Consider the following 55,464-nt stretch of genomic DNA (forward strand, 5'->3'; position numbering starts at 1 on the left):
CGCCCCATCCAAATGGGCCCCCAGCATCCCAACAGCCCTGAGTCCATCTTGACCACACTTGAGCGCCCTGCTCCTCTCAGCTACGGCACCCAAACCGGCAGTTTCGAGTTACCAGGTTTGTCGATGATGATCGCTAAGCTTTGCTTGGCCCGTGTAGCAGCAACATAAAAGGCAGCCGCTGACGTTGACTCCAGATAGGTCTGTTTCTGAATAAAGGCCTTGATTGGCGCGGTAGGCATGATCAGCACGCGCTCGAATGTGGCACCTTTCGACAATTTGAAATTCATGAAATCCAACGCAAACTCCTTGCCAGAAGCTATGGTGCTGCGCAGGCACTGAGGTCGGTATTGCTCAACGTATTGATGAACGTGCTTGGAATGCACTAAGTACACGCCATCATGTTCAGACACCGCGTGGTTCTCTGACGTGGTTCCTGGGAAGCCCCATGACGCATCAAAAATGGTGTCAGAGAACGTCGCGATTTCAGTTCGGCAGCGGTAAGTCGTGGTCGCATAGTCAATGCTAAGCAGCCCTACTTTTTCGCGCACAAGAAACCATTCAAGCGCACCTGCGTACCCATACTGTTTGTTTTTCTGTCCCCTCGGGTTTGTCGAGAGCACCGCCTGGCGCACGTCACCAACCATGCGGACGTCGATCCTCGACTCAAGTAATTCATGGACGATTTCCCAATCGTAGCCACTGAGATCTTGTACCTCGTCGATCAGAATCTCGTCGTAGATAGACTCCAGTCGTCGTAACAACATGGGTGTGGCTGCCATCAACTCGCGTGCGAGACGGCCGAGCTCGCATGCGTAGATCTGGTTGCTACCATCCATAAATCTCTGTTTGCCGTTCGCGTACATGCTTGGGCGACCTTCGAAGTTGAAGCCCCCTACCCGCTCCCTTGGGAATTTGAATGGCAGGAACGGTTTTGCAAAGTGGCGAAGCAAGAATGTGTACCAGCCTAGAACTTCGATGTTGTGGCGATCGCCGGCTTGGGAGCCTAGGCGATGGATCAGTTCCTGCTGATTCGTCTGGGTGAACGTGACAATGAGCACACGCCGATCGGTAGGCAACTCTTTGCAGTGATCGACCAAGCCTTGAGTTTTTCTACCACCAGCGACAGCCAAGGTCAGAAGGTTAGGCATTGTGGATGAACTCCGCCGCATCCTTCATGTATCCAGGCGGGGTGAGCACCTGATCCGACTCAACCAGTCGAATTGCCCCTTCTGTCTTCTCGCGCGCCATCCAGGTCAATAGAGTTGCTCCCGCGGTGATGCCGAGCATTTTGCGCAACTGAGGCTCGCCGTTCGCCGTAATAAGCTGGGGTTCCAGCGTGGTACCGTCAGCAACGGTGCCGATGAACAGCTCTCTGCGCTTCACGTCCAGCCACTTTAGAACCGGAGCACGTAGGTCGATTGGGTCAACGCCGTCGTTGTCGCGCATCACGGCTACTGGCTTGTTGATCGCTGCGCAAAGCTCAAGGCATCGCGCCAGTGCCAGTCCACGCATGCTGATGACATCTATCCCGTGGGCCATCGGGCGTGCGCCGAAGCAATCGTTGTAGACACGTTCGAATATGATTTCGTCGGATGGCCCCTCGACCAAGACGACTTTTTTCGCTAGCACTAAGCGGAGGGTGTCGTAGCCAGGCAGCTTCTGAAAGTAGCTCACTGTATCCGGATCAAGTTCTGTGATTTTGGACGCACTGTTGCGGTGAAGAAGCAGCAATGCATCGAGGCCGAGCCGGTTCAACACGTAGGTGCTGTGAGTCGAAATGAAAAGCTGCAGCTCTTCCGTCGCCAGATCTTCAATGCGATTGAGTAGGGTTGTCAGACTGGTGTGAGATAAATGGTTTTCAGGCTCCTCGATCATCACGATGTTCGCCTTCGAGGAATGACGCTTCATCGCGAGAGAGATCTTGATAGCAGCCTGTTGCCCCTGGCCTGCCATCGCGAACGGGAGCCCGTCGACATGTGGAGTAACCACGCTTTCCCAAGACGTACGAGATGTCTGATCCATTGCCAGCGCCATAGGCTCTGACTGTAGCGCGGCGCCCAGACCGGAAAGTCGCTTGTTCACCGGCGCCAGCGCACCATCAGTCATGGATGCTTTGATGCCGCGGTAGTCCAGCGAGATCTGTGCTTTCTCGGATGTTTCCAAGTGGTCGCTAAGGATCTGGCGGAGATGGTAATCAACGCCGGCGGCGGATTTGACCGTGCGAGAATCGATGGTGGCCACCGAGAGCGCCCGTGGCCGTCGTGTGAGTTCTCTATCAGCGAAGGAGCGCCATTCGTAGGTGTAATACTCGACGGGGAGCAGCACGGATGGGGCTTTCAGCCATTCATCCAGCTCATCCTGATACTCCTCATTGGGGGCAATAGAAAGAACGATTCCAGGGCAGGCGTTCGTTGGGACGTCCGCGTTAACGGCGCCGAGCAACACCTGGAGTTCCAGTGTGTCTTGCAGGTAAAGCTCAATCAGGATTTCCGGGAGTTTAGGCTTCTTTCCCGCATTCCTGAGAGCAAGAAATTCAGCCACCATCTCGGTGTTGAACCAGTGAGGGTTCAGCTCCTCCAGGATCCCCCGCCCACCGATCCGTCCGTTAAGCGCCAGCGAGATCGCCTCCATCAGCGTGGACTTGCCGGCGTCATTGTCACCGACCAGGATGTTCACGCCCGGGTTGGGCTTCAGGAGGAAATCTTTGTAGATGCGGTACCCACGGATGCGGATTTTGGTGATCACGTTCGACGTTCCTTGGCAGAGGTTCCGCTAGATGGCGCTTTGATGGCCGCTTTGCTTGATGCTATAAGCGAACTGGTTCGTTGTCGACTCAGCCATATTTTGGTGCGCCCTCCTGCTTCTACTTGATTACCGGGCAGTCGAGAACGCCCGATAATGCACTGCGCGAGCAACTCAGCCACTGTTCCCCTCCGAGAGGTAACAATCTCGCCGTTCGTTTTAAAGCACCGTCCATTCGCCTGCGACTGACGTTCTGACCCGTTACTAGGAGCCCGCCACACATATGGAAATTGAAGCGCTCAGCACCTATGCCAAGGGCGACCGATTCGAGGAGCAAGTCTTTGAGTTCCTGTCTCGTGAGATCAATGAGGGTCGCTTCTATGCGTTCCGATCTGAGTGCTGCAAAATTTTCAGGAAGAAGGGCTACTACTCGCGTGACCGAGAAGACTTCATCATTTTTGACATTTCTGTCGAAGTATTCCTACCTGGTTTCGAAACTCCATCGTTGCTTGTGCTCATCGAATGCAAGAACTACAGCGGCAAAGTGCCTGTGGGAGACATCGAAGAGTTTGGTTCAAAGATACGTCAAGTGGCCGGCTTCAATGCCAAGGGTGTTTTTGCATCCTCCAGTGCGTTTCAGTCCGGCACGTTCAACATCGCTCGGAACCGAGGCTTCGGTGTCTTGCGTTACTTTGATCAATCTGAGTTTCGATGGGAGCTTCCTCGCGCCCTGCTAACCGGGGCGCGTAGCGCTAGAGCCCGTAAGCGCGCAGAGATCGAATACGCCCTAACCCAGGTGGATTTTCGGCCTACCGTTTATAGCGCCTATGCCGTAACTCCCGCCGGCTTTACGGATGGTTGGGAAGGCATCTGGAAAGGCCTCGACCTTGAGAGTGCTTTTGAAGAGAACGACTTAAGTCTGATTCGTCAGCCCACGCTTATCGCAACACCCAGGGTCGCATTCATTTCGCGGGACAGAATAGATCGCTTGGCGCAGCAGGCTTTGAAATCCATTTCATACATTCGGGGAACGGTCGATCTTACCAAGCTAGTGTCCAGCGAAGCTGGTGTCAGTGGACTGTCCGTGAGCTTCATTGAGGGCTCGGGGTCGGCCCTCGGCAGTATCACGTTCAGCCCGCTTGAGATCAAAATCTTCGCGGCAGATAGCCAATCCCACTTGGCCCGATTCACCCTCGCCCATGAGTTGGGACATCACTTTCTAAATCACAAGCGCTACATGACACGAGAAGCCATCCGAGTGCAGGACATTGACCAGAGCCAACTCATCACTATTCCTAAGGGGGAAGCCGAGCGGCTGGAGTGGCAAGCAAATACTTTCGCTTCGTGTCTTTTGATGCCCACAGAAGAATTCCAGACCGCTTTTGGTTTGTTACTACAGCATCTTGGCATCCGGAACCGCGGCCACGGCCCTCTGTACCTAGACAGTCAGAAGGACAACGTCATCCAGTTTCATGCTGTGTGCAATTCCCTGAGCAATTATTTTAACGTTTCGAAGACAGCGATCCGTTTGCGCATGCGGGTATTGGGATTGCTGGTAGAGGTTTGTCGGCAAGATTGATTGGTCTGCATCTGCCTGGAAGTCTGTGTCGCATCGTCGGCGGGTGCTTAGTCGCCGTGTTTAGACGCCGGCTGAGCTGAGTGGCGCCCAAAGACCGTGGAGCCTTGGGAACACCAGATTTAATGGATAAGGTGATCAAACGCATTGCAGTTTCGCAATCATTCGAACAGTACGTAGAGGCTGCCATTTGTGCAGTGCGAGGCCTGGTTTATCGGTCGGAAGCCTCAGTCATCAACGAGAAGCGTGAGGACTCGAACAGAGTCAACCGGCCCCGTGTATCAGACCGATCAGTTGTCTAGCATTGAATTCGAGAGTCATTGCCACCTCACCCACTGGCACGTCCCATGCCTGAGCCAGCAGCTCAGCCGTTTGGCCTGAGCTCCACGGCATGACTGTGGCACCATTGACCTGGGCGAACGGCCCGTCGCTTTCAGGAACCACGCGATCACGAGGCAGCTTCTTGGCAAGCGCCTTACCAGATGCCGAGTTGAACGCTGCCGGCCCGACGCTGAACCAGCATCCCATATCTGAGGCGGACTTAAGCTCAGCAGCTGTACCCGTAAACCAATGAAGAACTGCTGTACCAAAACCCGGGTGGTCATCGAGAATCGCCAGCACGTCTCTCACGGCCTGGCGCGAGTGAATGCTAAGCACGCGCCCACCGACGCTGGCGCATTGCGCGACCACAGCAGTGAACACTTCACGCTGAGCGTCGAAGCTGTGCTTGAACCGTTTGGAACCATCCAATCCCACCTCACCGACAGCAGATATGTACTTGATCTGCTCAATCAGAGTGTCGAGCTCAGCGTAACGCTCATGGACGATTTCCGGATGCAGTCCCGGCGTAATGAGCACATTTTCATGACCGCCAAGCACTTTGCTGGTGGCGGAAAATGCACGGGGGCTGGTGGTGACCAGCCAGGTGAACATGTTCCTCTCCAACGCTTGCGCGAAGACCTCCCGTGCATTGGGATAGAGGTCGAGATGGCAGTGAAAATCCATCAAAGCAATCCGTCTCCGGTCAAAAGTGCCTCCAGCTCATGGATGCCATTGGTAAGCACAGATCGATACTGAGGTCGTTCAGGAATAGGGGCAAACGCTAGTGATGCTCCCAGGAACCTGTCGATACCCCTATCTCGCGCCGTAAGTACCGCCAATGCTACAGCCATTGGATCATCTGGCCCGCTGGATTTGTCGCTGCCTACCAACCTTGGGAAGACGTAGCGGGTTGCATCGGCCCCCGATGTCCAGGCACCGAAAGCAGCCCTGCGAATCATACAAGGCACGCAGCGACCGCAGTGAGTTCGATTGTACGTACGGAATCGCCCGCAGCTGGTCGTGTCGGACGCTAGCGCTTGTAGGCGCGGCTGATCAAGGCACTCATTCATCATCTGCCCTTTGGTCTTGAACCGGTAGGGCAAGTCCAGCTGCACCGAGACGCCAATACCGTCGAGAACCTGCTGCAGTTTGTTGATGAACAGAGGGTGAGTCGTGCGAGTACTCAGGCTCGATACTCGCCCAGGAACCAGTGGAGGGTTCACACAAATGAATCCGTTTTCTGGGATGTAAATTGTCGGGCGCGCGGCACCGAGCCTGGACGCGGCCAGCACGGCAAAGGCATAGAACGCCAGTGAACGACCACGCGTCGACGGTTCACGCGGGCCTTTGAAGCTGATTCCATGACTCCACTGATAGTGGGCATCAGCACCACCTAGCAGGGTTGCATAGCGACGCTGGCGTTCAGAGTCCTCGTGAGCCAGCTGAGAAACAAACAGAGGCCGCCGACCCCGGGCCACGAGATCCAGGCCACCGATAAGGCTGTCGAGGCCACCAGATAACAAGGAAACGCAATCTTGATCCTTGGCGGTAAAGCGTCCTTGAGGGGGTGGCAGGCCTGCATCCGTGAAGATCAGAGTCCAATAGTCCCCGGTCAGCACCCTCAGCAGTTGCTCAAGCTCCACCTTCCACGGATCCCATCGCAATGGCTCATGAAGCCCAACACTCAGCTCGATTGTACGAGTCCAGCCATCAGCACTTTTACTGCGCATCGCGCAAAGGTCGGTCGCACAGACGGCCAAGCAGAACTGAACGAAGTCCCAAGCCGCAGGGGTTGGGCGGAACCCTTTGCGCTTCAGGGAACCGTGCCAACTCTTGGCGATGGTACCGACACCCTCACGCCTGGCGCTTCTGAAATAGGTGAAGGCGCGCTCCCCTTCGGCGAGTTGTGCGGGAAGACGAGCAACGCTGGTACAAATGACCTTGATCATTCTGCAAATACCTCCAGCGCGGTCTGCAGCACACGATGCGCAAGGGTCTGGGGATCGATTCTCTGCGCCGCAAGACCTTCCATGATTCGCTGCACCTCTCCGTGAACCCATTGCTTGATGTCATTACGAAACGCCTGGATCTCGACTGGCGAATACTTAAGCTTTTCATAAGTCTGGCCCAGCTGCAGATCCATCCGGTTGCAGACTTCGTTGGCGATCGTGAACCCAATTACCGCCGTGATCTGCTGATCATCAAGCTGAAAAATATCGACATTGGGATCCTGCTCGTACAGCTGCGCTAACGCATCGGCGGCGGCGTTTCTCAATGACTCATCGTCGACACTGCCGGTGTCCGGCATGACTTCCTTGATGAGCTCCAGAGCAAGATCGCTGGCTGAAAGGTTCTGGCCGCGAACCCTCTGAATCCAGTCGACTACATGAGGATCGGTGCCGGCCCTGACCGCTTCGAGAAACGATCCCAGTCGGCCGGCGCCTTGAGCAACCCCACGCATGGTGTTGCTCGCGCGCCCTGCTCCACCCATACCCTTTTTGATCATGCTGCTGGCAGCGCCGCGAAGCGCGTCACGACCACCTCCAGACAAGTATTTGCCCATCTGTGAGCGGGCCGGCATAAACCTGCGATCTGGCGCAATGTCCTGATCTTGGGCGGGTTCTAAACCGGCCTCACCATTTTCAGGCGCATCCTGAGGAACACCCTCATCACCATCTGGAGCAACTTCCGGCGCTCCGCCATCTGGCGATGGGTCACCGGCAGCATCGCCCTGATCTAACCATTCCGGGTCAAACGGAGAACCCGCCTTTCCGCCACCACTTGATGTAGAGGTTCCCATCAGACTCCACTCCTTAGCGCTGCCTTGATTGCCCTTTTGGTATGGCCGCTCACGGCAGGATCATCTCCCCAAGATCTCAATACTTCCGCCGCCCAGGATTGGCCAGCAAGGGCGGGTATAATGCCTGGCCCCAATGCATCCAGAGGAGCAAGACTCAACAGCCCTGCTGCACGCCTTCCGAGCGCTGGATAAACCTTGCAGGGTTCGATCAGGATGATCATCTCGACGGTGGCTTTCCATGTCCGCGACGATGCAGTCGCCTGCCAGGCCTTCACCATCGCAAGCTCTGCCTGGTCGCTGTCGACGGCGGCAATAGCATTTGTCAGCGGTTCATTGGCGCTGGTGGCCACCTTCAAAACATCACGAAGAACACGCGCAGGGGGAGTCATGTTATCGTCGCCGAAATCGCGCGTCGCGGTATCTCGACTCAGGTGAAGCAGGGGGCGCAAGTCCGTCGCACCAAGCGCCGGCGCTAACTGCAGCCACTCTTTGATGAATGGCTCGTCAAAAGGCTTGGACAATGCTCCTCCATCGCGGGCGAGCTCCTCGGCCTGCAGCAACTCCGCCACTTGCCCGTCATTTTCAGAACTGACCATGGATGACAACGTGTCAGCCAGCTCCTCTTTGTAGCGCTCCAACAAATGCCACTTAGCCAATGCCGGAATGTCCAGGGTGATTCCTTGAGGTTGCGCCAAGGACTCCCGAAGATAGACAGTATTCAGAAAGCGCTTCATGAGTCGTGGATTCGCGCTGATGCTGGAGGACTTAAACATCAGCGTTGCCAACCCTTGCGCCAGTTCCATCAATGCCTGAAGACGTGTATCGGCTCCCACGAGTTCGTTGAGGAACGAAGACGTAATCGTCTCGCCGAGCCAGCTTCGGGCCAGGCGTTGTGGTATATCCAGCTTCGCCTGATCAAATTTGTCTTGTGGAAACATCCCCGACCTGGCCTCGCGTTCGAGCAGGAGCAGCACAAGGTATGCCTTGGCTTCGTTCACGCCGATACGGGGTACATGCAGGGGCACTTGGATCAACTTGTCAAAGTAGTTAGTGGCAATGTCGCTCGTGATGCCGGTGCCTTCGAAATGTTTCTTCACCGCCCCATGGATAAAGTCATTGTCGGCAGCGATCACGAAAGCCGTTCGCTTGAGGAATAAGAGCAGCCTGATGGATTCGAGGGTCGAAATCGCTGTCTCCGGTAAGCATCGATCCAAGTCGTCGACAAACACCACCAAGGTGATGCCAAGCTCTTCCAGCAGCTTTTCGAGTGCGGATCTGAAGGCATGAATTTCGTTAGGCAGCGACAGAGGCTTCGCCGGATTCAACAAACCATCGGCCTTGAGATCCAGCGACTCCCCTTCTTTCTTTTCTCCCCCCTCAGCCGCATCGCCGTCTGAGCTGAAGGCGCTCCAGAAACCTGAAACCTTTCCAATCGCCTTGCCGATCGTCCCGACGGGCACACCCGTGGTTATCGTGATCGCAGCCTCGCCCCCGAACTGGGCCAACCGCAGCAAGTTGATGCGTTTCAGGAGGTCGAGGGCTTTCTTCAGTAGCGTTTCATCGTCTTTGGCCAGCTTCAGCACTTCATCACCGACGATCTGCAGCAATGCACTTCGAGCGCTTTCGAAGTCTTGATACAGCCACGGGTTGAAGGTGATGACAACGTATCGGTGTTCGGGTTGGGCACCTGTGGTAGCAGGTTGTGACGGGGCTGCAGAAGCCACCGGGGTTTCGAGGCGGGCGGCGATCATTTTGACCAGAGAGGACTTACCCGCCCCCCAACCACCTGACACACCTATCGAAATCGGCTCGCCACGACTCTGCCGCAGAAGGCTGGCGCAGGCGTCAGCCACCACGCCGAAGTTCAGATAGTCGACCGTTGTCTCGTTGTCATGCCACATGGATTGAAGTCCGTTTCGGATTTTGTGCGAGGAACGCTTGGCCACTTAATGCTGCCGGCAGCAGCGCCTAAGCAGGGCTGAGAAAACGTCCGTGAATGAGTTGACTGCGCTGAGTTACGTCCAGTGGTGAGGCAGGCAGTGGGCCAACTCCCCTCGGGAGCTCCACAGCACGCAAATAGGATCCCAAAGATTCTAAGTCGCTTTGATGGCAACACGCCATACTAAAACCTGATGAATTCGGGCCGTCTACAGCCTCTCCATCACTCTAGATGCAGGCCGAGGCCAATGAATACGGCACTCAGTCGCACTTGGTTCGGTATGCAAATACACACCGTGTCGCAATTTCCCGTCCTGAGAGGGTCGCACAATCAAAAATCGGACAAAGATCTAATCCCGACGGTGGCAACGGATTTCCTGTGAACCCTCTCAATAATTAACAGATCAGAAATACAGCATTGTTAGCACTGATGGAATTTTGACCCAAGTTACCGGACTCGATTGACCCACCCTAATGCACTCTAAGCGATTGCCTTGCTTGATATCGCAGAGGCTGCAGACAGATCATTCAAAATCAGCCACCTGGGTCAAAATCGTATCGGCACCAACAATATGGAGTCCACTGAAGAGCTCTTCATCCGACCTCATAGCAGTCCAATCGCGGCACGATGCTCGTAGTGAAAAAAGCCCGGCACTCTGCTCATAATTTTTCGCCATCTCGGATTTGGTTAGTCTTCAGAAACCAACGAATTTGGAGGACGATCATGGACAACCAACTAAGAAAACATTCGAAAGAGCTCCGCGAGGCTGCCGGTGTCAGTGTCAATCTTGCCGCGATGTGGGCCAACGTTGCCGAGAGAACCTGGAGATCCTGGGAAACCGATAGCGGCAACGTAACCTCACGCTTGCCCTCCCCTGCTGCGCTGTGGAGCTTTCTGGCTCGCTCAGGGATCAACCTACGAAAATTGGGTCTTGATATTGATGTAAAAGCACGTGGGCTCGCGTTGGCTATCGCCTCCTACAAAGGAGGTGTTGGAAAGACATCCATCACTGTGAACCTCGCAGTCGCACTCGCTGAGCTGGGGTTTCGGGTAGCAGTCGTGACGAATGACTGTAACCACCGTTATGCATGCGAAGATGGCGAACAACCGGCCCCAGGCAGTTGGGCAAGTCGAGTTGGGTTCTTCGATGAGCGCGACCTCATCACCTTCCCATCGGCGGTGAAGCAGCGACGCAAGCGGATTCGCGATCAACTGGCTGCTTTGCCCCCAAACGAACAAGCGAAATACCAGTTCATTCATGCCGATGAACTTGAAGCCCTGGAACGAAAACAGCGAGCTACAGAAAAGCTCAGCGAACTGATCGCGCGGCATGATTACGTGTTGCTTGATGTGAACGCTGAGCTCGAACTGATACGGCGCTTTGCAAATCTGGTTGCCGTGGTCGTGGACACCAACTGCTCGATGGCTGTGCGCAGCGCTGGGAGATTCGTCTCGGCGCTGAAGGACATCAAATGCCGCGAGACAACACCTAGCTACTTCGGCTTGCTGACAAATTGTGATGTCGGAGGCGTCAGCACTGAGCTCGAAGAATTTGTTGGCGATTTTGTGAAGCTGAGTGATGAACAGTATCAGGACATTATCGACTCGAAATACTCGACCTGCCGGCGCCGCGAGCGAGTGCTTGAGCTGGTCGACTCACTGAAGTTTCCTCCTCTGCATACTGAGTTGACCGGCGCTTACCGGATCGCCATCGAGATGCAGGAGGACGCCCCTACTCCGGGACAGGATTACGGGTATTTCAGCGCATTCGTAGATTTCGCGCCGCGCTCACATGCCGCTCGGGAGATGCGTCGCCTGGCAGATGAGCTCATCCATTGGCGACTTCGCAATACCTGGAAGTGATATAGAAAGCTCGGTTTGCAGGGCATCCTGCCTCACTCGACTAGCGGTTCCACCGCCAAAGAGAGAAATAATGCTACGACGGTGGGTTTGTTAACTCGGTGCAGTGATTGGCTTCAAAATTTTTGGTTTGATGTGTCTTCTTCCGAAAGTGTCTGGGGTTGACCATCGCATGATCCCCGATCTCGCGGGCCCTAGCGCTGTTGAAAGATCGTGGATGGCTGTGATCAGAAAAAGCCGGTCTGTGGCCAAAGACTGGACTGCAGCCCCCGACTCATCCTAAGACCGCTCGTGGTATCTGAGTACGTAACCCGCGTGGTCTTGCGATAAAGTCAGGAACGCTTCTGACGATACATTAGTAAACCATCTGTTTGAGGTTATGAATGTCGTCTGTCCTGCGCAAGTTCCTATATTTCATCCGAAACTCAGAGCAAGCCCGGTACCTGTTTCTTTTCCTGACGCCCCTGCTCGTGAAACCGTCAGATTTTGTAAGGCTTCCGAACATACCCTCTCCAATCTACACACGGCTCCGAGGCCTATGGAGCACGCCTCTCCTCGTAGCGGGGATAATCGCCCATCTTTCAGGCCCAGGTTTCGAGTGGATACTCTCGCAGAAGCATGACCCTGCCATGCCGATGTCTATGTTTTTCAAAGAGCTCCATAGGGTGCAGAATATTGGCTATCTGATGCTTTTTGTAGGCGTAGCTGTTCTGCTTTACGGTATAAGCGCGGCACGCTGGGGTTATCACTCTACGGCCATTCATATCCTGAATCGCTGGAAGCCAGAACTAACCAAGCCCAAGCCATTATTTTTTTTGGTCAACACTACTGGCTGGGGCTTCTGGCTATCGCTTTACCTGACAGCTTTTTTTTACATCCTGAGGTGGTGGGATGAGAAAGGCCGACCTGCGTTCAACGTTGACGATCAGACTCCTGCTCAATCCTTTGGCGTGTTATTGGCACTTATCTTGATCGGAGGCGTCTTTCATCTCACTACGCGTAACAGCAACGCAGGGATGCGCGAGATCTATGGCGGTAGCCGAGCTCTGAGTTTCTGCGTAGACCTAATCGGAATTGCCCTTCTAATTCTTGCCATGTGCTTGTTCGAGTATTTGACCTAATCAACCGAGCCGCTCGGTGATTTCCTTTCCTGTTGTGATCGGGAGTCCGGCGTGACCAAGGTGTCGTTCCTGACACCACTGGCGACCTTGGCATCACTGACCCGTTGCATGAGCGTGGTTAGTTTGTTGAGGGACAGCGGCAGTACATGGCGGATTACTACAGGGCTGCAGCGGACATGGTCGTAAGGTGGGCCCTGAGTGAGTCCAACTACGGTAACGTCAATATCGCCGAATGGTTTCCTGATGTAACGGACAAACAACGACTGCTCGCTCTCTTCAATGCTGGGATGCCGAAGCTAGGGATTCTGAACAAGCAGGAAACGGTAAGCGCCCGGCTACGTACGCAGTCCCTCGGATAGCGGCGCGAGGTGACACACGCTCGAGCAAACGACTGTAAATTATTTAAATTATTGGCTAGCCATAATTATCGCCCCGCCATAATTCTTAATAATTTTGGGCGTATCAAAATCGGAGCCTAGCAGGCCATTTGGGTCACCAGTCATAGGCGGGCACAAGGCCCGAAGGAACGAAGCCCCCCCACGTACGGCTCAGCGATTGCGACGCGTCTCTCTTCAACGGAAGAAGCCACGATGTCGTACGCCGACCAGCTCCCCTCCCTGCTTTATTACCCGCTTGCCCTGGATGCGGGCAATAATGGAGCTCACTTGATCGAGCTTTCAGAAGCCTAGATGTTACCCCATCACCCCCAACTCAACTCCAGCCATGCCCCTAGCAACGATACTGGTGTCGTGCGTCGGCGAAACGACAGGTAAGTCAATGAAGAATGTCAGGCTAGTGCGTCATGGAGAAAGCGCGGCCAATATCGGTGCAGCTACCCTTGATCACGCAAGTATTCCGCTCACCGAAAAGGGCATCGAACAAGCTAAACGAGTGGCGCAGTCCGTCGGCCGTGCACCTGAGTTAATCGTAGCCTCCCCTTTCTCTCGGGCTCGAGCGACTGCGGATGCGACCATCTCCGTATTCCTTGGTGCTCCATTTGAGACATGGCCCATCGAGGAATTCACCTACCTAGATCCGACCAAGTGCGTGAACACCACCGTAGGGCAACGGAAGGCATGGGTCGACCAGTATTGGGCGAACGCAGATCCGTCCTATATTGATGGAGAAGGTGCTGAGTCGTTTCTGGAGTTTGTTGGCCGCGCACGATCGTTCTTAGATCGCCTCGCCACACACCCGGCGCAAGACATCCTAGTCTTTTCGCACGGACAATTTCTCAATGCGGTAGCTTGGCTCATCGAGCGTAAGTCACTCCAGGTTGATGCCCAAGCGATGATTGAGTGGCGCAGGTACGAGATCGATAATCACGTCCGTAATGGTTGTGGGTATGTCGTGACCTGTGCTCTAGGCGATTCGTCGTGGACAGTGAGTGATTCAATCGACATAGATGAAGCGGTTAATTTCAACAAGCTCCAAGCAAGGTTTCCCATGCCATGAGCATCCAAGCAAAGTTCCTTCACCTCCAAGCAATCCATAACCTCCTCGCGCCATACCGCTACCTCTATTGCGTTGATCTTGAGGCAACCTGTGATGAGGTTGGAGAGTGCGAATCTCCAAGGCCGCTTGTAGTCGTCCCCGATCAGATGGAAACGATTGAGATTGGCCTGGTGGTGATCGACCTTGAAACGCTTGAAATCGTCGATGAGTTCCAGCGTTTCGTTCGGCCTCAGATCAACCCAACTCTTACTGAATTCTGTAAGAGGCTGACGTCCATCGCACAGGCGGACGTGGATGGAGCCCTAACCTATCAAGAGGTTGGCGACGAGCTACGGACGTTTGCTGCGCAGTATCCAAACGCGGGATGGGCATCTTGGGGTGACTATGATGCAAGACAGCTTGACCGCGATGCTGGTTTAGCTGGGTGCCCTTCCCTGCTCGAGGGCCTGCAACATTTCAATGCCAGGAAATGGCATGTTGGTTTATACGACAACCGCCCCAAAGGACTTAAGCAAACGGTGGAGTCGATGGGATTGGTTTGGCAGGGTACCTATCATCGAGGGATCGACGATGCCAAGAACGTTGCATCCATCATTAAGGAGATGCTCGGCTGATTTGGTGAGCCGGGCCCATTGGCCCGAAGAAGCGACTTCTCCATTTATGTCACCCCGCAGCTCAGCTAGGGCAAGACAAGCCTCGGATGCAAAATAACTTGAACACAACCTCCCCTCTCTCCGCCCGCGTGGTTTGCGAGGTACTGACGGACGTCGCGCTCGGCAAACGCTTCATGACGCGAAGCTTCATCCAGTCAGGGAGTGAGATTTATCACGGCCTTATGCCCGTGGAAATTGAAAGCTGACTTTCCTCTTTAACCCAGCTCTTGAATCGCGACTAATCGTTGTTCTGTGCTACCAGATATCCTGCGATCAAAAGCTGCTCCACCAGCCTTGTTGGCGACGCCATTGGATAGGCTCAAATAGAGATGCATAAATTAGAGCCCCCCCCATTTACCTGGCGGAGGATCAGTCATTGCGCCTGGTGATGTATAAGGAGGCAAACTCATTTACTAATGCCACGGGCTCGCTTCCCTCGCGCATCTCTGCTATCAAGAGGCAATTCACTACCACGAGGGCACACCATGGAAGTCGTCCTGCTCGCTCACATCACACTGAATAGGATCGGATCCGCCAGCTTTGGCGGTGGTTTCAGCGGTAGCCAGTGCCGTACGCGAAAATTTTCGGCTGAGCTGGCCGAAAAAGATCGCGACAAGCTGCGAAACCTAGTGATCGAGATCGCAGAACAACATGGAGAAACGCCCGGAAATCTGGACGGCCTCCAGCTCGAGCATGAGCATTTTCGCGGGGATGAATTCATCTTCAACATCCATGGCCGGAACACCATCTACGGCACCCCATACGCAGTTTGTCAGCTCCAACCTGCGCTCAAAGCCAACGGTAAGTACTATCAGCTCCAAGACCTCGAAGGCCAGGGGTTCACGCCATACACTCCCCAGGCGAGGTAGGTGCTGTCGGCACCGACGTCAGAAAACTGCGCCGTGGTAGCATCACCCTATCCAAATTCATCGTTCATTGAGGCAGCTCAGAAACCACTAGGGGACACTCAGCAGGATGCATATTCAAAGTCAAAGACCAGGCGGTACGCATGACTCTCAAGTCGTCATTTGCCACGGTACTTCGCGCGATCAGGAACAAACGCAACATCACCCAGCGGCAATTCGCCGACGCGACAAGCCGTACTTACTTGTCAAAGCTTGAGGGTGGTAAATCGAGCATCACTCTGGACAAGCTTGAGCAGCTAAGTGTGCGTCTTGAGTTGAGTCCATTGACGCTGTTGGCTCTAACGCTGAGTGAAGACGGTGGTAAGCCAGCCAGAGAGCTCGTCAACACACTCCAAGTTGAAATCGAAGCGCTGGAGCCCGAGGGCGGCCTGCCGGGCGTAAGTAACCTGCCACGCCCCCTATTACCATCCCTACCCCAAGCTCTGGTGGGAAATCGTGCTCCGCAGCGTTCCAGTCGCCAATCTGCTCTTCGCCTCTATCAAACTGAGCTCTCTTTCTCGGAGTGAGTTATCTTCACGGCATCCTGCCGACATTGAGTCAGCAGGAGAAGCCGTGCTCATCTGCCGTTTAAATGAACGGGATGTACGCGTGAGCCAGATTTTTGGGGAGAGCTGCCAGCGTGTCCCAATCCCCCAGCCCGGCAGCAACGCCCACAGATAACGTGCCCACGAGAACGAAAGGCGCAGATGGCAAAAGCAGCCGCAAGCGCCGGGACAGACTCATGCTCTTGCATATCGCCTTGTACATCAAACGATACTCGGTGCCAGCCCAGCGACCGGCTAACATCAAGGGCACAGCAATGAGAAAAGCGGTGACAGGCGTCATCGTCAACCATTCGGAAACAGAGAAAGCCGTTGAGCCAAGGCCACCCATGACCAAGGCGTAATTCCTTGTGATCTTATGTTCTCTCCCTTCCAGCGACGGATCGAACCAACGAACGTTTTCCATGGACACCCCTAGGTTGTTTGACCGGTTGGTCGAAGCCTAGAGATAGTGCCATATGCCCCATTGATACTTCCACGCCAGGCTGGTAGGCACTCCCTTGATTGACATGGCCGAGAGCCTCTTCCGATTGTTATGAGGCAATTCTGCCGTTGAACCGATACCGGCCTCCTGTCGGTAGGCCGGCATACGCTGTACTCGCTACCGCTGCAGGGGTTCCAGCAAACGCCCCCAGTAAAGTTCGGCTGCGCCCTCATGGCTGAGCTTTTTATCGTGCCCACTTCGAACATGCCCCATCAGGGTTTTGAAGAAAATGGACTGGTCGTCAGTGCTTACCGACAACATTTCATTGAAGCCCGAACTCGATATTTGCCCTGAGTAAGTGATCCCAGTGCGGCTGAACCCATCACCCAGCGCTATGGAGCACTCAGAAGCGATTCTACCGTTCATATAAATCGACGCGGAGAAGCGAGTGTCGCTCAAGCGCCTCAAAGCCCCCTGGACGCTGGGGTTTCGCTGCTGCAATTCTTGCAGCGAATTTTCGAAGAATCGCTGCATGTACTCAAAGCCGTCGTGAGCAAATTGATCGATTTCAAAATCAGTGAACGTCTTGCGCAGGCGCAGGTTGCTTGATCGATTGGTCTCGAACGCACTCTGAACAGCACCGGAAAGCGGGAAGGCGTAGCTCTCCGTACGAAGCTCTACTGATGGCGCAGGTTTCGCTGCTTTCGAAGAGATTTCCTTCAACAAACTGCGAACCTGGCGCACCACATCGGTGTAGGCCTCATCCAAGTTCGTCCAGCTGGTGATTGGCTTGCCGTCCTGCGGGACTGCCAGAAGCTTACCGATAGGGCTATGACTCCAATCGCAAGCTCTCAATATCACCGCTACCAAACGGCATTCGCCTTGGGAATGACGTTCCATTGCACGCTTCATTTCTACGGAGTAGCAGTAATGTGAGCTCAGGAAACTGGCACTAACCAATAATAGGACGACGTCTGCTTCATCAATCTGAAGATCGATGGCGGCATCGACCATCTCGCCAGCGATCAGCCGTCGATCATGCCAGGATTCGATGAGCCCTTCGTGCTTTAAAGAGGACAGATGCTTTTCCAGCTGATCTCGCAGCGCCTCATCGTCATGACTGTACGAAAAAAACACCTTTGCCATTGCCACGTTCCGAACCTAACTGTGACGAAAACGTTACCACGCTCGGCTCGGGTGATGGTAGCGGCGAACGCTGCGTCCAATGGAACTCGTTGAGTCCTGATCTCTACATGAACTGGATGAGCCACCTTCAGTTGCAGGGTGTTGAGGAATCAATACCGTCCGAAAAAACGCTGAACATGTGTGTTGGTCTCCAAAGCCAATCCCAACACCGTCAATGATTGATCCAGAAGAGCGCCATCGCGCTCGGCACCGTCTACTTCCTCCACATGCCCCGCGGCGCCATCTCGGTATTTGGCGCCATGCACAAGGTTGTTTCTGGCCCGGCGAATGGCAAGAAATAGCTCAACGACAGTGGTAACCGGAGCAGCCTCCTCCCATCCCAAGCCCCCCTCGTCGGGTAGCAACAGCTGACGCTTGGGCGGTCGGCTGAGCAGATCAGGGGCACCTCCTTGAGCGACAACTCTGTTCATGAAGTCTTCGCCTAGGTCGCGGGCGAATCTGTCCCAGGCAGCACTCGCATTTCCGTTATTGGAAACGGCATAGATACCGGATCGTTTGAGTGCACACTCGAAGCGCGAAAAAACAATGAAGAAGTCTATTGCCAGTTTCGGCAGCTCGTATCCCAATGCATGCTCGACGAGTCGTTGGTGATTTCCCATAAGCCCCTCGCTAAGTGCCGCGATGCAGTTTCTCTAGTTCGAAATCCGCCTGTCTACCTCGTCAATGGTAACCATGACGACGAAATCGGACTCACCAATAATACGGATATCCTGACCAGCCTTGATGAGCTCCTCAGCCTTGAGGCACGCCTTCCCGCAGCCTGATGTTCAGCCAATGATTCCCCACCGGTGGCAGTTTTCGAATGTCGCAGGCTTGACTGAATGCCGAGCAAAATGGCCGGAGCTGGTCATCAAGCTGTCCAGGGCAAACGATCTAACCGTTTGTAACACGGCCTGCCAGGCTGGCCCGCGACCATATCTGCGGTAATACCATGAATCTGCGTGTTGAAGTCGAAGAAATCGTCTTCGGGATCGACCAGACCTTCCCACTCATTAACGATCTGAGCGTCGGCGAACATTGAGCGCCCCATGCAAGAGGTAGTGACTACATACCACTGCGATCTGGGGTTGGCTGATGACAGCAGGCGTCTCGACAATTCGCAAACGCCGACTTCCGCTTGAAAGCCTGGTGTGGTGCATCATCGGCATGGCGTTGTTTCGCAGGATGTCAGCTTGGGATGTGGTGAAACACATGGATATCATGCTGCCGGGCAAGCGGCCTCTGGTAGCGCCGAGTGCTGTTGTTCAGGGGCGGCAACGGCTGGGTAGCGAACCCTTCTCAAGCGGGCTCGCATACGTAGGTGAATTTGCGCCCTTGTTCACAGATGGCCAACAGGCACTACTGGCCCTATGATATCTTCGCTCAAGTGTCCTGCAATCAGCCGCTGTATTCGGTACTACCGGGAGAAGGGTCATGCGCAACTGCTTTTTCAGTTTCCATTACGTGCCCGATAACTGGAGGGCCGCCACGGTTCGATCCATTGGCGTTGTCGACGGTGAAGAAGCTGCTCGGGACAACGATTGGGAGTCGGTCAGACGTTACGACGACAAGACCATCAAAAACTGGATTGATCAGCAAATGAAGGGGCGCACCTGCGCAATCGTTCTGATTGGTGAAAATACCGCTGGTAGACCATGGATCAATTACGAGATCGAAACAGCGTGGAATAACAAGCTGGGATTGGTCGGCATTCACATCCACGGCCTCAAGAATGCGCAAGGAATGACCTCAAGCAAAGGCGCCAACCCTTTCACTGGCTTCACCATTGGGCAGCAGCAAATCCCGTTAACCAATGTGGTGCGTTCCTACGATCCGCCCGGCTTCGATAGTCGCGCTCGATACGGATACATCGCGGAAAATATTGGCCGTTGGATCGAAGAAGGCATCGCGATCCGGAAACAGTATTGAGCCGTTACCACTCGATGAAGAATGAGGACAATCATGCAGGACGCTTCCTATCACCTGGCCGTATTCGGTACAGCCCCTGAAGGGTTCATCGCCGCCCTCACCGACGAGCTGAAAACCAGGTTGAGCATTCTCTCCCTGGAGCTCGGTAAAGAAGTCGCATGGTATGTCGGCCCGCCTGGGGAATACGACGCTCATGGAGGACAGTGCACCGCGGCGCTCTGTTTCCCGCTGGAAAACGAGCAGGTTCAGTCAATCGTCACCATGATGAAGGCCGGGATGCCTGTCATACCGGTTGCGAGCAGCCTCGCTAAGCTCGGCGACGAATTTGCCGCCCCCATATCGACCCTGAATGGACTCGGCCTTAGCACCTGTGACATCCCCGAAATTGCTAACTGTCTCCTCGAGTGTGCCTCTCTGCTTCCGCGGCAGCGCCGAGTCTTTCTGAGCTACAGGCGTTCCGAGTCTACGCCTGTAGCGCTGCAGCTCTACGCAGCCTTGTCAGAGCGGCTCTTCGATGTTTTTCTGGATACCCATGAAATCCTTCCAGGCCAGCACTTCCAGGAGGTGCTTTGGCAGAAGCTTTGCGACAGCGATGTCATGGTCTATCTCGACACTGAGAGCTATTTCCAGAGCCGCTGGACGACATCGGAATTCGGACGCGCGACGTGGCGCGCCATCCCGATTCAACGCGTCGGTTGGCCAGATGTGGCCCTAGATCCCCGGAGCTTGGTAAGCGATGACCTTCGCTTGGAAGCAGAAGATTTTGAAGCGGACGGACTGTCTCTCACTCCTGGCTGCCTGGATCGGATCTGCAGATCAGTCGAAAGCTTGAGGGCCGAAGGTGTTGCCACGCGCTACTACCAACTGATGGACGCATTCCGGGCATCGCTTCAACGCTCGCATGCCACCATTGAAGGCTATTCGATGCGGCGCACCATTACCGTCAAAACTCGCTTGGACGAATACATTTCGGTATATCCAACGCTTGGAGTGCCCACCACCTATACGCTTCATGAAGCTACACTTGACAATCACACCCCGCCCGTCGCTGTAGTATACGATGACGTCGGTATTGAAGAAAAAAGGTGGGTAACACACATGGAGTGGATTGGTGGCTTCTTAAACGATAAAGTTCGCTTGATCAAACCTTACGGCTCAGGATGGCATTTCGAGGGCTGGAGGCAATGAGCCAGTCGATATTTCTTTCCGCGAGCGTCCCGCAGCACGGTAGAGAATTTTATGATACGGCCCATCCCTATCAGATTCATACTGCCGTGCGTTCACTTCTCTTGCTAACCCTGGGTCGCCGCCAGATTGTCTTCGGAGGGCATCCATCAATAACTCCAATGGTTTATTCCGCATGCCTCCACTTTGGGTTAAGTGATATTCGTTGCGCCACCATTTATCAGTCGCAGTTTTTCAAGGATGAGTTCCCCCTTGAGAATGCTGAATTTGCAGACGTCAGATTAATTCCTGCTGAAGCTACTATTCCAGAAAGCGTTGCCATGATGCGCCGTAAAATGTTTAGTGAAAGCCAGTTCTCTGCTGGCATCTTCATCGGAGGAATGAAAGGCATTCTCGATGAATACGCGCTGTTCAGGGAGGCATTTCCAGATGCCAAGGTCATTGCTGTGAGAGCTGGCGGAGGTGCAACTGCTACCCTGCCCCAATCCAGTGAAGACCCAGCAGTCCAGGGCCTCGAGCTTTCGCGTGATTTTTTCTCTCTCTACTCAACGGTGCTGGGGATCGACCCCAGAGCCAACCGAGATTTCACTAGTTAAGGAAGATCTGATGGATCGCGGTTTCAATCTGAGCATTGATGCTCAGAGCTTTGCGTCTAACAGCGCTACAGTTGCCAACTACAAAGCCCAGAACAAGCGCGATGTCGAAAGCTTGGCACAGCTTATGCTCGACAAAGATACAGTCGACGCCGAGCTTGTGATAAAAACATTGTTTCCGACTGTCTCTGCAGACATATTCCTCTCTCACTCTCATGCTGATCAAGATCTTGCTATCTCTCTCGCCATCGAACTCGAGCGCAGATGCGGCTTGAAGGTGTTTATCGACTCATGCGTTTGGGGCGCAGCGCATGACCTGCTTCAGGTAATTGACGATAAATACTGCAAATCGCCAGGTGAGATCAACTACAACTATGCCGAGAGAAATCGCTCCACCGCTCATGTTCACATGATCTTGAGCACAGCCCTGCAGCGCATGATCGACAGCACTGACACTCTGTTTTTCCTCAATACAGAACAGTCCATCTCACTCAAGCACTCTGTGGATGGAAGTAAGAAAACCCTATCACCCTGGATTCATATGGAGCTCGAGTTCAGCTCGATGGTGCGCAGACAACCTCGCCGACACATGGTCAAATCCCATGATGGCAGGATGTACGATAGCATCGGGACAGAGTCGTACAACGTTGCACACGAAGCCCCAGTTCGCCACCTGGTGAATCTTGCACAGCCAGAGTTCATGATGTGGGTGGAGGCCACATCGCGTATTGGCGCTGTTGATGGCATTAACCTTCTTTACGAGATCGAAAGTGCGTAACGACCAAGCTGACGGCAGTAGCACACGACGCGCTGATTACCACCCAGCAGAATGCCTCAGCCTTATCTACTAGGCCTGAGGCTTACCTGGGTGGTTTAAGCGCATCACGTTATGCTGCCTTCGGTCATCAGAGGTAAATCTTACCGACCCCACAGAAAGGATACCCTCTGCCTCGCAGCGCTCGTCGCAAAGCATCAACATCCTTTAGTTGATCCCCGCCCTGCTTGCCCGGGCCGCCTAGGTTTTCCTTATCCACGGTTGGATAGAGTCCCAGATACTCCTGCCCTTCAAAGCGTTGATCCGCCCTTTCCAAGACCGGAAGGATAGATACGTTGCCCGGTTTACGACCGTCGAAGTAGCCCAACTCCCAGGGCATCCATTTCGAGCTCGATGCATTCTCGGTGGCAATGTACAACAGCGTCTCGGACTGGTTCATCCGCCCGCGCAGCCTCTCAGCCGTATGCTTGTTAACCTGGTTACGGTCAAGCTCTGGGTCGTCTACCCAGTCGACATAAACTCTTTTTTCCATGTCCTCGAGCAGTACCTTTACCCCGAGCACAAGCTCGGCGTCATTGATGGAGTGGGATAAGAAAACGTCGAATCGAGTCGCCAGCTTGCTAGCTTTAATCGACTCATTGATCACGTCGACCAGGCTACGGTTCTTCATTGCCCGCTTTGCGGCTGCACGTGCTTCAGCTTTTGTAAAAAACGCCATGCTACGAGTCCTTCGAGTGATAGTTCGTCAGTGCTTCAGCGATCAAAGAAAGCCGCCATCCCGGGCCGTGTGTTGAGGAGCCGATACACCTCTAAGCTCAGGGTGGTGGGTTAGAGATTTGACGATAAAGAGAAGCGGACGCCCAAGACTGTGTCCTAGGCATCCATTCCTGCTTAGAAGCGCTCCCAGGCATCCGCATGTTGTCCATCAAAGAATCTGGAGCGCACCTCAGCGAAGTGCTCTTTAGCTGCTTCGTTGCCACGCTGGGCCATTTCCTGGATAGCCTCGGTGTCGTCAAGCTTGATTTCGGCAGGGGTCTGCTGATTGACACGCAAGTGCCGCGTTGGGCCCAGAAAACTCTCAGCCAGGGCAAGAGCACCGTGTTCTTGGGCGGCAAAAAAGAGATCAACGCTATGAGGCGCCCATCCCCCTTTGCCCTTACCCAACTGATCACTGAAATCACTCTCGCTGGTGAGCGTTCCAACGCTCAGCACGTCGATTCGATCTAGAGGGATCTTCAGGTACCGAACAGCTTCCGCCAAGGCCGGCAAGATGGGGTTGTTCGCCCAGACGCCACCATCAAGGAAGGTTTCCAGTGTGATCGGCCCATCGTATTCGGCTTCATCAAAATATGTGGGGGCCGCGGAGGAAGCCAGCGCTGCAGTCACGGCTGAGATATCACGATATGCCGTCCGATCTGGGCTGTGCGGTGTGACGATTGCCTCTGCTTGGCCATGCTTAGCCCTAACCGTAGGAATGACCAAACGGCACCGCGAATCCTCCGCCAAGGTTTTGTCGCCAAACACTTCAGTCAGCAGTCCGCGTAGTGTGGCCGAGTCATGCTTGGACTTGAGCCAGTGCCGCAGCTTCCGATTTTTCGGGAAAATCTGTGGGCCTTTCTTTTCGTAGAATTCCAGGATCTCTCGGGGTTTCATCCCTAAGGCCAGCCCGATAGCCAAAATGGCACCCGTGGATGTGCCTGCGACCAGGTCGAAATGCGAAATGAGGTCGTTGCCACCACCTGCCTTGAGCATGTCGTCCCACTTGGCCAAAACCGCTGCAGTGAAAGTGCCCCTGAGTCCTCCGCCATCAAGCGCCAAGATGCGGAAGTTACGGCCTCGCGAAATGTTGCGACGAGCAAGTGGCAGGTTCTTCAATTGCTCGACGACCAGGCCCACGACCTGCTCAACCGATGTGCCATTGGCAATGGTGGTGTTCGCGTCTAGGGAAAGGCCATTTCGCAGGCGAGATAGCAACGACGGATCTTCCTGGAGGTACCCTGCTATCGCACCGCCAAAACCAGCGGCGACGAATCCGGGCTTACCGAGGTCGAGCATGGTATCCAGCTCATTCGGAACGCCCGCATTTGCTTTATTGACGTCCCACCACGCACCACCCACGCAGATGACGGCATCCGAACGGTCAGCCATCCAATCACGCATCGGTGTCAGGCCAACTGCGGCTTGGCCCTCGCTAACATCCGCAGGGACAATTTCCACTGAAGCGAATTTTCTGTGATCCTCAATCTCAGCGGCGTACTCGTCAGTCGCGAAGAGTTTCGCTCGCACCAACGTAAGTGCTCCCCTGCCCCCGCCTGCCTGAATGAACGATTCGGCGGCTTTGCGCAGCGGTGCGATGAGTGAGGGATGGCTCCCATGGACAATCGAGCCGCCTTCGCTGAAGATTTTCGCGGCAATTTTTTGCACGAAGTCAGCAATATCGTCTCGCGATTCTGGGTTTGAACCCGATAGGTGGATCCTGACGCCGGCTAGGCGCTGCGTAGCTGCCATAAGTTAGTACCTGGGTAGTCTGAAATGAAGGTTTCTGCGACCGAGCCGGTCGGATCAACGACCGGCCAATCCTGCCGCGGTCTCGATCCAGCCCGCGATGTTGGCTCTGCCATTTTGCGCTACGAAGTCATACCGCATGCAGTGCCTGGAAAGCGGAACGACCGTGTCGCTGGTAGGGGCATCAAACCACAGGTCAGAGGCCGGGATGGCGAGGGTATAGTCCAAATACTTCACCCACTTCCCGCCTTTTAGCTCCGCGAAGAAAATCTTGTCGTTAGAGCGATAGAGACCCACCTCAGCCAATGGGTCTGCGCCCTTCACTCCGGTCGCCTGAGCTCTGTTTTTCACACCATGAATGTCAACGGTCAACAGCCCATTGCCCTTCAACACGCTGCGTACAATCTCGTACCGCACCCAGCGCCTTGATGCTGTGAACTGGCCGGTCAGAACGCATGTCACGGACGTGTTGTTGAGGCCATCTCGAAGGAAGGCTTTGAGCGCGTCGTCGCCTTCCTTCTTGGACGCTTCAAACACGCTGCCATCGAAGAACCCCACCGATTGTCGATCGTCGTTGACGACCCAGCAATTCCTGACGTTCCAGGCTCGCCATACGTCTTCCTGATAGTGGAAGGAAAAAAACGTTCTTCGTGCCATTCCTTGCTCCCCGTACGTTTACAACCACCTGTCATGCCGAAGCGACCACTGCTCGCTTTTGCATGCCCAGTCTGGGCACGCCGCGAAACCAGGATCAGCTGACTTCGAGAGGGTTAGAAACCGTCAAGACTACACCAAGCAATAGTCGATAACATCACCATGCCAGCCACGGGAAGACGCAGGGGCGTGCCGTGGATCTACCAGGTATTCGCCTCGACCTAGAGGCGATTAGACATGCACTGCTCGCTCGACAGATGAAAGACGGCTGCACAGTTGATGAGGTGCTTGAGATTCTAACAAGCGCCTACTGCAGCCAGAGCCAGGTTGGACTAAACAAACCTAAGCATGCGCAGGTGGTGATGCTCAGTGGCGGGCGCAAAGTGCTGGTGGGAAAAACACGCTACCAGGCAGTGGCCGTTATCAAGGTGTGCCAGGACGGTGCCAGAAAGTACTTGGCCCCCATCACCGTTTTCCACGCGACGGAGGCCAAGGTACGCAGTATTTCGTGACTACGGAGGAAGGACGGCCTCAGAAGCAAGTCTCCCGCACTGAAGCGGAACAGCCCAAGCGCCCCCGACTTCCCGTCATATGACCCACAGCTAAAGGGCCTACGCAGCACCGCCGACAAATTTTCTGCTGTCTACGTAGTCAACTCGCAATGCTACGGACGATGCCAGCGCATTGCAACGCCAGACCTACCCAACGGCCTTGGCGACCGGGTGCTTTCGGCGCAACTGGATAGACACCATCTTGAAGCAACAGGTGAATGCGAAGCCCAAACAGAGCAGCACTTACCTAGCCCGCACTGATCTTTTTGTTCGCTGACGCCAGCCTGCGCTTCACACCAATCTTAGGGTTCAAAGCAAGCGCCTCCTCGTAGACTCGTGCAGCCTCTCCGTACTGGCGTAACTGTTCATGAGCGAGCCCTTGGATTTTTAAGGCGGTTGGTTTCCACGCTGGATTTTCGTCTGCGCCGAGCGAGCGGGCACGCTGGATGGCGGTTAAAACTTCCTGGGCTCGCTCATCTGTGAGATCGACATCCTCCAGAATCTTCTCCGCAGCCAGGATGATGCGGTCGTAACGAGACGAGGCGAGATTGGCATTATTCAGCTGATCAGCCTCTAGGAATCGGCCATCGATATCGTACCGGAAGCTCCCAACATCCTTGAAATGTGCAATGAGCTCCCCCGTTTTCTCGTCGACCTCATAGCGCTCTGGCCATCCGGCTTTTGGAGTGACGCTATACAGCTCAACCCGCTTGAGCAGGTCGAACAGGAAGACCTTGTTACCATGTTCGCTGGGGCTGTTGGCTGTGGCACAGACAGCGAACTTCCCATTTATGGAGATCGCGCTGGAGACGATATTGGCCGAGAGCTCCTTGGTGATGAGTACGGCTCCAGAGGGATCGAAGACAGTGAACGTCCCCGAGAGAGAGCTGCCAAAGTGCCAATCCTCCAAGCAGAAAACCCCAGAGTCAGAAACGTGGCCATTGTTTGGCCTAGGCATGCTTCCGTGACAGCTAACCGTACCGGTGCTCAGATCTGTAAGTACGTAGGCCCCCAGCCCGGATTCCCTATGCCCTCCCCGTCCCGCAGACGGATCCGAGTCTCGCCACCCGATCGCCCATAGCTTGGATTTAGACAGCTGATAGAGTCCGTAGAAATCAAGCGATTCTACCGACAAAAAATGCTTGTCCCGCGAAACCTCGAGCTTTGGACGGCGCCCCTGGGTAGGTTTGGAGTTGGCTTCAGCGTTGGTCGTCTTGGGTCTTTTGAACAGCCAGCTAAAAATGCTCATTTCCTGCTCCTTTGGAAGGTTGAGCGCGTTGAGGTGCTGTGATGTGCATCCTGGACATTGAGTAGGCGTCTTAGCTGCTCTTCAGCTGGCCCTCCAGAGAGCTTGTCTGCCACCACGGAACCTGGATTCGTAATCCCGCAGCGTAGCGGATATCGCGAGCGCCGCAGGCTATGAATCCCCCCACGAACTTGATCTACTGCTTGAAGGCGTAAGCGCCGAATTTGAGCACATAACCCATGAAATTGATCGGCTTGTAGGTTTCATCCGGGGAGGTAACCAGGTGGTAGCGATCAGGCAGTTGGTCACGATAGAGCTGAAGCCGACGACGCTCTGTGGCGGTTAGATCGTTCCGAGCCAACGCTGCATCTGTGGAGGCTACTTTTTGATCATACTCACGTCGCCACCAAGCGCGGACGAAGTCCTGTATCCAACGCATACGGAGATACAGCACCGCAGTGACACTCAGCGTCAGAAATGCAGTTAGATTCGTCAAATCGCCTTGCATCCATAGCGCTAAGATCACCAAGCACGGTATTGCTAAGGTCAACGCGATGTAGGTGATGCGGGTCGGGGGGGCGAATCTCATCAGCTTAAGATCTCCTTGATATAGAGCGCTTACGACTCGCCAATGCTCGCACGGAGCAGCCATGGTCATCTCGAATTTTATGGTTTCCATTTGTTAGCTTTCGTAGCGCGACCAGACAGCTCTGGATCGTCAATTACCAGTTAAGCTGGATGAAACCGCTGAGGGGGCTGCGCCTCTTTAGCGACATTCAAGAGCATGCGCGTCGGATACCTGATAGCCTATCGCCACACTTAAGCACGTAGCCGGCAGAACTGAGCGTTGCCCAGACGACCTTGGGTGGGCGAAGTCCTCGCCCCGGCCACGTGCACGTCAACGATACAGAGAGGCTCGGAAGCTTCATGGACGCCCGCTACTCCCTCGCCCTCCTAGGCGACTTCCCCACTGCCATTGCCGACGAGATTGAGGCCGCGATCAAGGTGCGGATTTCAGATCTCGGTTTAGAGCTTCACAAAGATGTGACACTCTTTCGAGGAAATCCTAGGGATTTTCGTCCCAGGCTTGATCGCTGCTGCGCAGCGCTATGCGCAAGCATCAGTGTCACTGAAGAGGCAGCCATTGAGCGCTTCATTGACCGCCGAGTTCCACTGGTTCCGGTGGCGTGCGATCCGGACACGTTTACAGCCGAATTCCCCGGGAAGCTTGGAACACTGAACGGCGTCGCGATGACTCAAGGCCCGGCCATCCTTTCAGCGTCTCTTTTGGAGGCAAGCTCGCTGATCCCACGTCAGCGCCGGGTGTTCCTCAGCTATCGACGCAAAGAGTCCACCGAAGCTGCCCTGCAACTCTATGCAGAACTTTGTGCCCGTCAGTACGACGTATTCCTCGACACTCACGGGATCTTACCTGGAGAGCACTTCCAAGAGGTGCTGTGGCAGCGTCTCTGCGACTCCGACGTACTCGTCTACCTTGATACCTCGGGGTATTTCGAAGGCCGCTGGACAGAGTTGGAGTTCCATAGGGCTTCGCTGAGGAAGCTCGCCATGCTTCGCGTTGGATGGCCAAGAGTTGACGCAGCCAACATTCATTTGATCAGCGGAGAAGTCCAGTTGGAGGACTCAGATCTCGCTGACAATGGACATATTCAGTCAGATGCTTTGGCCAAGATTCTCGAAAAAATCGAGCTCTATCGGAGCAAAAGCGTATCGATCAGGTATCGGGATCTCGTCGGGAAGCTGACATCCTCGGTAGAGGCTGCCGGCGGTAGAGTTCTGGGCGCTTCGTCCCGAAGAGGATTGGTGGTCTCAGTAAAAAATGAAGAAATCGTTGTGTACCCTGAGCTTCGAGTGCCCACCAGCGAATCATTCTATGAGGCATCGCTGGAAGAGCACTCTCCTCCAGTTGCTGTGATTTATAACGAAGAAGGCATCGAAGAAAGAACCTGGAAAGCCCATATGCAATGGCTCGGCGACAGGCTTGATGGGCATGCGCGCTTGGTGAAGGCGAACGCGGCTGGCCATCGGTTCCTAGATTGGTATTAGAAGACCCGTGCTCGTCCGACTAGATCCTTCAAGAGATTGACCTGAAAGCGTCTCCGCCGGCAATCATGATGAATGATCACTCGACAGCTCGAGAGCGGGCACACGCCTCAACCATCCCTCCACACAGCGAAATCAGAGGCCAACGACATGGGCGATATCTTCCTTTCTGCGAGCGTTCCCAGCCGCGACAGCAGTTTCTATGAACAAAGCGACCCGATGCTGATCCAGGCTGCTCTTCGGACGTTCTTGTACACCGTACTGGGTCGTAAACACCTTGTGTTTGGTGGTCACCCCACAATATCCCCTCTCATCCTCGCGGTCTGTGAAGATCTACGTGTCGACAATAGAGCTGCCGTGACGATCTACCAGTCCACATTCTTCGAACAGGAAGCTCCTAAGGTAAATTCCAGGTTTGCCAACTTAGTTCCAGTAAATGCAAACGGCACCCGGGAATCGAGCTTGGAGCTTATGAGAAGAGTCATGTTTAAACGCCATAAGTTTGAGGCCGCGGTCTTCATCGGCGGGCAACAAGGCATCCTCGACGAACACGCACAGTTCAAACTTCATCATCCCCAAGCAAATGTGATAGCGCTCCGCAGCCCTGGTGGTGCCTCCGCATCGATTGAGCCCTTGAAAGGCCAAATGCAGGAGCGCTCACCGCTCTCACCTGAGGAAAAAGACTACGACGAGTTACTCGACTACGTTGGCCTGTTCACCAACGGCCTGGAGATTGGGTTAAACAGCGAACGAAATCTCTCACTGAAACCTTCGAAACCAAGACACGATCCAGACAACACTTTCGGTAAAGGATAACCATTAAATGGAATACGGCTTCAACATTGACATCAATCCTGAGCACTTCCCACTCACGGACGAGGTAGGGGATTTCAAGCGCACCCTTAAAGCTTCCACGGTCAAGCTTAAAAATTACTTGTTGGAAGACAACGTCAGCATCGATGCAAAAACGGTAATCAAGCATCTATTCCCGGCGCAACGATGCGACATTTTTATATCCCACTCTTATCAGGATCAGGATCTCGCCATCCAGCTCGCTCTCGATCTTAAAAAGAAAGGAATTACTGCCTTCATCGACTCAACAGCTTGGGGATCAGCATACGATCTTCTGAAGGCCATTGATGAGAAACACTGCAAAATCCAAGGCACCTCGCGTTATCACTATGATCTGCGCAATCGCTCGACCGCCCATGTGTACATGATCCTAGCGACGGCTCTGCAGCAAATGATTAGTGATTCCACCGCGCTGTTCTTCTTGAACACTGACCACTCCCTCTCAACGCAGCATTCGATCGAGGACGAAGACAAAACGGGGTCTGCTTGGATTCATATGGAGCTGATGTTCAGCTATTTCATTTGGCAAGCCAAGCATGCCAAGCAGCTGGTCGTCTCCAACGAATCGTATGCCATGGATTCGGTACCTGTATTTCATGAAGCCAAAACGGATCATTTGAAGAGCCTGACCGGATTGAGGCTGCGACGCTGGATCGGCCAGCAAAAACAGCAACCCACTCCAATGGACATACTCGAGTCGCTTTACCAACTGCACGGTGGCGGCACGGCGCAAAACATAGGTTGATGTCAGAGGAGGTGTCTGGGGAGGCTCTTGGTCAGCGTGCGTGCACTTCGCGACCTGGTAGTCCGAGTTACTCGAGAGGACGCCTCTGAAAACGCTTCTTGAAGGTGGGCCTACATCACCCACTCCATCCCACGCTGATTATGGCGATTGCACGCGTCCTTATGCCGAGGCTGACGGGCAGTAGGCCAAGGTACGTACTCTGCGCTGCTGAGGAAGCGTTCTTTTTCAGAAAAATAGCCGACCAGATCCGATACCGTGTCGAGTCCTGAGAGGAGCATATCCACGGTCAGCTCATCGAGCACGTGGACAAAGCGATCTTTCCCCGCCGGCCAGCCCACGGTGAACGGTGTTTCCAGATGCTGCTTCTTGTCGGTTAGTCCTGTATTGATCATCAGGCTGCCGCTGCTTTGCCCGCGCCAATGCGCTACCGCCGCGTCGTAGGATCCGCGCGTCACTGCAATGCGATGGAAGACTGCCTTATTCATGTCAGGCAGGCGGTAGGGGAAAGGCACATAGCACTGCTTGTCCAGGTACAGCCGGCGAGGATTCTCACGGATGAACTTCTCAGCGCCAACCAGCTGTGTCACCGAGGCGTGAATCGCCCGCTTGTACCACCGCCCCCAGAGACCAAAGGGCTGAGTGGGTCGGATACTCGCAATGAATGTTTGTCGGAGAAAATCAGGATGTGGTCACCGAACACGACGAATAGACCACAGAGTTTCTTGCCATCCCAAGATACCGACTTCTTGCCTTCATCGGTGTGGACGTTTCCATAGCACCAGGGGCTGAGGAATGCTTTGCACGCTAGCTTGCTCAGGTAGCGCTCGGAGTCGGTCTTCGGCTCAACGTCGATCGCAGCTTCCCACGGCGCTTTTTTTAGACATGACGAGGCCCCTCCAATGGTCTGCTGAGCATAGCGCTTCGCCTGCCTCGTCGCGGTGTTCCAGGATGTGTATGGCCCAGAGCCAGCCGCTACGCAATTTTTAGCAGTGAAGCGTTGCAGCTATCCTTGAACTGGACTTCGAGGTCATACTCGTAATACAGCGCATCAAGCCAAAACGCCCCCTCATGAGCCGTATTTTTCGCTAGGGATTTCAACTCTTCGCCGGTCAGCTTGGGCAAATGCTTGTTGATGATCTCGAATGCAAACGCAGCAGATCCGAGGGCTTTGTGTTCCCGATGGGATTCGAGCGTAGCAACGATACCTCTTGGCAGGCGCTTGCGAGTAAGCTTGTGGTAGCGCGTCTTGGCACTGAAAGCCAGCTCGGAATAGATCCATGGCGACAGCGTGCGATCACCGACTGCAAAACCTTCATGGCCTTTGATACTGACCGAATTCTTGGTGTTGAAGAAAATGAAGCACTCAGATGCGTCAATCATGCGATGCAACTCTTCGTTCAGCATCAAATACAGAGACGCTGCTACCTCACTGCATTTATCATAAGAGAAATTCGTAACCCCCTCCTTCTCTTCCTTATCCGAGTAGTACTCGTTGACTTTAAGCTGCAACTTGCCTACATACCCCCAGACACACGAGTCGACGAAAACCTTAACTCCTCGCTTCTCCAGCGACAATGCAAACTCGATAGCCTCACGCTCATCTCGATGAGAGTGAGATAGGAAGACATGAGCGTGCTGCTGGGGAAAAATCGTTAGAGCAAGCTCCTTGGCATCAATGACGTCTTTATTTTCAATTTGACCAATCACGTAATCGGCCAAGTCATTGACTGTCACGTCATGTGCCCTTTTGCGGTAATCATCAATCGCAGCGTCGCTGATCATTTCGAATGATTTGTAATGCTCAAGCTCGAAACCTATATACATACCAACCTCTAAGCAGCAGCCATTCTAACAACGATTAATATATACCGGAGATGAAGCATCATCTGCGAAGCCAGGATCTCAGCGTTACAGCCGAATCCGTTTTTTCCGTATAAACCATCCAGAGTTCATTTTCATGACCCTCCAGCATCCCCCAGATGATCCTTGGGTATAGGCCCATGTACTCCCAGGATGACCAACTGTCATCATCCACATTGTCCGAGGCACCAAAAATCGCGATGCGGTTAACCCCTTTCTTCCCATCCGCAACACCCAGTTCCCATGGTACCCAACGACTATCTTTACTATTCGGAGTTGTGAGCAGTACGAACCGTTTGCACTCGGCGATACGGGTTTTCAAAAGATCCGCCGTTTCTTCCGAGGTGTGAGTTGGCATCGCCGGATCGATTTCATCGATGTAGGGGACACCACCGTGGTTGGCAATGACCTCCATGACGCCCAATACTAACTCCTGATCTTTGCTGGAGTGGGATATAAACGTCAAGTTTTGAGACGAAGCCGCCAAGGACTTAGTCAAGTGGCGGCTTTGCGAGGCTTTGGCGGAAAAGCCTTTAAGTTCAGCTCTAGTAACGTTACGGGCCATGCGACTCTACTTTCTCAACGTAGCACAGCCACTCACAGTGGCTGGCTAAACCAAATGCAATTTACCTGGAGGTATCATTCACGAAGGCCCACAGCAGGGAGCGCCCCTCTGAACCTGAATCAACATAAACTTCTTCACTCTGCCACTCGACCAGTGGATAGAGGCTCAAATATTCCTGGCCATTGAACCCAGAACTCAGGCTGTCAACCAGCGGTAAGATAGCCACTGCGCCACTTTTGCAGCCATCGAAATAGCCAAGCTCCCAAGGCATCCACTTTGACTCCGCCGACTGCCCAGTAGCGATGTAGATCAGGCTGGAACAGTTACGCATGCGTTGGCGCAGCCGGTCGGCTGTTTTCTTGTCAACGTGCTCACGATCCAACTCTTCGTCGTTCATCCAGTCGATATAAACGTTGTACCCCCTCTCACGAAGCAGCACACCAACGCCTTCGACCAGATCTTTATCCTTGATCGAGTGCGACAAGAAAATGTCGAAGCGCTCATCTTTGAACGACTCCAGGCCGGCAACCTGGTCGAAGATGTTCTCTCCGCGCCGCGCAGCAGCCCTTGCCTGCTCTTTGGTAACAAAAGCCATTTCTACCTCAGACGTCTGAAAGTGAGGGGTGCGCTTACGCGTACTCCTTGATAGCTGTTTCGATCCACAATTGCACAACTCACCACATGTGCAAATGGACAGACACATTATTGGGTCTAGCCACGCCCAACGGAAAGTGCCCTAGCAGCAGGTTGAGAGGTTCACCGATCCACGTTTGCAAGAAGCCATACAAGTATGAGGGAAACCCGGCTGCAGTTACCCATAGCCGTTCATGCTCATGGCTGTAGAGAAATCCTACTTCCCCTCCTTCCAGTTCAACCATGCGTTGATGAGCACCTTGCCCCCAAGGTGAGCCGCTCTTCGTGAGCGGAAAGGGAACGTTGAGCTGGGCGTCGTAGATCACCTCAATCCCAGGCTCGGGGTACACGCTCGCATCATCCACCAGCGTTTGAATGCCTAGGATTGAGCCCGAGAGCCGCCACGTGCTTTGCGCAACCTCGCCGACCTGAATATCCACGTAGCCACAATTCCACTCAATATTTTCATAGTCGGTGGCCAAGACCTTAAGTGCATGGACCAGCGTTCGCATTCGCTTCCCTTGCCGAGGAAAATTATTTAAAGATCTAGTCACAAAGATTGCGCAAGCTAGCACCAAGCTACCAGGCATGGATCAACCCTGAAGCCCGTGGCTTGATTGATCATCTGCCGCATCTGCCGCATCTGCCGCATCTGGCCATACCGCTACCTCCATTGCGTAGACCTCGGGGCGACCTACGATGAGATTGATGAATCGGAATCGTCACGGCCGCTCGCAATCGTTCTTAATCAGATGTCTACATACCTCGCGCCACACAGATGACCGCCGACTATTTGGGGCAATCGAATCAGGTTAGGCGGGCCTAGGCCCGAAGACCCGACAGCCAGGAGCACAAAGTAATGCCTTGCTGCGTCCAGGAAGCTAAGAACGCTCTCTTGGAGTTTGTTGAGCTTCACGGATCGCTCGGTGTATCTGGGCTTCCCGTTTCATCCTTTCGCTAAATGCTTGGGCCCTGTCATATTCTTCCTTTGACTCCTTTTCTAGCCGACGATGCAGAACGGGACAGTAAATCCATTCACTGTCAGACGGGTTACGATGAAGTGGAGCCACCATCAACACAAAGAATACACTCAAAGCCAGCCACACCGGAGTGCTTGACCACTGCCCTTCAATCCAGCCAACAATCGAGATCGCATCCCCGATTCCCGACCAGTAAAAATTTAGGCTAGCGAGAACTAATGCACTGAAAGCGTAAAGCTGAATCCTATGCAGCTCGGCATTCTGCGCAGCCCTTTCCTGCTGATAGCGGTCGTAGATCCCAATAAGGAACTCGCTTTGGGTTTCATGAGCCTCCTCGCTGATCTCCCATGGCCGCACGCACTCAGTGCGCCGAGTCCATCTCACTTGGGCTTGGTCGGGCTTTGAAAGTCCCATAGCGCGTGCAAGTGTCGCTTCGAGATTTTTTAGGAACTCGATCGCAGCTGCGTAAACCGACACGGCTAGTGGATACAGCAACGTGAAAACCAGCGAGAGCAGACCGGAAAAACAAACAAACGCGACAAGTAGCTTGATGCCCAGAACGAGATCAGTTCTGAGTTCCACTCGCTGCATCCCAACAATGCCTACGCCGGAGAAGTGCACCATCAGTGAGTCAAAAAGAAGCATAAAGCTGGTGATCAAAAGAAAAAATTTAACCTTGCTGGCGCTCTCCAACATTGAGAAAAACTTATCTTTAGCTAAGTCTTCTGAAGCTGACATCCTGATTCTCCTAAGCGTCTCAAAATGCGATGGTAGTACTATCTGGTCAGAGTTACTCAAGCGAGTTCTACCCACTTGGAACGAAGGCTTCACAGCTCAGCGCTTCGAGCCAAAATCATCGAAAGCTCGCGGCTCTGCTCCTTTCCTGCTGAGAGCAAGGTCAATCTTTAGCACCTCGTCGCTCACAAAAAATGCAGATTAGTGGCCATTTGGCATTCATCATGAAGCACCATTGATTGATTCTCCATTAACGCTGAATGGTATCGCTCATCAACGATGGGCAGCAGGGTTTATACGAGCTCGTCACAAGGAGCAATGTAATAGATGAACACAATAAGTGACGCATAATCTGAGCTCGGCACGGGCCACCTTGGATGTACAAGGTTTACGGCTTTTGCGTTGCGCAGGATCAAACATGAAGCCACGTCTACCGTGTGTATTAGGTACGCGGAAAACTTGTTCCCCACGCCCAGATTTGGTTTTCAGGGAGAGCCAAAGGGTATGTGTAAAGCTCTGATGGGCTGCGGGCCAGAAGCGCGAGCTCTCGACCACTATCCAAGGCTTCAGCAAACGGCCGACCAACTGCCATCGGGAGGTATTGGTAGCTGCTAAGAATATCGGCGGCCGGCCCCCAAATCACACGACCATTGCACTCAGAAAAAATGCTGGGGAGAATTGACGCGAGTGAGCTAAATAAACTGATGTCAATGATTTCACTTGAGTCAACGGTAAGCCAAGCGTGCAGATTGACACCACGTCGGCCTTCATCTCGTATATGCCTGAAGGTTAGCCCTGACGCACTCCAATCTTTCAAGTTCTTCCAAGTGGGATTAAACAACGGCTGACTGTCACTCCACAACTGCCCAATCGTCACGTGTACAGGGCGCTGAAGTTCGCTTTCGAGGTAAGGCGCTAGGTAGTAACTCCATTTGAGGCACTGAAAGGCTGACCTCGAGAGACCTTTGATTCCTGCTGCGCGTAAGGCGTTTCGAATGTTATCAGCATGAATTTCGTGCGGAGCACTAAGGGCTGAAGCACCGGCACATGTCGCGAACCCACATTCCCGAGTGAATGCGATGGCCTGGCCGAAATTGGCACTGTAGTTAGTAAAATCTGATGCCGATGAGAGATTGCTCGGAAGCCTGCGCCACAGTCGCTTGAAGAATCTGATCATTGAGAGTTACCCCTACCCACCAGGATAAGCATTTCTTGCCATGGACATCTCAGTTTCCCAGATAGCGAGGCGCTCGATTAATGCGCCAACCACTTCCCATAGGCATCGATATCAATCATGGGCACCGTGCCGCTGAATTGAAGCTGTGCTATCAGCTTGAATAAGAAGGCCGTTGCTGGCTTGTTTTCATTTTCGAAGGTGAATTTATCGCCGCTCGGGTCGAAGAAGAAATGACCATGGGAGGCTACGCAACCGAGATCCAGCCGTCCTTCAGCTTTGTCCACGTTTAGGGCTTTATCAAACGACGCCCCCAGTGCAGGACTCCAGTCGCTTTCAAACGTAAGCAATCCACCTAGAATCGGAATGAGTGGTTTTGCTGGATAGACACCACCTGCATGCGGAATTGGCAGACTGGTGCGGTGAAGCCTGCGAACACTCGCGACTTTGCGCTGGGCATAGGCTACCAGATCAGCCGTAGCGGTCTGCTTCGCTTCAAAGACTGCGTACACGCTTTCCGCTGGCACAATGATCTGCTCATCGAACTTGAAGATGAACGGTGAGTACTGTCGATCAAAGACCACGACATCGATCTGATCGCTGAAGTTGCCCAGGCTGTCGACTACAAAGGCATTGGCCGCCTGATAACGTTTAGGGAGGTAGGTATCGAGCATATCGATCCACACCCCTTCGCTCGCATCCCCCTTAGCGCCAGGGTGTGAGAAGGCTTTGCGTGCCGTTCCCAAACGGAGCTGAATGTCGTCATGCAGCGACGCAAGAAGAGTTGAAAGTGACCAGCTTGACATATTGCCTCCGAAAGCATTGAAGGGCCCGAGCAGAACCGCGAGGCGGCTGCTCGACCTTTGAGGGGTTAGCGATCCTGGAAAGCAGGCGTTGGAGCCATTGCTTTAGCTGTGAGCAATGCAGTTCTGGCGTCCACCGCGGCTCGCGGATAGGCTGAAAGCACGATGGCTGGAATCAGCCTTTGGTTGATATCGGAGAAGGTAAAGCCCGGAGTATCCACACCACGGGGGCCGGTCAGCTTTACAAGCTCCTCAATCACTTGCACGCCCAGCCCCAAACCGTCCAGTTTGGTCGTCAACAAATACTTTCTCTGCACTTCATCAGGACGGGCAAAAGTCAGGACTTCCGCTGCTCGCCGCTGAACTGCCGGATCCAGTGCTTTTAAACGGTTGGTGCACATGAGCACGGCTGCGGGTAGCTTCTGATTTGCGATGCGATCAATGCCGCGAATGAAAGCGTTAACCCCTGCCCGATCCTCATGGTGCATCTGAGAGTTTTCTCGGGATTGTGCCAAGGCATCAGCCTCATCAATGAGGAGCAGCACAGCGCCCCTGGCTTTTCCGTTTCTGTTTTTAAGCTTTTCAGCGGCCTCGATCGTGTAGTCAAAAGCAGCCGAGACCAACTGAGTCATCTCTCCGACTCGCCCCTGCCCTCGAGTCGCGAGACTTAGCGGAAAAAGAGTGATATCGATTCCTTCCTGCCGAGCGACAGCATCCCCGATGGTCTCTGCAAGTTCAGTTTTTCCAGAACCAACATCCCCTGCCAAAATTGCCAGCGGCGGACGACGCAATACGGTATCGATGGCGGGACGAGCTTGCGGGTGATGCCTCTCAGCCCAGTCCTGCAGGCCAAATGGATTCACCAGCAAGCCCAATACCTTAGTCAGCCGATCCTTTTGGTCGTCAAGACCTACCAGACGAGCCAGACGCTCCTGAGGTTCGAAATCGGGAAAGGACATACGCCGCTCAAACAGCTCGTCCAGAGAAGGTTTCACGTTCATCAATAGCTCCTTACCGTTGCACGATGGAGGACGCGACTACCCGCAGAATATGTCTTGTCGCTGTCGAGGTATCCGCTGATGCCAGGGGCCGTTGCATCGCTCCGCTCAAAAGGCAAATCCTTGAGGGCTACGTCCCTTTCGGCCGAAGAGGCGTTGGTGTATTTCTGGCTGTAGGACAGAAAGCTATAGAATGAAGCGCCCGTGATATCTCGCCCCGGGCGAACACGTCCCGGATCATCATCTGAGCCCGATCCCACCAGATCCCCTGCGGTGTATCTCAGCGAGGGCTCAATCCAATCGTCGCCACGCTTGAAACCGTAGGTAACCTCTCTGAGATACCCTGCCTTGAGCAACACGATCAGTTCAGCCTCGTAAGCTTCAATCGAGCTATCGCATGGCTGGCCGTAAAAGCGTTGCATGCGCCGTAAATCAGTTGCGACCTTCGCAGCCATGTGTCGAGCATGCGTGATGGTGAACGTCTGTGATTCAGCAACCGTAGTACTGTAAGACGACATGGTTTACTCACCCCTGAAATGAAGAACCGAAGACCTTCTGCCAATAGCCAACCGTCAATTGCTTGGTTGGCGCATAGAACGCAGCGTCAATGGCATCACCTGCATCCATTGCTGCATCGATGATCGCGTCGACATTTTGCTGGGTATACAGTCGCGCTACGTTGTTATCAGGGTTGACAGGATCGATGATCTGAACCAAATCGGTCGAGGCGCCTACCTTCGAAGCTGAATAGTTGTCCTCGAAAACAATACGTTCACGCAGCTCGCTTTTGACCAGATAAGTGAAGAACGCCTGCAGTGCCTCGGGGTAGTTAGAGAAGTCCACCCCGTTATCCAACAATTTGGCCAAGATCAGCTCGATCATGAAAGATTTGAACCGGAAGTTCTGGCGCTCTTGCTTCATCAAGCGTGCCCAGTACTTGGTAAGCCGAACAACCTGAGCGAAATGTGTCGGAGATGCGCGCTTACGAGCTTTCGCGAACTCAATGTGCAGCGGAATGCTCGTCTCCAGAAAAGAGCCGTCTTCCTGACTAACCAGGTTGCCCCGCCACTGCGGTTGCCCTGAATACAACACGGGCACCACGTCGACATTCAGCCCCGAACCTCTGAAAGAGACAGTTACCGAGTAGGTCTGAGGTTGGACTTGATCCGGACTGAAATTTGGAAACGCCTTACGCAGGCGCTCCGCCAAGTAGTCCAGAAGCGCCCGGGTGTCACGAGGGGTATCGGAACCGCTGATATACACCGCAACGTCGATGTCATTAAGCGACCGAAGAGCCGTACCCTTGGCAAGGCTGCCCGACACCATCATGCGCTTGAGTGAAAAATCTGGATGGTCTGACAAATAGCTTTCAAGCTTGTCCTGTAAGCGCCCAGCCTGTTCCCGATACTCCTTGGCCTTTTCCTTCGGCAAGTTCACCTTATCCTCGGCAAACCGGAGGATATCCGCGTGATCAACATGCTCTTTAGACATCTGACTCCCCCTCTAGGAGATCTGTATGGCACTTAAGGCTGGGCGAAGTGCTCAAAAGGCATATCGGCGAGCCGAACAAAAAGTTCGGAGTAGCGAACTTTGTGACAGACTGATCGCGAACACCGTCATTGTCAAACGATTTGTTCGGAATCGTGGTATATTTTCACCACCTTTGTAGGAGATACGACAATGGCTACCCGTCTCGGCGAGAAGCTGCGCGAGCTGCGCAAGCAACGCGGGCTGACCTTGGAAAAACTCGCGGACATGGCAGGCTTGAGTAAGAGCTATCTATGGGAATTGGAGAATCGAGAGTCCCAACGTCCATCAGCTGAAAAGCTCACTGCCCTGGCAGACGTTCTGGGAGTAGCAACGGCCTACTTTTTTGAGGATGATCTGAGAGAGCCTGAAGAAAGGCATCTCGATGAGGCTTTCTTTCGCGGATATAAGACTCTCGAACCGGATGCCAAGGCGCATCTCAGAAAAATTCTAGATACGTTCAAAAAGGATTTTTGACGATGCCTGGGCCTGAGGTATGGACACCACAGAAAGCCGCGATACGGCTGACAAAGATCTGCGATCAGATCAGCATGGCTCATGGAATCGATCGTTTTCCCATGGATGTTGCACAGCTCGCCTTGGGCACCGCAGAAGTCTTTAAATGGCCCGACCCGATCGCCAAGGTTGAGTCTGTCGATATAAAAGGATTCGATGGAGCGCTTTTCGCGAATGAAGCGCGGAGTCGTTGGATGCTTCTTTACAACAGCAGCCTGGCATCATCAGGTCGGATTCGTTTCACCCAAGCACACGAGCTCGGTCACTACATCCTCCACCGACTCAAGCGCGACGAGTTCAAGTGCAGCAGTGACGACATGTTGTCTTGGGAGGAGAAGAATATCGAGGCGGAAGCAGATCTGTTCGCCTCATTCCTTCTGATGCCACTCAACGATTTCCGTAATCAGCTCACCACGAGTGTGGACTTTGAATTGCTGCGCCATTGTGCCATTCGCTACGGTGTTTCACTGACGGCCACCGCGCTGAAATGGATTCAGTGCACCGAAGAGAGCGCAGTGCTCATCCTTTCCCGCGATGGATTCATGAAATGGGCATTTTCTAGCGCTACAGCCCGCCGAAACGGCGCCTTTTTTCGTACGCGCCAAGCTGCTGTAGGGATTCCCCCAGGCTCACTAGCAGCGGCCTCTTCCATCGCGCACGAACGTCACGGAGTTGAGCTGCCGGCATCGGTGTGGTTTGCGCACGCTGATCGAAGTGCCAGCGTCCGCGAAATGAAAATCCAGTCGGAGAAATATGAGTACACGATGACTTTGCTCTGCCTTGCTCGAAACGCGTCTGTGTGGCCACCGTTCTCCGACCGTGAGGATGAGAGTGGCCGTTGGAACCGTGATCGCTAGCAATAATAGATGGAGTGCCGTTGAAGTTTCACTCCCCCTTCATGGCTATGACCAATCAAGAAACCGGACTTTTGAGCCGAGAGATTAGGTGGATTGTTCATGCATTGCGCACACCCGGCTGAGCTTCCGAGAATCGCGGTCGGGAGTAATTAGGAGACCGTTTTGCTCAGCTGCTGGCTCTACCATTCTGCCAATCAACAGCCAACCTGCGGTTCATTCCTACCAGGTGGATGTGCGTGAATGAGCAGACTCTGCCTTCTGTAGCAGCCTCTACCACCTCAAGCAGCTGTTCATTTATGCGATCCGCCCTCGCCACCACGATGTCCTCAAAACGAATGAGCTGCGACTTTCTGAGGGGATGAAACATAATCCAGTGCAGCTTTCTGACCGACAGGACGATCAAAGTGAAGATATTTTCTAGGCTTGTACCACGGCAACTCGTCCATACTAGCACCTTGATAAGCCAACCGGTGGGACTAGGATGGCGGCAATCCCTAAACCGCCCCACCGGCTAAACTTAATGCTCTAAACATTATCCATCTTTTCAGACTAGGCCGCGTATTGCTAGAGTTGACGTATAGTGTCAGTATCACCATTACATCTGGAGGTTCTCAATGAAGAGATTCCGCGTGTTGTTGTTCGCCATATGCTTCCCGCTGATAAATAATCATGGGTGGCTTGACAACTTGTGATCCACCTTATGGCCTAATGCCACAAGCATTCTGAATCTAGCACAAGGAATGCGATCGCGCCTAGGGATCAAAACATATTTTTTAGCCCTATCTGCACCTCGAGAAAAATGGCCCTCCAAAAATCGTAGCTTTACGCCGAAAGATAAAATACGGCGCTCTCAAATGACTGAGCCCTTGGTGCTTAGCAGTGTGCAACTGGCGTCATCGTGAGCCCGATACTTGAATCTTCCCGTCTTTTTAGACTCATTCGAACGTCTGCTCCTGGCCGGTAGCGGTACGTGCAAACGTCCGCTTTTGGCCGAAAGCAGACGTCCAGTTTTCGCCGAAGGGCTCTCTTCAACTTGGTATTCCGCTCAGGAATACGTCCATGAAAATCATGAATTTTATTTATAGCTTTCGATCTCGTAGCGTGTCTCCTTCTGCATAAGGAGATAGCCCTGTGAATAATTCCCGCCTGCGCTTGTATGTCGACGCTCAATTTTCCAGCCCCTATGCCATGTCGGCTTTCGTGGTACTCCGCGAAAAGGGCATCGAGTTTGAAATGAGCCCGCTAGACCTCGACGCATATGAAAACCAGTCAGAGGGCTATGCCAGCCTCTCTCAGACCCAGCGGGTACCCACACTTGTCCACGGGGACTTCGCCTTGTCTGAATCGTCGGCGATCACTGAGTACCTGGAAGACGTTTTCCCTCAGGTGCCGGTGTACCCACAAGACCTTCGGCTGCATGCAAAGGCACGACAAGTCCAGGCATGGGTGCGCAGTGATCTGTTGCCCATTCGACAGGAGCGATCCACATTGGTTGTGTTTTATGGACTCAAATCAAAGCCCTTGTCGCCAGCTGCCGAGTCGGCAGCGCGCAAGCTGTTTGATGGCGCACTGAGGCTGCTTGCCGACAATCCCGAATACCTGTTCGGCCAATGGTCGATCGCCGATGTGGATCTGGCTTTGATACTCAACCGGCTGATACTCAATGGTGACTCCGTACCCCCCATGCTGGTGGAGTATGCGCAGCGTCAATGGCTACGACCGACCGTACAGGAGTGGGTCAAATTGCAACGTCCCCCGATGTAGTCGGCACACGTATTATTTTAGGGAGAGTGGCGTGTTTTTAGAGAGGGTGTCAGGCTCGGTTAAGAAAATAGGCCTGGGCCCCCTTCTCGATCGCCGGATGTCATGCCAGCAGTTTCGGGCATAGATACAAAGCGCCGATCGAAAAACGCTTTCGATCGGCGGTATGTAAAAACAGCTTCCAGGATCGACGGAGTCTGTATAAGGCAGGCGTTGAAAACAGACTGGAAATTCTTGGTATGGTGCGAGAAGGCTTCCAATTTTCAGGACAAAAATGATTTCGCATGTATTCATCGCAGTGAATGACTTCAATAGAGCACTGGTGTTTTATCAAGGGCTCATGCGGATACTCGGACTTGATCTCAAGTTCATAGACGATAAACGCCCATGGGCTGGCTGGAAACACCCCGACACTGCGCGCCCTCTTTTCGTGGTGGGCAAACCGTTCGACGGCGAATCTGCGACGCTGGGCAATGGCCAAATGATTGCTCTGCTGGCACCTAATCGACAGATCGTACACAACGCCCATGCTTTGGCGTTGGTCTTGGATGGAACATGCGAAGGCGCTCCGGGCCTACGACCCGAATACCATCCACATTTTTATGGGGCGTACTTTCGAGACCCTGAAGGAAACAAACTTTGCGTCTGTTGTCACGATCCGGAATGACTTAAGTGTAAGGTCTATTTTTGGCTGAACTCGTGAGAAAACATTGTCGAGAAACGAAATCAAATAACCGTTTTTGACCGGCTGACGCCCTTTGTGATAGTCAGCAACCAGCCAGCGGACGCTCTTTAACTACCGCTCTAGTGTCGCGATATTCGATTCGACCTTTTTCCCCATGCTAATGCGCGGTTCGGTCGAATAGCCAAGAGATTCGTAGAAGGTTTTGATGCTTTCATTGGTGCTGACGATTTGCAGGTTGATTTTCATGCAGCCGCGCAAGGTCAAGGCGCGCTCAGCATGATTAACGAGTTGTGCGCCCAAACCCTTTCTGCGATGTGCAGGGTGTACAGCAACTGAATATAACCAGCCACGATGACCGTCATATCCCGCGAGAACGGTACCGACTACGTCATTTTCGGACAGTGCGACAAAAAAGAGGCCGTCCTCGACGGCCAGTTTCTTGTCGATAGCAAGGCTTGGCGTGTTGTGCGCGGTTTCGTAATCGAAGACGGTTTCCCACAGCGCCATGACAGGGATTCGATGGTGTTCGTTTGAGTAATCGGCAATAACATCCATGGAGCAGCCTCTTGATTAAAAGACGACGCTAACGCCGTGTGAAGGTCGTTGTCCACTGACTGCTCCTGGCCGGTAGCGGTCGCTTGCCGATGTCCGCTTCTGGCCGATACCGGTCGCTTATGAAGGTTCTCTAATTGCCGCTAGCTGACACCTGCGGTTAGTCTTTAGGTTTGCTTGATGTCGTTTTTTTTCTGACTCGTGGTTTGCGCTTCGCCTCGGGCTGCTGGCGCATATGGCTCAATTGCTGCTCCAATGTTTCTGCTCGAGCCAGCTGCGCTGCGGCAAGTTGCTGCGCTTGGCTGAGCTGGGTTTGGAGCGACTCAAGTCGTCGTGCCGATTGTTCGACTTGCCGCCCAGCATCCTTAAGCTGGACTGCCATCGCTTTGCTCTCCTCCCTCGCGCGGTCTACCTCGCGGTGCGCACGATCCTCCACCCCACGCAGATAGCTGTCCTGGTCGGCACGGCCCTGTTCATGTTTTCGGCGCAACGCCTGCAGTTCTTGCTGAAGTGCCTGGTTTTGCTGCTGGGTATCGTGCCGTTCGAGCAACAACGCGTCACGCTGTTGCTGCAGCTCCTCAATCTGCGCCTGGCGCTGTACCAACAGCAGATCCAGATCAGACAAACGCAATTCGGCCGCCTGACGCCCGGCCACGGCCTCTAACACCTGCTGTCGACCCTTCGCCACATCCTGACGAGCTTGATCCTCGACTACTGCGAGTCGTTCACGCTCAAGATCCAACACTTGCCGCTGCTCAGTTAGGGCCAGCTCGGCCACGCCTTGCGCAAGATGTATAGCCTATTGCCACACCGAAACGAAGGCCTGTGACACCTCGCTAGGTAATGTTGGCAAACGGGTCTCGCCGTTCAAGCGTTCGGCCAAACGTGCCCACCAAATATCGAGCAGTCCGCCGACTCTAGCTGGACTCCCTCTACCAAGTTCCAGGCGCACGCGCTCCACCGTCGGCCGCTCACCACAGACCAGCACTGCAGCCGCGGCCGTAAACACCTCGTTTCCGGCACCCCTACTGCCATCGCTCACCTCAGCGTATATTAGGTCTGACAATTAAATGTTATCCGTGCCAAATGCTGCAGACGAGGCTCGCCGCGGTTCGATCGTGCCCTGCTGCTGGTCTGGAGCGACGGCGCCGCTCGGAAGCGATCAGCCTGACGGTCGAGGACATGCGCCGATTGAATGCCAGAACCTAGATGTACGTCCCCGACTGGACCAAGACCGAGACCGGCCAAAGCCTCGATGACGCAGAACTTCACCTCGTGGGTTTCGAGAAGATGGCGAGCGCCTTAAAAATCGCGCTCCATGGTGACCTGAGCCAACCGTTCCGGAGGTCATGACGACGAGGCTGAGGCGAACGGTGAAACAAGGCCTGTGTACACCATACGATGAACAATCACGTTAATTGTCAGAGCATTGAGCCAGTAATCCAAGGCACGTGAACTGCTTGTGAACTTCTAACATCGCCCACTTGTTAAACCACGTATTACGCTACGCGCCTCCTGCACCAACATCTGTATCACTCCAACAATCACCCCAGCACCCTATAAATCTCAGAAACCACCTGCATCGTAGCGTCTTCGATTGTTCCCTCATTACGGCACAGAACCCAGCCGTGCTCCTTTACCGCTTGCTCGAACATCTCCGTACACGCCATATGCTCTGCGTACTTCTGGATCACAGTGCCGCCCAATCCTCGCGATCTTGTCGCAGCCCTTGCCCATGAAATGTCCGGATTGGTGACAACGCCAACATGCAGGTCAGGCACTCGCACGTCTCGATCCAGGTTCAACTGGAGAATCTCGGCAAACGGGATGGTTCGGCGAAACGCTGCATCAGACGGATACCAGCGATCAATCAGGATAATGCTGTCCAGCGGCTGCTCCGTCAGCACGTTTCGGGAAATCCAGCGCCGACTATCAGCCAGGCGCTGGCACACAGCCCATTCCAGATCCCGGGAAGGATTTCTGACAAGCGAGTTGATCAGGGCCATGGTTTCACCCCGGAAAGGATCGCTTTTTCTCTCGCAGAGCCGGATGACTTTCTTGTTGCCGGCCCTCAGTGCCGTCGTAACGGCCTCCAACAGCGTGGTTTTGCCGGTGCCTTTGGGGCCATCCAGAGAAACAAACAGCGGACGATTCATTGTTCACATAACGATGGATTTATGGAGGGTCACTCTAACCGCATTCCTGGCATTTCTGGCATTCCAGTGGCTGAATTGTCATTTCCAATGGCATGGCCCTGCCCTCACCCTACTTCACCGCCCTCCGCAGCTTATTGCTGGAGAAATGACTGGAGACTGTTGTGGCCGTCCACGATCAGTCCTCTAACGAGCGCCTCATAGTGTTCGGCAGTAGTGAGATCTTGCAGATCGAAGCTTGCCGACCAACGGATGAACGTCTTTGACTGTCCAGTCAGCGAGGCTAATTGAACAGTAGCTACATAGTTGTCCAACGGTAACGGAGCCTCCTCGAAGCGATAAGACAGCATCGTATTGCGATCATCGACCGACAAAAGACGCTCCCTGACCACAGCACCATCGACCAATATGAGTTTGCGAATACAGCCAACCAATCCATCGGGCTGGTTGTCCTCGATGCTGCTTTCCAAAATGGAGGGATGCCATTTACCAATCTCACCAAACCTCTTCAACACGCTCCAGACGTGCGCTATATCGCTGTCCAGGACAGCGGAGAACTCAACCATCGACATCGTCAACTGTTTTCGAACCTGACCTCTGCGCACGTCAGAGGTGGATGAAATCCGGTCCCGGTATGGATCAACAGGACCGGAAGACGCTCAACCTGCGAATTGGTGATAAACCTTGGCAATGACCTTCCAGGCCCCGTCGATTTTGATCAGGGTCAGGTAATCGTTGTAATCAGCGCCGATTGCATCCTGTTCCATATCGACACGAACCACGGCGGTGGTTGGCGTGATCGCCAGTACGTCGAGTCGGGTGATGATGTTCGGGGCATCGCCGTTCTGCTCTACGAAATCAAGCAGATTACTGATCGGGCCGCCCAGCAGTTCACCATTGGTGAAACCGTACATCACGGCGTCTTTATGGAACGCCTGCGCAACACTCTGTGCACTGCCCACACGCAGCCCTTCAACATACTGATTGGCAATGGCGATGACAGCGTTGTACTCAGCGGTGGGTACTGCCTTGATGTTTTTCGACATGGGTCTCTCCTTCCAGTAAGGGCGAGGCGCGACGCACCTCGCCAATTGCATTCAACGGCTCAGGCGCTTGGGTGGGTGTGGTAGATCTTGCTGACAATCGTCCACTGACCTTCAACCTTCAGCAGGTTGAAGAAGTCGGTGAAACGGAATCCTGAAACATTGTCGGTATCGACCCGGGCGCTGGCTGCCGTGCCTACGATGTCGATGCGAACGATCGCCGCTTGCGCTTCCGGAGACGGGCGGAACGCGTTATCGATGACGTCGTACAGGTTCTGGATCGCACCGCCGACGAGCTTGCCGTCGTCGACCCCGAACATGGTGGCCTGCTGGTTGAATGCGGGCTTCATCAAGGCGCTGTCAGCTTTGGCACCACCTTCGTTGTACTGGCTGAGCACGTCGACGATTGCGTTGTATTCCTGAACATAAGTTGAAGTGGACATGAGGTATTCCTGAGTTAGTAAATGGCTGAAGAAAGCAAGGAAGGTTTACGGACGAGGCTCGGTAAACAGTCACCAATCCTGGCGCGTCGGCGAGATGATCAGGTCGTTGACGGTGACGTTTTCCGGTTGGTTGAGCGCGTAAATCACGGCTCCCGCGATGTCGTCGGGGGCGATGGCAATTCGGTTGAGCGCTTGGGCAGCCTTGCGCCCTTCAGGATCACTGACCTTGTCGGCCCAGCCGGTATTGATGACACCCGGGCTGACCGTGTTGACGCGGATGCCGTGCTGCACACCGAGCTCCTTGCGCATGGACTCGGTCATGGCCTGAACGAAAAATTTTGTTGCGCTGTAAACACCCGCCGCCGGTCCGACCTGATGACCGGCAACAGAGTCCATATTGAGAATCTGCCCGGACTTGCGCTCCAGCATGAAAGGCAGCACCGCCGCCGTAGTGTTGAGGTAGCCTTTGATATTCACGTCGATCATCTTTTCCCAGTCCTGCACCGCCAGGTCGACCCAGTTGGAAAAAAGCATCAGCCCGGCGTTGTTCACCAGAATGTCTACGGCGCCGTAGGTCTCATGCGCAAATTGCGCCAGCGCCTGGGTTTGATGCGCCTGAGTCACGTCGGTGGTAAAAGCGACCACTTCGTTACCGCCCGCCCGCAACTCGGCGACAAAGCTTTCCAGACCCTGTTCATCCAGTGCGGCGGCCACTACGCGCACGCCTTGGGCGACAAGCGCGCGGGTGGTGGCGGCGCCGATGCCGGAAGACGCGCCGGTGACGATGGCTACTTTGTTTTGCAGATAATTCATGCTCGTTACCTCTTATCGATAAATGCCGTCGTTCAGACGTTTGCGGTTGGCCAGTCGATGTAACCCTTGGCACCGCCGCCGTAGTAACTCTCGCGTGGCGCGATGGTGAGCTCGATCCCGCGACGCAATCGCTCCACGAGATCGGGGTTGGCAATGAACAAACGACCAAACGCCACCGCATCGATCAGCCCCTGCGCGCGACGCTCAAGCGCCATCGGCAGGTCGTAGTTGTTATTGCCAATGAATGGGCCTTCGAACTGCGCACTCAGCGCGTCCAGATCCACGCCTTCCGGAACCGTGCGGGAGGTCGCCGTGGCGCCTTCGACAAAATGCAGATAAGCCAGATTGAATTGATTGAGCTGCTGAATCAGGTAACCGTAAGTCGCCATGACATTGCTGTCGGGAGGTGTATTTCCGGCATCGGGTGTAACTGGCGAGAGGCGAATACCGACCCGATCGCTACCCCAGATCGAAATCACGGCGGCGGTGACTTCCAGCGTCAGTCGAGCCCGGTTCTCGATGGAGCCGCCATATGGGTCAGTTCGTTGATTGGTGGAATCGCGCAGGAACTGGTCAAGCAGATAGCTGTTGGCGGAATGCACTTCTACGCCATCGAAACCGGCGCGTCTGGCATTCTCTGCGGCCAGTTTGTACTGCTCGATGATGCCTGGAATCTCCGAGGTTTCCAGTGCGCGAGGCATCGACACCTCGACAAAGCCTTTCTCGGTGTAAGTGCTGCCTTCGGCCTTGATCGCCGAAGGCGCTACTGGCGCTTCGCCGTTGGGTTGTAGCTCGACACTCGAAAAGCGCCCTACGTGCCACAACTGACTGACGATTTTGCCGCCCGCCGCGTGCACCGCGTCAGTGACTTTTTTCCAGCCAGCTACCTGTGCCTCCGACCAGATACCCGGGGTCATGGCGTAACCCCGCCCCTGGGGAGAAATATTGGTCGCTTCGGCGATGATCAAGCCTGCACTGGCGCGCTGGGCGTAGTAAGTCGCGTGCATTTCATTCGGTACGCCGTCTTCGGCCATTCGGCTGCGTGTCACAGGTGCCATGACAATTCGGTTAGCCAATTGGAGTGCGCCCATTTGCATGGGCGAAAAAAGGTCGGTATCAAACGTGTTAGCCGTCATAAAATCCTCGACTGAATAGACCGGTCGTCTAGTGGAAGGTTAAAAAAATACGCCCCTCTGTCAGCAGGCGTTTGCTGGTGATAGTGCTGTTTCAAAAGCTGCCATCGTGTTCACGACTGTTACCGGCAGCGTTGCACCTGGTCACACAGGTGGTCGTCTGTATGACCCGTTCGTGAGGGCTCTAGCGCAACTTTCTCCCACTTGCTGATAACCAGCGGCGCAATCGCATTGCCCAGTACATTGAGCGTGGTGGTGCCGCTGTCGATAATCCTGAAAATGCCGGCGATCAATGCCACACCTTCCAACGGAAGACCGGCAGAGGCCAAGGTGGCTGACAAGATCACGATTGCAAACCCAGGCACACCTGCGGCGCCCTTCGAGGTCAGTACCATCGTCACGACCAACAGAATCTGCTGTGACAGAGACAGGTCGATCCCATAGAGTTGCGCCACAAAAATGGTCGCCACACCGAGAAAAATCGATGCGCCATCGAGATTGAACGCATACCCCACCGGCACCACAAAACTGACGATCCGACGCGGTACACCGTAGCTTTCCAGTTTGGTCATCAGTTGCGGCATGACGGCGGCTGAGGCGGCACTGGAAAACGCCAGAATCAATTCATTACGGAAGTAGCGGATCAACTTGAAGATGTTTTCGCCAATCAAATAACAAATGCCACCCAGTACCACCAAAGCGAACACCATCAGCGCCAGATACACCACCCCAATCAACTTGAGCAGCGGCAGCAGCGAGGCAAAACCAAACGTCGCGACGGTCGCGCCGATCATGCCAAACACCCCTATCGGCGCGTAGGCCATCACAATGGAAACCACCTTGAACATAGCATCGGAAAGGCTCTGCACGACCGCAATAAATGGCGCGCTTTGGTCTTTGGGCAAAGCATTCAACGCCAGCCCCAACAGCACAGCGAAGAACAGTACCGACAGCAACTTCGCTTCTGACATTGCCACTATCACGTTGTCTGGAACGATGTTCTGCAAAATCACCAGCGCCCCTTTGGACGGCTCAAGCGTGATCGATGCAGCGCCATGCGAAAGGCCTGAAATATCGGTTCCTCGTCCTGGTTCGAAGAGGTTGGCAAAACACAGGCCTATGACGATGGCCAGCGCGGTAATCGCAAAGAAGTAGCCGAGCGACTTCACCCCCATACGGCCGAACGATTTGCTGTCACCGCCGCCCGCGATCCCCAAAATCATGCAACAGAACACGATCGGAACAACCACCATCTTCATCATCTTGATAAAGATGTCACCGAGCGGTTTGAGGATCTCCGCACTCACCCATGTCTGATAGTGCGGATGCGTATTGAAGTACCAACCTGCAAGCACGCCAAGCAATAGCCCGGCAACGATTTGCCACACCAAGGGAATACGTTTCATGTCTAGCCTTCTTGTTGGAATGAAAGGCCTGCGTCTATTCGCAGTTGCTAGAGTCATGAGCTTCCAGCTCACTTGAGATCGAATGGCACAACGGGTTGTGCCATGCATGTTCCTATTTAGCGAAGAGCTGGCTCATATCCTTGAACGCCTTGAATTCAAGAGCGTTGCCGCACGGGTCAAAGAGAAACATGGTGGCTTGCTCGCCTACCTGGCCTTTAAACCGAATGTACGGTTCGATCACAAACTCGGTACCAAACGACTTCAGACGTTCGGCCAGCGCTTCCCATTGTTCCCACCCCAAAATGATGCCGAAGTGCGGAACCGGGACATCGTGTCCGTCGACCGGGTTGCTGTGAACGCTCTCTTGTGAGGCTGTTTTCGGATGTTCGTGGATCACCAGTTGGTGACCATAAAAATCGAAATCGACCCATTGCGTGCTGGAGCGCCCTTCTTCAAGACCAAAGACCTCACCGTAGAAGGTGCGCGCCGCAGCCAGGTCATAAACAGGGATCGCGAGGTGAAATGGCGAGAGGCTCATCAGAACTCCAAATATTTTTTGTTGGTTGGCGAACATTTCCACCGTCATCAGCTCTCTGGGTTCAGCCGGCGCCGGGGATGGAAAACATCCTAGGACGGAAAACCAAACATAAAAATCAATATATATTTCTCAGAAACACAATTAATATTTGTGAATGATCAAAGAACTGAAAACACTCATCGCGGTGGCGCGGGAAGGCACATTCGCCGCTGCCGGCAACAAGATCGGCCTGACCCAGGCCGCTGTCAGCGCGCAGATTCAGCGCCTGGAAACCGAACTCGGTTTTGAGATTTTCGACAGGAAAGGACGTTCGGCCCATCTCAACAAAATGGGTCACCAGATACTTCTGCAGGCGCAGGAGTTACTCAGGCTATACGACAATCTGGGTTCCACTGCGCTGGGCCAACCTACCAACATACTCATCAACATCGGTGCGATCGCATCCGTGCAACGTTCCTATTTGCCCGATGCGCTGGCGAAGTTTCACCAGCAGTGTCCGCAATGCCGCACACGTGTCATTCCAGGGCTGTCGATGGAAATGGTGAACCTCGTAGACGCCGGCGAAATCGACATGGCCGTCATCATTCGTCCGCCCTTCTCTCTTCAAAGTGACCTGCGCTGGACGACGCTGGCGCGAGAGCCCTACCGACTGATCGTGCCACGCGAGCTGGAGGGAGAAGACTGGTCGGAACTGCTGTCCAGCCAGCCATTCATTCGCTATGACCGATCATCTTTCGGCGGCCGGCAGGTTGATCGTTTCCTGCGACAGATGCATTTCACCTTGCAGGAAGTTTGCGAACTGGATGAACTGGAGGCCATCATCAAACTGGTGGAAAAAGGTGTAGGCATAGCGCTGGTGCCACAGACAGAGCCCCATCAGGAATGGCCCGAAGGTGTACGAGCGATCGATTTGGGACAACACACCTTTCACCGGGATATCGGGCTGGTACATCGATCTAGACAGAGTTTCACCGAGCCTGTGCGAATTTTGGCTCAGCTTATAAGTGATCAGGTAACCGCCGTTGCAGAATAATAGTCGCCAAGCGCGGACCGAAATGCTGTGCAGCGACGACGCCAGCAATGATTGAAGAACTCAGCGCCTGACGGCGAACTACCTACGGCGCTGTGTTTTTCAGACCTCGCTCCAGGCAATCAGAACTGCCTGCCCGATCATGATCATTGCTGCTTGGCAGCATTCGTCAGTGCGTCTTCAGCGCACGTTCGACGCTGATAGCAAGCGGCGTGGTTGGCCTCCCGATGAGTTCAGCCAAGGCGCGCTCGTTGCTGTAGAGCGCTCCCTGTGAAGCGCTGACGTCATAGGAGGCCAATGCTGCGGCGAGCCCCTTCGGCAAGCCAACACCTTCGAGCGCGGCGGCGTAGTCGGCTTCCGGGAGGTTGCGGTAAGGGATGTTCTTGCCGGTCTGCTTCGAGATTTCTGCCGCCAGATCGGCGAGCGTCCATGAGTTATCGCCGACCAGTTCATAGGTCGCGTTTTCATGGCCATCAGCAGTCAACACCACGGCGGCGGCTTCAGCCAGATCCTCGCGTGTCGCTGAGGAAATCCGGCCTTCGCCTGCACTACCAAACAGCGCGCCATTAGCCAGTGCCATACCAGCGAAACCGGTGTGGTTTTCTGTGTACCAACCATTGCGCAACAGCGTGTAGGAAAGTCCGGACGCCTTGAGGGCAGCCTCGGTTGCGCGGTGTTCGTCGGCAAGTTGCAACATGGACGAGTCAGCGTTCAACACACTGGTGTAGACAATGCGCTGGATGCCCGCCCTTTTTGCCGCCGCGATGACATTGGTGTGCTGCGCAGCACGTTGCCCGATTTCGCTGGAGGAGATCAACAGCAAGGTTTCCACTCCGGACAACGCCGCATCCAGCATCTCGGCCCTGGAATAGTCGAACGCCCTTGCCGCAACGCCCAGCCCTTCTGCCTGTTCCGGCTTGCGCGCCAGGGCAAGAATACTGCTCGCGGCAACTCGCTGCTTCAGGTGCTCGATGACGAGGCGGCCCAGTTGGCCGGTGGCTCCAGTAACGGCAATGCTCATGCGGTGACTCCTTGGTGAACGGAAGAGTTGAAGAAACAGCCATGAGCGAATATAAGAAATTAGATTACTTAAAGTAAGTACGTACAAAAAGGTAAGTGCATGAATACGAACGCGCCTTCGAAATCATCAGAGAAGCCGTCTGCAGTCTCATTGTCCGAACGATTGAGGCGCGGCGACGTGCTCGCGCCAGAGTGCCCGTCGCGAGAAATCCTGAGCCACCTGACAAGCCGCTGGGGTGTGCTGGTGCTGATTGCCCTGCTGCCTGGCACGCTGCGGTTCAGCCAGTTACGACGCAAGATCGGCGGGGTCAGCGAACGAATGCTGGCGCAGACGCTTCAGTTGTTGGAAGGCGATGGAATGGTGGAGCGTCACGCCTATGACATCGTGCCGCCACATGTCGAATACACGCTGACGCCTATGGGGATGGAAGCCGCAGTACGGGTGCGCGAATTGGCCGATTGGGTGGAGAGGCACTACGCAACCGTGCTGCGTCAACAAGAGATGGCAGCCGTGGATAAAAGCTGAATGTCTTTCGCATGAGAAGCGTTAAAGCCCGTCCATTTCACTCTCGTCGCAGAAGAGTATGGGGAGCAATGCCGAAGGTCTTGCGAAAAGCGTGGCTGAAATGAGAGAAGTCCGAGAAGCCGAAATCCAGCGCCGCCTGGGAAATGCTACGGACTTGACCACGCTCGATCGCGTCGCGGCTGGCGAACAACCGTGCCTTCCAGATTTCCGCGACCGGCGATTTCTGATGGCGGGCGAAAGCGCGCGTCACTGTGCGCGTGGAAACATGGTGAGCTTGAGCAATGCGCTCGAGTGAAAGATCCGCCTCGGTCAGATACTGATGGATGTAATTCATGATTCGGCCGTACAGGTCCAACTCGTCATGTGTCTGCTTTAAATCCTGAAGCTCCAGGCTGACCACCAAGAGGTCGAGCAACGTGCTGGAATAACGACTGGACAGGCCTGGTTTTTGGAAGCCTGAAGCCATGCTCGCGGCCTGGCGCAACATTTCGCGTAACGGAATTACCCCTGGACGACGATCATCCAGAACCATGGCGGTGCACTCCGCTATTCCCGGCAGCCGCTGGCTGAGCAGTTGTCGCGGAATGCGCACAAGGTGGTTATCGGTACCACCGAAGCTGAATCTGAAGGGCTGGGATGCGTCATAAAGGAACAGATCGTCCGCTGCCAGCTTCGTCCGCCGGTCAGCCTGCTCCAGTTCGCCATAACCGCTGCGGGTAAAGCCCAACCACAAATCGTCATTCGGGTCGCTGCGCAGGTGCTGGGCGGTCCGCTCCCAATAATGCAAGGGTGCGGACAACGTGCAGATGTCCAATGCCCCCATGCCATGCACCTCCAGCGCCCCGTCGAAATCGCTCTGCGCCAGCAGTTTGCTGTCTGCGTCCAGGCAATGGTGACACACCACCTCCTTCCAGTAATCGAACCGTTGGGGCGCCGTGACGGCAAGCGTTGAATACTGACATGTCTGGCTCATTGCATGGACCTCGCGGCGGCGGTTCAACAAAAAAGCGTGGTAACGTTTTTTGCGAGCTCAGCAATTATCAGGCCATCTGCTCAGTCTCACGCCCAGC

Annotated in this window: 57 protein-coding genes and 2 pseudogenes; 22 read left to right on the forward strand and 37 right to left on the reverse strand. The window is 54.2% G+C overall.

Annotation, left to right across the window (positions count from 1 at the left end):
• Positions 1-80 precede the first annotated feature (80 nt).
• Together AC3WMV_RS02640 and AC3WMV_RS02645 are read right to left on the reverse strand one after the other, a co-directional pair.
• Complete coding sequence (locus AC3WMV_RS02640; RefSeq protein ID WP_103367161.1) at positions 81-1,148, reverse strand: UvrD-helicase domain-containing protein; 1,068 nt, start codon at positions 1,146-1,148, stop codon at positions 81-83.
• Entirely contained in the window at positions 1,141-2,745 is a 1,605-nt protein-coding gene (locus tag AC3WMV_RS02645) for an ATP-dependent nuclease (RefSeq protein WP_103367160.1), read from the reverse strand. The genes AC3WMV_RS02640 and AC3WMV_RS02645 overlap by 8 nt, the downstream gene beginning before the upstream one ends.
• Before the next feature lie 280 nt (positions 2,746-3,025).
• On the opposite strand from AC3WMV_RS02645, the gene AC3WMV_RS02650 reads away from it, so the two are divergent.
• Positions 3,026-4,321 carry an ImmA/IrrE family metallo-endopeptidase gene (locus AC3WMV_RS02650; protein ID WP_103367159.1) on the forward strand — a complete coding sequence of 432 codons (1,296 nt, stop codon included), beginning with the start codon at positions 3,026-3,028 and terminating at the stop codon, positions 4,319-4,321.
• Between the two features lie 261 nt (positions 4,322-4,582).
• Here AC3WMV_RS02650 and qatD read toward each other — a convergent pair whose 3' ends face one another.
• From qatD to AC3WMV_RS02670, 4 genes are read right to left on the reverse strand one after another with little or no spacing between them, the layout of a single operon-like run.
• Positions 4,583-5,323 (reverse strand): Qat anti-phage system TatD family nuclease QatD, encoded by a 741-nt coding sequence (gene qatD / locus AC3WMV_RS02655; RefSeq protein ID WP_103367158.1) that lies wholly within the window; start codon positions 5,321-5,323, stop codon positions 4,583-4,585.
• Positions 5,323-6,588 (reverse strand): Qat anti-phage system QueC-like protein QatC, encoded by a 1,266-nt coding sequence (gene qatC / locus AC3WMV_RS02660; protein ID WP_103367157.1) that lies wholly within the window; start codon positions 6,586-6,588, stop codon positions 5,323-5,325. Before qatC ends, qatD begins: the two co-directional genes overlap by 1 nt.
• The gene (locus tag AC3WMV_RS02665; RefSeq protein WP_103367156.1) at positions 6,585-7,439 is read right to left on the reverse strand and encodes a Qat anti-phage system associated protein QatB; all 855 of its coding nucleotides are present in this window, start codon (positions 7,437-7,439) and stop codon (positions 6,585-6,587) included. The genes qatC and AC3WMV_RS02665 overlap by 4 nt, the downstream gene beginning before the upstream one ends.
• On the reverse strand, positions 7,439-9,340 hold the full coding sequence (locus tag AC3WMV_RS02670) for a KAP family P-loop NTPase fold protein (protein ID WP_103367155.1): 1,902 nt from the start codon (positions 9,338-9,340) through the stop codon (positions 7,439-7,441). Before AC3WMV_RS02670 ends, AC3WMV_RS02665 begins: the two co-directional genes overlap by 1 nt.
• 761 nt (positions 9,341-10,101) lie before the next feature.
• Between AC3WMV_RS02670 and AC3WMV_RS02675 the strand changes: the two genes are divergently transcribed.
• The 6 genes from AC3WMV_RS02675 (at position 10,102) to AC3WMV_RS02700 (ending at position 15,899) form a co-directional block, all read left to right on the forward strand.
• On the forward strand, positions 10,102-11,241 hold the full coding sequence (locus AC3WMV_RS02675) for an AAA family ATPase (protein WP_158248882.1): 1,140 nt from the start codon (positions 10,102-10,104) through the stop codon (positions 11,239-11,241).
• Positions 11,242-11,867: 626 nt separating this feature from the next.
• On the forward strand, positions 11,868-12,359 hold the full coding sequence (locus AC3WMV_RS02680; protein ID WP_146038478.1) for a hypothetical protein: 492 nt from the start codon (positions 11,868-11,870) through the stop codon (positions 12,357-12,359).
• Between the two features lie 777 nt (positions 12,360-13,136).
• Positions 13,137-13,814 carry a histidine phosphatase family protein gene (locus AC3WMV_RS02685; RefSeq protein ID WP_103367151.1) on the forward strand — a complete coding sequence of 226 codons (678 nt, stop codon included), beginning with the start codon at positions 13,137-13,139 and terminating at the stop codon, positions 13,812-13,814.
• Positions 13,811-14,428, forward strand: a complete 618-nt coding sequence (locus AC3WMV_RS02690; protein ID WP_103367150.1) for a 3'-5' exonuclease — start codon at positions 13,811-13,813, stop codon at positions 14,426-14,428. Before AC3WMV_RS02685 ends, AC3WMV_RS02690 begins: the two co-directional genes overlap by 4 nt.
• Before the next feature lie 524 nt (positions 14,429-14,952).
• Complete coding sequence (locus AC3WMV_RS02695; RefSeq protein WP_103367149.1) at positions 14,953-15,336, forward strand: hypothetical protein; 384 nt, start codon at positions 14,953-14,955, stop codon at positions 15,334-15,336.
• A 140-nt stretch (positions 15,337-15,476) separates the two neighbouring features.
• A complete protein-coding gene (locus AC3WMV_RS02700; RefSeq protein ID WP_103367148.1) occupies positions 15,477-15,899 on the forward strand; it encodes a helix-turn-helix domain-containing protein in 423 nt (140 codons plus the stop codon).
• A gap of 61 nt (positions 15,900-15,960) precedes the next feature.
• Here the strand turns inward: AC3WMV_RS02700 and AC3WMV_RS02705 are convergent, their stop codons facing one another.
• The 4 genes from AC3WMV_RS02705 to AC3WMV_RS02720 form a co-directional block, all read right to left on the reverse strand.
• Positions 15,961-16,341 carry a hypothetical protein gene (locus AC3WMV_RS02705; protein WP_146038477.1) on the reverse strand — a complete coding sequence of 127 codons (381 nt, stop codon included), beginning with the start codon at positions 16,339-16,341 and terminating at the stop codon, positions 15,961-15,963.
• Positions 16,342-16,536: 195 nt separating this feature from the next.
• Entirely contained in the window at positions 16,537-17,505 is a 969-nt protein-coding gene (locus AC3WMV_RS02710) for a toll/interleukin-1 receptor domain-containing protein (RefSeq protein ID WP_103367146.1), read from the reverse strand.
• 149 nt (positions 17,506-17,654) lie between these two features.
• Positions 17,655-18,164 (reverse strand): hypothetical protein, encoded by a 510-nt coding sequence (locus AC3WMV_RS02715; protein ID WP_103367145.1) that lies wholly within the window; start codon positions 18,162-18,164, stop codon positions 17,655-17,657.
• Between the two features lie 251 nt (positions 18,165-18,415).
• Positions 18,416-18,583 carry a 3'-5' exonuclease family protein gene (locus AC3WMV_RS02720; protein ID WP_178085215.1) on the reverse strand — a complete coding sequence of 56 codons (168 nt, stop codon included), beginning with the start codon at positions 18,581-18,583 and terminating at the stop codon, positions 18,416-18,418.
• Between the two features lie 53 nt (positions 18,584-18,636).
• Here AC3WMV_RS02720 and AC3WMV_RS02725 point away from each other — a divergent pair.
• The 5 genes and pseudogenes from AC3WMV_RS02725 to AC3WMV_RS02745 form a co-directional block, all read left to right on the forward strand.
• Positions 18,637-18,834: pseudogene (locus AC3WMV_RS02725) on the forward strand (transposase domain-containing protein); the annotation flags it as partial.
• A gap of 144 nt (positions 18,835-18,978) precedes the next feature.
• The gene (locus AC3WMV_RS02730; protein ID WP_103367144.1) at positions 18,979-19,473 is read left to right on the forward strand and encodes a TIR domain-containing protein; all 495 of its coding nucleotides are present in this window, start codon (positions 18,979-18,981) and stop codon (positions 19,471-19,473) included.
• A 33-nt stretch (positions 19,474-19,506) separates the two neighbouring features.
• Entirely contained in the window at positions 19,507-20,661 is a 1,155-nt protein-coding gene (gene thcB4 / locus AC3WMV_RS02735; RefSeq protein WP_158248881.1) for a Thoeris type III anti-phage system protein ThcB4, read from the forward strand.
• Positions 20,658-21,254, forward strand: a complete 597-nt coding sequence (gene thcA, locus AC3WMV_RS02740) for a Thoeris type III anti-phage system protein ThcA (RefSeq protein ID WP_103367142.1) — start codon at positions 20,658-20,660, stop codon at positions 21,252-21,254. Before thcB4 (AC3WMV_RS02735) ends, thcA (AC3WMV_RS02740) begins: the two co-directional genes overlap by 4 nt.
• Positions 21,255-21,264: 10 nt before the next feature.
• Positions 21,265-22,029, forward strand: a complete 765-nt coding sequence (locus tag AC3WMV_RS02745) for a toll/interleukin-1 receptor domain-containing protein (RefSeq protein ID WP_103367141.1) — start codon at positions 21,265-21,267, stop codon at positions 22,027-22,029.
• 127 nt (positions 22,030-22,156) lie between these two features.
• Here AC3WMV_RS02745 and AC3WMV_RS02750 read toward each other — a convergent pair whose 3' ends face one another.
• From AC3WMV_RS02750 to AC3WMV_RS02760, 3 genes are all read right to left on the reverse strand, one after another.
• Positions 22,157-22,744, reverse strand: a complete 588-nt coding sequence (locus AC3WMV_RS02750) for a toll/interleukin-1 receptor domain-containing protein (RefSeq protein WP_103367140.1) — start codon at positions 22,742-22,744, stop codon at positions 22,157-22,159.
• Positions 22,745-22,917: 173 nt separating this feature from the next.
• Positions 22,918-24,534: a CBASS cGAMP-activated phospholipase gene (locus tag AC3WMV_RS02755; protein ID WP_103367139.1), complete on the reverse strand. Its 1,617-nt coding sequence runs from the start codon at positions 24,532-24,534 to the stop codon at positions 22,918-22,920.
• A 54-nt stretch (positions 24,535-24,588) separates the two neighbouring features.
• The gene (locus AC3WMV_RS02760) at positions 24,589-25,188 is read right to left on the reverse strand and encodes a TIR domain-containing protein (protein ID WP_103367138.1); all 600 of its coding nucleotides are present in this window, start codon (positions 25,186-25,188) and stop codon (positions 24,589-24,591) included.
• A 191-nt stretch (positions 25,189-25,379) separates the two neighbouring features.
• On the opposite strand from AC3WMV_RS02760, the gene AC3WMV_RS02765 reads away from it, so the two are divergent.
• Positions 25,380-25,697: a hypothetical protein gene (locus AC3WMV_RS02765; RefSeq protein ID WP_146038476.1), complete on the forward strand. Its 318-nt coding sequence runs from the start codon at positions 25,380-25,382 to the stop codon at positions 25,695-25,697.
• A gap of 286 nt (positions 25,698-25,983) precedes the next feature.
• Here AC3WMV_RS02765 and AC3WMV_RS02770 read toward each other — a convergent pair whose 3' ends face one another.
• Both AC3WMV_RS02770 and AC3WMV_RS02775 read right to left on the reverse strand, forming a co-directional pair.
• Positions 25,984-26,985, reverse strand: a complete 1,002-nt coding sequence (locus AC3WMV_RS02770; RefSeq protein WP_256584836.1) for a tetratricopeptide repeat protein — start codon at positions 26,983-26,985, stop codon at positions 25,984-25,986.
• Positions 26,986-27,178: 193 nt separating this feature from the next.
• A complete protein-coding gene (locus AC3WMV_RS02775) occupies positions 27,179-27,571 on the reverse strand; it encodes a hypothetical protein (protein ID WP_146038475.1) in 393 nt (130 codons plus the stop codon).
• 338 nt (positions 27,572-27,909) lie between these two features.
• On the opposite strand from AC3WMV_RS02775, the gene thcB4 (AC3WMV_RS02780) reads away from it, so the two are divergent.
• From thcB4 (AC3WMV_RS02780) to AC3WMV_RS02790, 3 genes are all read left to right on the forward strand, one after another.
• Positions 27,910-29,049 carry a Thoeris type III anti-phage system protein ThcB4 gene (gene thcB4 / locus AC3WMV_RS02780; RefSeq protein WP_103367135.1) on the forward strand — a complete coding sequence of 380 codons (1,140 nt, stop codon included), beginning with the start codon at positions 27,910-27,912 and terminating at the stop codon, positions 29,047-29,049.
• A gap of 147 nt (positions 29,050-29,196) precedes the next feature.
• A complete protein-coding gene (gene thcA / locus AC3WMV_RS02785) occupies positions 29,197-29,862 on the forward strand; it encodes a Thoeris type III anti-phage system protein ThcA (RefSeq protein ID WP_146038474.1) in 666 nt (221 codons plus the stop codon).
• 7 nt (positions 29,863-29,869) lie between these two features.
• Complete coding sequence (locus tag AC3WMV_RS02790) at positions 29,870-30,643, forward strand: toll/interleukin-1 receptor domain-containing protein (RefSeq protein ID WP_103367133.1); 774 nt, start codon at positions 29,870-29,872, stop codon at positions 30,641-30,643.
• A 110-nt stretch (positions 30,644-30,753) separates the two neighbouring features.
• Here the strand turns inward: AC3WMV_RS02790 and AC3WMV_RS02795 are convergent, their stop codons facing one another.
• The 10 genes from AC3WMV_RS02795 to AC3WMV_RS02840 form a co-directional block, all read right to left on the reverse strand.
• Entirely contained in the window at positions 30,754-31,230 is a 477-nt protein-coding gene (locus tag AC3WMV_RS02795) for a hypothetical protein (protein WP_103367132.1), read from the reverse strand.
• A gap of 385 nt (positions 31,231-31,615) precedes the next feature.
• Positions 31,616-32,467, reverse strand: a complete 852-nt coding sequence (locus tag AC3WMV_RS02800) for a toll/interleukin-1 receptor domain-containing protein (RefSeq protein ID WP_103367131.1) — start codon at positions 32,465-32,467, stop codon at positions 31,616-31,618.
• 58 nt (positions 32,468-32,525) lie between these two features.
• On the reverse strand, positions 32,526-33,068 hold the full coding sequence (locus AC3WMV_RS02805; RefSeq protein WP_103367130.1) for a toll/interleukin-1 receptor domain-containing protein: 543 nt from the start codon (positions 33,066-33,068) through the stop codon (positions 32,526-32,528).
• Positions 33,069-33,129: 61 nt separating this feature from the next.
• Positions 33,130-33,663 (reverse strand): toll/interleukin-1 receptor domain-containing protein, encoded by a 534-nt coding sequence (locus tag AC3WMV_RS02810; protein ID WP_103367129.1) that lies wholly within the window; start codon positions 33,661-33,663, stop codon positions 33,130-33,132.
• A gap of 79 nt (positions 33,664-33,742) precedes the next feature.
• On the reverse strand, positions 33,743-34,213 hold the full coding sequence (locus tag AC3WMV_RS02815; protein WP_103367128.1) for a hypothetical protein: 471 nt from the start codon (positions 34,211-34,213) through the stop codon (positions 33,743-33,745).
• Between the two features lie 369 nt (positions 34,214-34,582).
• The gene (locus tag AC3WMV_RS02820) at positions 34,583-35,419 is read right to left on the reverse strand and encodes a hypothetical protein (RefSeq protein WP_103367127.1); all 837 of its coding nucleotides are present in this window, start codon (positions 35,417-35,419) and stop codon (positions 34,583-34,585) included.
• A gap of 1,251 nt (positions 35,420-36,670) precedes the next feature.
• Complete coding sequence (gene nucC / locus AC3WMV_RS02825; RefSeq protein WP_103367126.1) at positions 36,671-37,396, reverse strand: CBASS effector endonuclease NucC; 726 nt, start codon at positions 37,394-37,396, stop codon at positions 36,671-36,673.
• 65 nt (positions 37,397-37,461) lie between these two features.
• Positions 37,462-38,394 (reverse strand): AAA family ATPase, encoded by a 933-nt coding sequence (locus AC3WMV_RS02830; protein WP_103367125.1) that lies wholly within the window; start codon positions 38,392-38,394, stop codon positions 37,462-37,464.
• A complete protein-coding gene (locus AC3WMV_RS02835) occupies positions 38,394-38,909 on the reverse strand; it encodes an HORMA-1 domain-containing protein (RefSeq protein ID WP_103367124.1) in 516 nt (171 codons plus the stop codon). The genes AC3WMV_RS02830 and AC3WMV_RS02835 overlap by 1 nt, the downstream gene beginning before the upstream one ends.
• Before the next feature lie 7 nt (positions 38,910-38,916).
• Complete coding sequence (locus tag AC3WMV_RS02840; protein ID WP_103367123.1) at positions 38,917-39,882, reverse strand: CBASS oligonucleotide cyclase; 966 nt, start codon at positions 39,880-39,882, stop codon at positions 38,917-38,919.
• Between the two features lie 189 nt (positions 39,883-40,071).
• Here AC3WMV_RS02840 and AC3WMV_RS02845 point away from each other — a divergent pair, with 189 nt between their 5' ends.
• The 4 genes from AC3WMV_RS02845 to AC3WMV_RS02860 all read left to right on the forward strand — a co-directional run bounded on the left by AC3WMV_RS02845 (position 40,072) and on the right by AC3WMV_RS02860 (position 43,719).
• Positions 40,072-40,395: a helix-turn-helix domain-containing protein gene (locus AC3WMV_RS02845; protein ID WP_103367122.1), complete on the forward strand. Its 324-nt coding sequence runs from the start codon at positions 40,072-40,074 to the stop codon at positions 40,393-40,395.
• Between the two features lie 2 nt (positions 40,396-40,397).
• Positions 40,398-41,291 (forward strand): ImmA/IrrE family metallo-endopeptidase, encoded by an 894-nt coding sequence (locus AC3WMV_RS02850; protein WP_103367121.1) that lies wholly within the window; start codon positions 40,398-40,400, stop codon positions 41,289-41,291.
• Positions 41,292-42,422: 1,131 nt separating this feature from the next.
• Positions 42,423-43,055: a glutathione transferase gene (yfcF, locus tag AC3WMV_RS02855; protein ID WP_103367119.1), complete on the forward strand. Its 633-nt coding sequence runs from the start codon at positions 42,423-42,425 to the stop codon at positions 43,053-43,055.
• Positions 43,056-43,326: 271 nt separating this feature from the next.
• A complete protein-coding gene (locus AC3WMV_RS02860) occupies positions 43,327-43,719 on the forward strand; it encodes a VOC family protein (RefSeq protein ID WP_103367118.1) in 393 nt (130 codons plus the stop codon).
• A 129-nt stretch (positions 43,720-43,848) separates the two neighbouring features.
• Here the strand turns inward: AC3WMV_RS02860 and AC3WMV_RS02865 are convergent, their stop codons facing one another.
• The 10 genes and pseudogenes from AC3WMV_RS02865 to AC3WMV_RS02910 form a co-directional block, all read right to left on the reverse strand.
• Positions 43,849-44,292, reverse strand: coding sequence for a GNAT family acetyltransferase (locus tag AC3WMV_RS02865; protein WP_103367117.1), 444 nt, complete (start codon positions 44,290-44,292; stop codon positions 43,849-43,851).
• 157 nt (positions 44,293-44,449) lie between these two features.
• Positions 44,450-45,324 (reverse strand): annotated as a pseudogene (locus tag AC3WMV_RS02870) (DNA-binding protein).
• 509 nt (positions 45,325-45,833) lie between these two features.
• On the reverse strand, positions 45,834-46,445 hold the full coding sequence (locus AC3WMV_RS02875) for a dTMP kinase (RefSeq protein WP_103367116.1): 612 nt from the start codon (positions 46,443-46,445) through the stop codon (positions 45,834-45,836).
• A 131-nt stretch (positions 46,446-46,576) separates the two neighbouring features.
• Positions 46,577-47,008 (reverse strand): SRPBCC family protein, encoded by a 432-nt coding sequence (locus AC3WMV_RS02880; protein WP_256584837.1) that lies wholly within the window; start codon positions 47,006-47,008, stop codon positions 46,577-46,579.
• Between the two features lie 93 nt (positions 47,009-47,101).
• Positions 47,102-47,488 (reverse strand): nuclear transport factor 2 family protein, encoded by a 387-nt coding sequence (locus AC3WMV_RS02885; RefSeq protein WP_103367114.1) that lies wholly within the window; start codon positions 47,486-47,488, stop codon positions 47,102-47,104.
• Between the two features lie 59 nt (positions 47,489-47,547).
• Positions 47,548-47,928, reverse strand: a complete 381-nt coding sequence (locus AC3WMV_RS02890; protein WP_103367113.1) for a nuclear transport factor 2 family protein — start codon at positions 47,926-47,928, stop codon at positions 47,548-47,550.
• A gap of 69 nt (positions 47,929-47,997) precedes the next feature.
• On the reverse strand, positions 47,998-48,741 hold the full coding sequence (locus AC3WMV_RS02895) for an SDR family oxidoreductase (RefSeq protein ID WP_103367112.1): 744 nt from the start codon (positions 48,739-48,741) through the stop codon (positions 47,998-48,000).
• A gap of 32 nt (positions 48,742-48,773) precedes the next feature.
• Entirely contained in the window at positions 48,774-49,877 is a 1,104-nt protein-coding gene (locus AC3WMV_RS02900) for an alkene reductase (RefSeq protein ID WP_103367111.1), read from the reverse strand.
• Positions 49,878-49,996: 119 nt separating this feature from the next.
• A complete protein-coding gene (locus AC3WMV_RS02905; protein WP_097089773.1) occupies positions 49,997-51,280 on the reverse strand; it encodes a cation:dicarboxylate symporter family transporter in 1,284 nt (427 codons plus the stop codon).
• 112 nt (positions 51,281-51,392) lie between these two features.
• Positions 51,393-51,818 (reverse strand): VOC family protein, encoded by a 426-nt coding sequence (locus AC3WMV_RS02910; RefSeq protein ID WP_039762906.1) that lies wholly within the window; start codon positions 51,816-51,818, stop codon positions 51,393-51,395.
• A gap of 154 nt (positions 51,819-51,972) precedes the next feature.
• Here AC3WMV_RS02910 and AC3WMV_RS02915 point away from each other — a divergent pair, with 154 nt between their 5' ends.
• On the forward strand, positions 51,973-52,851 hold the full coding sequence (locus AC3WMV_RS02915; protein WP_103367110.1) for a LysR family transcriptional regulator: 879 nt from the start codon (positions 51,973-51,975) through the stop codon (positions 52,849-52,851).
• A 166-nt stretch (positions 52,852-53,017) separates the two neighbouring features.
• Here AC3WMV_RS02915 and AC3WMV_RS02920 read toward each other — a convergent pair whose 3' ends face one another.
• Positions 53,018-53,869 carry an SDR family oxidoreductase gene (locus AC3WMV_RS02920; RefSeq protein ID WP_103367109.1) on the reverse strand — a complete coding sequence of 284 codons (852 nt, stop codon included), beginning with the start codon at positions 53,867-53,869 and terminating at the stop codon, positions 53,018-53,020.
• A 99-nt stretch (positions 53,870-53,968) separates the two neighbouring features.
• On the opposite strand from AC3WMV_RS02920, the gene AC3WMV_RS02925 reads away from it, so the two are divergent.
• A complete protein-coding gene (locus AC3WMV_RS02925) occupies positions 53,969-54,394 on the forward strand; it encodes a winged helix-turn-helix transcriptional regulator (RefSeq protein ID WP_103367108.1) in 426 nt (141 codons plus the stop codon).
• A gap of 37 nt (positions 54,395-54,431) precedes the next feature.
• On the opposite strand, the gene AC3WMV_RS02930 is transcribed toward AC3WMV_RS02925, so the two are convergent.
• Positions 54,432-55,367 carry an AraC-like ligand-binding domain-containing protein gene (locus tag AC3WMV_RS02930; RefSeq protein ID WP_027611804.1) on the reverse strand — a complete coding sequence of 312 codons (936 nt, stop codon included), beginning with the start codon at positions 55,365-55,367 and terminating at the stop codon, positions 54,432-54,434.
• Between the last annotated feature and the right edge of the window lie 97 nt (positions 55,368-55,464).

The organism is Pseudomonas sp. FW305-3-2-15-E-TSA4 (assembly GCF_058787295.1).

What these genes read in the sequence shown, in the direction of transcription:
- qatC (WP_103367157.1), bottom strand. Translation starts at nt 6,588, where the DNA reads ATGATCAAGGTCATTTGTACCAGCGTTGCTCGTCTTCCCGCACAACTC.
- AC3WMV_RS02685 (WP_103367151.1), top strand. Translation starts at nt 13,137, where the DNA reads ATGAAGAATGTCAGGCTAGTGCGTCATGGAGAAAGCGCGGCCAATATC.
- AC3WMV_RS02710 (WP_103367146.1), bottom strand. Translation starts at nt 17,505, where the DNA reads ATGGCAAAGGTGTTTTTTTCGTACAGTCATGACGATGAGGCGCTGCGA.
- AC3WMV_RS02865 (WP_103367117.1), bottom strand. Translation starts at nt 44,292, where the DNA reads ATGGATGTTATTGCCGATTACTCAAACGAACACCATCGAATCCCTGTC.
- AC3WMV_RS02730 (WP_103367144.1), top strand. Translation starts at nt 18,979, where the DNA reads ATGCGCAACTGCTTTTTCAGTTTCCATTACGTGCCCGATAACTGGAGG.
- AC3WMV_RS02860 (WP_103367118.1), top strand. Translation starts at nt 43,327, where the DNA reads ATGATTTCGCATGTATTCATCGCAGTGAATGACTTCAATAGAGCACTG.
- AC3WMV_RS02845 (WP_103367122.1), top strand. Translation starts at nt 40,072, where the DNA reads ATGGCTACCCGTCTCGGCGAGAAGCTGCGCGAGCTGCGCAAGCAACGC.
- AC3WMV_RS02820 (WP_103367127.1), bottom strand. Translation starts at nt 35,419, where the DNA reads ATGTCAGCTTCAGAAGACTTAGCTAAAGATAAGTTTTTCTCAATGTTG.
- AC3WMV_RS02880 (WP_256584837.1), bottom strand. Translation starts at nt 47,008, where the DNA reads ATGGTTGAGTTCTCCGCTGTCCTGGACAGCGATATAGCGCACGTCTGG.
- AC3WMV_RS02770 (WP_256584836.1), bottom strand. Translation starts at nt 26,985, where the DNA reads ATGAGCATTTTTAGCTGGCTGTTCAAAAGACCCAAGACGACCAACGCT.
- AC3WMV_RS02650 (WP_103367159.1), top strand. Translation starts at nt 3,026, where the DNA reads ATGGAAATTGAAGCGCTCAGCACCTATGCCAAGGGCGACCGATTCGAG.
- AC3WMV_RS02775 (WP_146038475.1), bottom strand. Translation starts at nt 27,571, where the DNA reads ATGAGATTCGCCCCCCCGACCCGCATCACCTACATCGCGTTGACCTTA.
- AC3WMV_RS02695 (WP_103367149.1), top strand. Translation starts at nt 14,953, where the DNA reads ATGGAAGTCGTCCTGCTCGCTCACATCACACTGAATAGGATCGGATCC.
- AC3WMV_RS02800 (WP_103367131.1), bottom strand. Translation starts at nt 32,467, where the DNA reads ATGTATATAGGTTTCGAGCTTGAGCATTACAAATCATTCGAAATGATC.
- thcA (WP_146038474.1), top strand. Translation starts at nt 29,197, where the DNA reads ATGGGCGATATCTTCCTTTCTGCGAGCGTTCCCAGCCGCGACAGCAGT.
- AC3WMV_RS02835 (WP_103367124.1), bottom strand. Translation starts at nt 38,909, where the DNA reads ATGTCGTCTTACAGTACTACGGTTGCTGAATCACAGACGTTCACCATC.
- AC3WMV_RS02840 (WP_103367123.1), bottom strand. Translation starts at nt 39,882, where the DNA reads ATGTCTAAAGAGCATGTTGATCACGCGGATATCCTCCGGTTTGCCGAG.
- AC3WMV_RS02715 (WP_103367145.1), bottom strand. Translation starts at nt 18,164, where the DNA reads ATGGGAAATCACCAACGACTCGTCGAGCATGCATTGGGATACGAGCTG.
- AC3WMV_RS02700 (WP_103367148.1), top strand. Translation starts at nt 15,477, where the DNA reads ATGACTCTCAAGTCGTCATTTGCCACGGTACTTCGCGCGATCAGGAAC.
- AC3WMV_RS02900 (WP_103367111.1), bottom strand. Translation starts at nt 49,877, where the DNA reads ATGACGGCTAACACGTTTGATACCGACCTTTTTTCGCCCATGCAAATG.
- AC3WMV_RS02690 (WP_103367150.1), top strand. Translation starts at nt 13,811, where the DNA reads ATGAGCATCCAAGCAAAGTTCCTTCACCTCCAAGCAATCCATAACCTC.
- AC3WMV_RS02755 (WP_103367139.1), bottom strand. Translation starts at nt 24,534, where the DNA reads ATGGCAGCTACGCAGCGCCTAGCCGGCGTCAGGATCCACCTATCGGGT.
- AC3WMV_RS02665 (WP_103367156.1), bottom strand. Translation starts at nt 7,439, where the DNA reads ATGGGAACCTCTACATCAAGTGGTGGCGGAAAGGCGGGTTCTCCGTTT.
- thcB4 (WP_103367135.1), top strand. Translation starts at nt 27,910, where the DNA reads ATGGACGCCCGCTACTCCCTCGCCCTCCTAGGCGACTTCCCCACTGCC.
- AC3WMV_RS02745 (WP_103367141.1), top strand. Translation starts at nt 21,265, where the DNA reads ATGGATCGCGGTTTCAATCTGAGCATTGATGCTCAGAGCTTTGCGTCT.
- AC3WMV_RS02920 (WP_103367109.1), bottom strand. Translation starts at nt 53,869, where the DNA reads ATGAGCATTGCCGTTACTGGAGCCACCGGCCAACTGGGCCGCCTCGTC.
- AC3WMV_RS02720 (WP_178085215.1), bottom strand. Translation starts at nt 18,583, where the DNA reads ATGTTCGCCGACGCTCAGATCGTTAATGAGTGGGAAGGTCTGGTCGAT.
- AC3WMV_RS02925 (WP_103367108.1), top strand. Translation starts at nt 53,969, where the DNA reads ATGAATACGAACGCGCCTTCGAAATCATCAGAGAAGCCGTCTGCAGTC.
- AC3WMV_RS02875 (WP_103367116.1), bottom strand. Translation starts at nt 46,445, where the DNA reads ATGAATCGTCCGCTGTTTGTTTCTCTGGATGGCCCCAAAGGCACCGGC.
- AC3WMV_RS02910 (WP_039762906.1), bottom strand. Translation starts at nt 51,818, where the DNA reads ATGAGCCTCTCGCCATTTCACCTCGCGATCCCTGTTTATGACCTGGCT.
- AC3WMV_RS02815 (WP_103367128.1), bottom strand. Translation starts at nt 34,213, where the DNA reads ATGCGAACGCTGGTCCATGCACTTAAGGTCTTGGCCACCGACTATGAA.
- AC3WMV_RS02830 (WP_103367125.1), bottom strand. Translation starts at nt 38,394, where the DNA reads ATGAACGTGAAACCTTCTCTGGACGAGCTGTTTGAGCGGCGTATGTCC.
- AC3WMV_RS02670 (WP_103367155.1), bottom strand. Translation starts at nt 9,340, where the DNA reads ATGTGGCATGACAACGAGACAACGGTCGACTATCTGAACTTCGGCGTG.
- nucC (WP_103367126.1), bottom strand. Translation starts at nt 37,396, where the DNA reads ATGTCAAGCTGGTCACTTTCAACTCTTCTTGCGTCGCTGCATGACGAC.
- AC3WMV_RS02640 (WP_103367161.1), bottom strand. Translation starts at nt 1,148, where the DNA reads ATGCCTAACCTTCTGACCTTGGCTGTCGCTGGTGGTAGAAAAACTCAA.
- AC3WMV_RS02905 (WP_097089773.1), bottom strand. Translation starts at nt 51,280, where the DNA reads ATGAAACGTATTCCCTTGGTGTGGCAAATCGTTGCCGGGCTATTGCTT.
- AC3WMV_RS02680 (WP_146038478.1), top strand. Translation starts at nt 11,868, where the DNA reads ATGCCGATGTCTATGTTTTTCAAAGAGCTCCATAGGGTGCAGAATATT.
- qatD (WP_103367158.1), bottom strand. Translation starts at nt 5,323, where the DNA reads ATGGATTTTCACTGCCATCTCGACCTCTATCCCAATGCACGGGAGGTC.
- AC3WMV_RS02895 (WP_103367112.1), bottom strand. Translation starts at nt 48,741, where the DNA reads ATGAATTATCTGCAAAACAAAGTAGCCATCGTCACCGGCGCGTCTTCC.
- AC3WMV_RS02790 (WP_103367133.1), top strand. Translation starts at nt 29,870, where the DNA reads ATGGAATACGGCTTCAACATTGACATCAATCCTGAGCACTTCCCACTC.
- AC3WMV_RS02885 (WP_103367114.1), bottom strand. Translation starts at nt 47,488, where the DNA reads ATGTCGAAAAACATCAAGGCAGTACCCACCGCTGAGTACAACGCTGTC.
- AC3WMV_RS02750 (WP_103367140.1), bottom strand. Translation starts at nt 22,744, where the DNA reads ATGGCGTTTTTTACAAAAGCTGAAGCACGTGCAGCCGCAAAGCGGGCA.
- AC3WMV_RS02705 (WP_146038477.1), bottom strand. Translation starts at nt 16,341, where the DNA reads ATGGAAAACGTTCGTTGGTTCGATCCGTCGCTGGAAGGGAGAGAACAT.
- AC3WMV_RS02890 (WP_103367113.1), bottom strand. Translation starts at nt 47,928, where the DNA reads ATGTCCACTTCAACTTATGTTCAGGAATACAACGCAATCGTCGACGTG.
- AC3WMV_RS02850 (WP_103367121.1), top strand. Translation starts at nt 40,398, where the DNA reads ATGCCTGGGCCTGAGGTATGGACACCACAGAAAGCCGCGATACGGCTG.
- thcA (WP_103367142.1), top strand. Translation starts at nt 20,658, where the DNA reads ATGAGCCAGTCGATATTTCTTTCCGCGAGCGTCCCGCAGCACGGTAGA.
- AC3WMV_RS02810 (WP_103367129.1), bottom strand. Translation starts at nt 33,663, where the DNA reads ATGGCTTTTGTTACCAAAGAGCAGGCAAGGGCTGCTGCGCGGCGCGGA.
- AC3WMV_RS02675 (WP_158248882.1), top strand. Translation starts at nt 10,102, where the DNA reads ATGGACAACCAACTAAGAAAACATTCGAAAGAGCTCCGCGAGGCTGCC.
- AC3WMV_RS02915 (WP_103367110.1), top strand. Translation starts at nt 51,973, where the DNA reads ATGATCAAAGAACTGAAAACACTCATCGCGGTGGCGCGGGAAGGCACA.
- thcB4 (WP_158248881.1), top strand. Translation starts at nt 19,507, where the DNA reads ATGCAGGACGCTTCCTATCACCTGGCCGTATTCGGTACAGCCCCTGAA.
- AC3WMV_RS02930 (WP_027611804.1), bottom strand. Translation starts at nt 55,367, where the DNA reads ATGAGCCAGACATGTCAGTATTCAACGCTTGCCGTCACGGCGCCCCAA.
- AC3WMV_RS02760 (WP_103367138.1), bottom strand. Translation starts at nt 25,188, where the DNA reads ATGGCACGAAGAACGTTTTTTTCCTTCCACTATCAGGAAGACGTATGG.
- AC3WMV_RS02805 (WP_103367130.1), bottom strand. Translation starts at nt 33,068, where the DNA reads ATGGCCCGTAACGTTACTAGAGCTGAACTTAAAGGCTTTTCCGCCAAA.